The 48,365-nt window shown below is 55.7% G+C and carries 36 protein-coding genes, 1 other RNA gene, 2 pseudogenes and 1 other annotated feature (1 of these 40 cut by a window edge); of the genes and pseudogenes, 15 read left to right on the forward strand and 24 right to left on the reverse strand.

Going from position 1 to position 48,365, the window contains the following annotated elements; translation table 11 throughout:
• Positions 1 to 464, reverse strand: the beginning of a protein-coding gene (locus F3J29_RS21300) for an HlyD family secretion protein (RefSeq protein WP_166869080.1). Its footprint begins 826 nt before the window's first position; the window shows 464 of its 1,290 coding nt (coding positions 1–464); it begins with the start codon at positions 462 to 464; its stop codon lies beyond the left edge, outside the window.
• Between the two features lie 238 nt (positions 465 to 702).
• Positions 703 to 1,041 (reverse strand): endoribonuclease SymE, encoded by a 339-nt coding sequence (gene symE / locus F3J29_RS21305; protein WP_166869082.1) that lies wholly within the window; start codon positions 1,039 to 1,041, stop codon positions 703 to 705.
• A 300-nt stretch (positions 1,042 to 1,341) separates the two neighbouring features.
• Between symE and F3J29_RS21310 the strand changes: the two genes are divergently transcribed.
• Complete coding sequence (locus F3J29_RS21310; RefSeq protein ID WP_286175467.1) at positions 1,342 to 1,803, forward strand: GNAT family N-acetyltransferase; 462 nt, start codon at positions 1,342 to 1,344, stop codon at positions 1,801 to 1,803.
• 256 nt (positions 1,804 to 2,059) lie between these two features.
• On the opposite strand, the gene F3J29_RS21315 is transcribed toward F3J29_RS21310, so the two are convergent.
• The 10 genes and pseudogenes from F3J29_RS21315 to smpB form a co-directional block, all read right to left on the reverse strand.
• Complete coding sequence (locus tag F3J29_RS21315; protein WP_166869083.1) at positions 2,060 to 2,242, reverse strand: hypothetical protein; 183 nt, start codon at positions 2,240 to 2,242, stop codon at positions 2,060 to 2,062.
• Entirely contained in the window at positions 2,239 to 2,901 is a 663-nt protein-coding gene (locus tag F3J29_RS22665) for a hypothetical protein (protein WP_205246874.1), read from the reverse strand. Before F3J29_RS22665 ends, F3J29_RS21315 begins: the two co-directional genes overlap by 4 nt.
• A gap of 119 nt (positions 2,902 to 3,020) precedes the next feature.
• Positions 3,021 to 3,626 (reverse strand): annotated as a pseudogene (locus F3J29_RS21325) (primase-like DNA-binding domain-containing protein); the annotation flags it as partial.
• Positions 3,611 to 3,767 (reverse strand): annotated as a pseudogene (locus tag F3J29_RS22800) (integrase); the annotation flags it as partial. The pseudogenes F3J29_RS21325 and F3J29_RS22800, both read right to left, overlap by 16 nt.
• Before the next feature lie 190 nt (positions 3,768 to 3,957).
• Positions 3,958 to 4,321, reverse strand: a transfer-messenger RNA (tmRNA) gene (ssrA, locus tag F3J29_RS21330).
• Positions 4,322 to 4,438: 117 nt separating this feature from the next.
• Complete coding sequence (locus tag F3J29_RS21335; RefSeq protein WP_166869139.1) at positions 4,439 to 5,602, reverse strand: HlyD family type I secretion periplasmic adaptor subunit; 1,164 nt, start codon at positions 5,600 to 5,602, stop codon at positions 4,439 to 4,441.
• 7 nt (positions 5,603 to 5,609) lie between these two features.
• The gene (locus tag F3J29_RS21340) at positions 5,610 to 7,817 is read right to left on the reverse strand and encodes a type I secretion system permease/ATPase (protein WP_166869084.1); all 2,208 of its coding nucleotides are present in this window, start codon (positions 7,815 to 7,817) and stop codon (positions 5,610 to 5,612) included.
• Complete coding sequence (locus tag F3J29_RS21345) at positions 7,814 to 9,220, reverse strand: TolC family outer membrane protein (RefSeq protein WP_008458187.1); 1,407 nt, start codon at positions 9,218 to 9,220, stop codon at positions 7,814 to 7,816. The genes F3J29_RS21340 and F3J29_RS21345 overlap by 4 nt, the downstream gene beginning before the upstream one ends.
• A gap of 81 nt (positions 9,221 to 9,301) precedes the next feature.
• Entirely contained in the window at positions 9,302 to 22,438 is a 13,137-nt protein-coding gene (locus F3J29_RS21350; RefSeq protein ID WP_166869093.1) for a BapA/Bap/LapF family large adhesin, read from the reverse strand.
• Between the two features lie 785 nt (positions 22,439 to 23,223).
• Positions 23,224 to 23,706, reverse strand: a complete 483-nt coding sequence (gene smpB / locus F3J29_RS21355) for an SsrA-binding protein SmpB (protein WP_008458185.1) — start codon at positions 23,704 to 23,706, stop codon at positions 23,224 to 23,226.
• A 153-nt stretch (positions 23,707 to 23,859) separates the two neighbouring features.
• On the opposite strand from smpB, the gene F3J29_RS21360 reads away from it, so the two are divergent.
• The gene (locus F3J29_RS21360) at positions 23,860 to 24,297 is read left to right on the forward strand and encodes a type II toxin-antitoxin system RatA family toxin (protein WP_166869096.1); all 438 of its coding nucleotides are present in this window, start codon (positions 23,860 to 23,862) and stop codon (positions 24,295 to 24,297) included.
• On the forward strand, positions 24,287 to 24,577 hold the full coding sequence (locus F3J29_RS21365) for an RnfH family protein (RefSeq protein ID WP_166869098.1): 291 nt from the start codon (positions 24,287 to 24,289) through the stop codon (positions 24,575 to 24,577). Before F3J29_RS21360 ends, F3J29_RS21365 begins: the two co-directional genes overlap by 11 nt.
• A 62-nt stretch (positions 24,578 to 24,639) precedes the next feature.
• Here F3J29_RS21365 and bamE read toward each other — a convergent pair whose 3' ends face one another.
• From bamE to nadK, 3 genes are all read right to left on the reverse strand, one after another.
• A complete protein-coding gene (gene bamE, locus F3J29_RS21370; protein WP_166869100.1) occupies positions 24,640 to 24,984 on the reverse strand; it encodes an outer membrane protein assembly factor BamE in 345 nt (114 codons plus the stop codon).
• 217 nt (positions 24,985 to 25,201) lie between these two features.
• Positions 25,202 to 26,863, reverse strand: coding sequence for a DNA repair protein RecN (gene recN / locus F3J29_RS21375; protein ID WP_166869102.1), 1,662 nt, complete (start codon positions 26,861 to 26,863; stop codon positions 25,202 to 25,204).
• A gap of 209 nt (positions 26,864 to 27,072) precedes the next feature.
• Entirely contained in the window at positions 27,073 to 27,951 is an 879-nt protein-coding gene (gene nadK / locus F3J29_RS21380; RefSeq protein WP_166869103.1) for an NAD(+) kinase, read from the reverse strand.
• A gap of 123 nt (positions 27,952 to 28,074) precedes the next feature.
• Here nadK and grpE point away from each other — a divergent pair, with 123 nt between their 5' ends.
• Positions 28,075 to 28,653: a nucleotide exchange factor GrpE gene (gene grpE, locus F3J29_RS21385; protein ID WP_166869105.1), complete on the forward strand. Its 579-nt coding sequence runs from the start codon at positions 28,075 to 28,077 to the stop codon at positions 28,651 to 28,653.
• Between the two features lie 49 nt (positions 28,654 to 28,702).
• On the opposite strand, the gene F3J29_RS21390 is transcribed toward grpE, so the two are convergent.
• Both F3J29_RS21390 and F3J29_RS21395 read right to left on the reverse strand, forming a co-directional pair.
• Positions 28,703 to 29,989: an HlyC/CorC family transporter gene (locus F3J29_RS21390; protein WP_166869107.1), complete on the reverse strand. Its 1,287-nt coding sequence runs from the start codon at positions 29,987 to 29,989 to the stop codon at positions 28,703 to 28,705.
• Between the two features lie 20 nt (positions 29,990 to 30,009).
• Positions 30,010 to 30,798 (reverse strand): cytochrome C assembly family protein, encoded by a 789-nt coding sequence (locus F3J29_RS21395; protein ID WP_205246876.1) that lies wholly within the window; start codon positions 30,796 to 30,798, stop codon positions 30,010 to 30,012.
• Between the two features lie 167 nt (positions 30,799 to 30,965).
• On the opposite strand from F3J29_RS21395, the gene ffh reads away from it, so the two are divergent.
• From ffh to rplS, 5 genes are all read left to right on the forward strand, one after another.
• Positions 30,966 to 32,327: a signal recognition particle protein gene (ffh, locus tag F3J29_RS21400; protein WP_166869109.1), complete on the forward strand. Its 1,362-nt coding sequence runs from the start codon at positions 30,966 to 30,968 to the stop codon at positions 32,325 to 32,327.
• A 113-nt stretch (positions 32,328 to 32,440) separates the two neighbouring features.
• Entirely contained in the window at positions 32,441 to 32,689 is a 249-nt protein-coding gene (rpsP, locus tag F3J29_RS21405) for a 30S ribosomal protein S16 (protein WP_038479704.1), read from the forward strand.
• A gap of 18 nt (positions 32,690 to 32,707) precedes the next feature.
• Entirely contained in the window at positions 32,708 to 33,256 is a 549-nt protein-coding gene (rimM, locus tag F3J29_RS21410) for a ribosome maturation factor RimM (protein WP_166869111.1), read from the forward strand.
• Positions 33,257 to 33,302: 46 nt separating this feature from the next.
• On the forward strand, positions 33,303 to 34,070 hold the full coding sequence (trmD, locus tag F3J29_RS21415) for a tRNA (guanosine(37)-N1)-methyltransferase TrmD (protein WP_008458169.1): 768 nt from the start codon (positions 33,303 to 33,305) through the stop codon (positions 34,068 to 34,070).
• A gap of 164 nt (positions 34,071 to 34,234) precedes the next feature.
• Positions 34,235 to 34,582, forward strand: a complete 348-nt coding sequence (gene rplS, locus F3J29_RS21420) for a 50S ribosomal protein L19 (RefSeq protein WP_008458168.1) — start codon at positions 34,235 to 34,237, stop codon at positions 34,580 to 34,582.
• A 231-nt stretch (positions 34,583 to 34,813) separates the two neighbouring features.
• Here rplS and F3J29_RS21425 read toward each other — a convergent pair whose 3' ends face one another.
• Genes F3J29_RS21425 through yfiR form a run of 3 tightly spaced genes read right to left on the reverse strand, consistent with a single transcriptional unit; the run spans position 34,814 to position 37,003 of the window.
• Positions 34,814 to 35,299 carry an OmpA family protein gene (locus F3J29_RS21425; protein WP_166869113.1) on the reverse strand — a complete coding sequence of 162 codons (486 nt, stop codon included), beginning with the start codon at positions 35,297 to 35,299 and terminating at the stop codon, positions 34,814 to 34,816.
• Positions 35,296 to 36,540: a diguanylate cyclase DgcN/YfiN gene (gene dgcN, locus F3J29_RS21430; protein ID WP_166869115.1), complete on the reverse strand. Its 1,245-nt coding sequence runs from the start codon at positions 36,538 to 36,540 to the stop codon at positions 35,296 to 35,298. Before dgcN ends, F3J29_RS21425 begins: the two co-directional genes overlap by 4 nt.
• The gene (yfiR, locus tag F3J29_RS21435) at positions 36,533 to 37,003 is read right to left on the reverse strand and encodes a regulatory sequestration protein YfiR (RefSeq protein ID WP_157141415.1); all 471 of its coding nucleotides are present in this window, start codon (positions 37,001 to 37,003) and stop codon (positions 36,533 to 36,535) included. Before yfiR ends, dgcN begins: the two co-directional genes overlap by 8 nt.
• 540 nt (positions 37,004 to 37,543) lie before the next feature.
• Here yfiR and aroF point away from each other — a divergent pair.
• The 3 genes from aroF (at position 37,544) to F3J29_RS21450 (ending at position 40,696) form a co-directional block, all read left to right on the forward strand.
• A complete protein-coding gene (aroF, locus tag F3J29_RS21440; protein ID WP_166869118.1) occupies positions 37,544 to 38,614 on the forward strand; it encodes a 3-deoxy-7-phosphoheptulonate synthase AroF in 1,071 nt (356 codons plus the stop codon).
• A 10-nt stretch (positions 38,615 to 38,624) separates the two neighbouring features.
• Entirely contained in the window at positions 38,625 to 39,746 is a 1,122-nt protein-coding gene (tyrA, locus tag F3J29_RS21445) for a bifunctional chorismate mutase/prephenate dehydrogenase (RefSeq protein WP_166869119.1), read from the forward strand.
• Positions 39,747 to 39,823: 77 nt separating this feature from the next.
• Positions 39,824 to 40,696, forward strand: a complete 873-nt coding sequence (locus F3J29_RS21450) for an SMP-30/gluconolactonase/LRE family protein (protein WP_166869121.1) — start codon at positions 39,824 to 39,826, stop codon at positions 40,694 to 40,696.
• 37 nt (positions 40,697 to 40,733) lie between these two features.
• On the opposite strand, the gene pheA is transcribed toward F3J29_RS21450, so the two are convergent.
• The 4 genes from pheA to bamD form a co-directional block, all read right to left on the reverse strand.
• Positions 40,734 to 41,894, reverse strand: coding sequence for a bifunctional chorismate mutase/prephenate dehydratase (gene pheA / locus F3J29_RS21455; RefSeq protein WP_166869123.1), 1,161 nt, complete (start codon positions 41,892 to 41,894; stop codon positions 40,734 to 40,736).
• Between the two features lie 21 nt (positions 41,895 to 41,915).
• Positions 41,916 to 42,040: a sequence feature (Phe leader region), on the reverse strand.
• Complete coding sequence (gene pheL / locus F3J29_RS22670) at positions 41,992 to 42,039, reverse strand: pheA operon leader peptide PheL (protein ID WP_193216298.1); 48 nt, start codon at positions 42,037 to 42,039, stop codon at positions 41,992 to 41,994. (Overlaps the previous feature by 48 nt.)
• A 108-nt stretch (positions 42,041 to 42,148) precedes the next feature.
• Positions 42,149 to 42,487, reverse strand: a complete 339-nt coding sequence (raiA, locus tag F3J29_RS21460) for a ribosome-associated translation inhibitor RaiA (protein WP_166869125.1) — start codon at positions 42,485 to 42,487, stop codon at positions 42,149 to 42,151.
• Between the two features lie 268 nt (positions 42,488 to 42,755).
• The gene (bamD, locus tag F3J29_RS21465; protein WP_166869127.1) at positions 42,756 to 43,493 is read right to left on the reverse strand and encodes an outer membrane protein assembly factor BamD; all 738 of its coding nucleotides are present in this window, start codon (positions 43,491 to 43,493) and stop codon (positions 42,756 to 42,758) included.
• A gap of 133 nt (positions 43,494 to 43,626) precedes the next feature.
• Here bamD and rluD point away from each other — a divergent pair, with 133 nt between their 5' ends.
• The 3 genes from rluD to clpB all read left to right on the forward strand — a co-directional run bounded on the left by rluD (position 43,627) and on the right by clpB (position 48,039).
• On the forward strand, positions 43,627 to 44,607 hold the full coding sequence (gene rluD / locus F3J29_RS21470) for a 23S rRNA pseudouridine(1911/1915/1917) synthase RluD (protein WP_166869129.1): 981 nt from the start codon (positions 43,627 to 43,629) through the stop codon (positions 44,605 to 44,607).
• Positions 44,604 to 45,335, forward strand: a complete 732-nt coding sequence (gene yfiH / locus F3J29_RS21475) for a purine nucleoside phosphorylase YfiH (RefSeq protein WP_166869131.1) — start codon at positions 44,604 to 44,606, stop codon at positions 45,333 to 45,335. Before rluD ends, yfiH begins: the two co-directional genes overlap by 4 nt.
• A gap of 130 nt (positions 45,336 to 45,465) precedes the next feature.
• Positions 45,466 to 48,039 (forward strand): ATP-dependent chaperone ClpB, encoded by a 2,574-nt coding sequence (gene clpB, locus F3J29_RS21480; protein ID WP_166869133.1) that lies wholly within the window; start codon positions 45,466 to 45,468, stop codon positions 48,037 to 48,039.
• The last annotated feature ends 326 nt before the right edge of the window (positions 48,040 to 48,365 follow it).

Consider the following 48,365-nt stretch of genomic DNA (forward strand, 5'->3'; position numbering starts at 1 on the left):
TGCGCGGTCTGGTACTGAGTCAGCTGCTGCCTGAGGTTTTGCTCGGTTTTCTGCTTGTTCTGCTGCAGCTTGAGGATTATTTCCCCGATAAGCTGGATCTGCTGTTGGATGGCGGCGATAGAGTTCTGGCTGACGTTGCCCGACTGGGTCGAGCGGCTGGTATCTATCTGATACAGATGGTCGCCTTTGGCCACGCTGTCGCCGGTTTTAACCCAGGTGTGGGTGATAAAACCCTGCTGAGGAGAGAAGATATTGATGGCGTGCGGCTGGGTGATGACTTCCCCGCTGACGTTAATCCGCCGGGTGTAGCTGGAGAAGGCCATCAGGCTTATCAAAATAATTAAAAACGCGGCGGAGAGTAAAACCACCACCCAGGCGGGATACCCGGAGATCAGTAAAGCTTTACCCAGCCATTTGCTGCGGGTGTGCTCTATGGCTTCCTTGCGGAATATATTTCTGTTCATCGGGTGAGAGCAGGCCATCATCGTTTTTTATACTCATTAGAGTAGTTTAAGCGTTTGCGCGCGCCAGCAATATGGTGAGTTTTTTTATTCTTATGGCGGGAGGGAATAATATATTTTAAATAGAGAAGCCCAAACCCGGAATAGGGTTTTTATTTCCAGGGTTATTTAAAGTGAAATTAACGTTGCGGTAAAACTTAGTTCATTAACCCCGGCAAATCACCGGGGCAAGGGTTAGCCGTTAACGCATCGGTGGCTTAGGAGCGATCACGTCCTCGATAAACGCTTTGACCTGCTTCTGCCTGCGGGCGGAAAACTTACACACCTTGCGAAGCGTCTGCATGATCTCCGGCTCTTCCTCCGGCGGCTGCGGCTCTTTGGCCGTTAATATCAGGCAGCCCGGCAGAACCCGCACCTCCACGCTCGTGCCCGTATCAAAACCCGCTTTTGCAAGCCAGAACCCATTCAACGTTATGGCGGGCGAAGGCTGGAATTTTTTCGAATCCCGAATGTAGCCCACAGTATAAGCCCTTGTTGTTGTGGGGATGTGCTTCTCTGGCTTATTATGCTCGTCAGTCATGGTCAACTCCGTATTAGTTGGCTGTGATTAGCGGTTAGGGCGGGTTGCCGCCTGCCTTAATCGCGCTTCTTTTACTTCTCTTCTTTGCTTTTCTTCTTTGCTTCTGTTCTTAATGCTGATAGCTACATACTTCATGCCGGTATTATACCGCGGCACCTTGTCTGGCCGCGAAATAGGGGAGGGAAATGGAATGCGCCTCGCAGAAAAAACATGGATAGATTTACAGGGGGGAATTGTTTTTTTCGCCTACTATTCGTTCTCTCTGGCCTTTGTTAATCATTGATAAAAACAGGTACATCCTTGGTTAATTTGCCGCTAACAGATCTGAATATTTATCCCGCTTCCTCCGATGATGCGCAGATGCTGGCTGATATACGCGTTGAATCAATGCGTCCCAGCCTGGAAGCGCTGAACAGGTTTGATCCCGTCAGAGCGCGAGATCGTTTTCTCTCTACATTCGAGGAAAATGATACCTTCATCCTTTCCCTGGATGGCGAAGTCGCTGGTTTCTATGTGCTCAGAACCTACCCTGAATATTTATATTTGGATCACTTCTATATCAAAAAACAATTTCAGGAGAAAGGAATCGGAAGCATTGTGATGAAAGGCTTGAAGGTACAAGCCAGTACCTTAAAGAAACCTATCCGGTTGATCGCCCTAAAAGAAAGCCCGGCCAATGCATTTTATCTCTCACAGGGTTTTATTTTTGAGCGTGCGGAGGGGGTTGATAGGCATTATTTTTGGGCGTTGGAAGAATATTAAGAGTGGGTGGTTTGGGCTTTAGGGACGTTTGCAGGTGCGCAAGTGTAAGGAGTTGCCACTCAATCAAACTTCAAGTCGTAACAAACTGATTTTTAATGACTAAAAGCGAGTTGGTTTAGTTAATTCCTCTTGTCGCAGCGTTAGCATGTTTACAGACAAAAAAGCCCGCATAATTTGTGCCACGCGGGCTTTCAGGACTTCATCGGATGACTCTGGTAATCACCGATGGAGAAGTTCCATAAGAGGCTGGCAAACCCTAAACCAGCCAAAAGGTCAGGCCGATAACGATAAGAGCAAAAATGGCCGTTGACCCCCAAGCTACAGATGGCCAGAACGTCACCGCCAGCATTCCGAAACCAATAATTAGCACCGCAGGAATGAGGGTGCTCGCAAAAAATCGGAGCTGCCGTCGCAGCCAGGTTCTGAAGTAATTACTCATCTGATTATCCGCATGATGGCGTAAAGTGCCTGGTAGAAAACGGGAACCTGCTGCCTGAGCCTGAGCCTGAGCCTGAGCCTGAGCCTGAGCCTGAGCCTGAGCCTGAGCCAGAGCCTGAGCCTGAGCCTGTGCGCTGCATCAGCTGCTTCCTGAACATAGCCGTAGTAGCTGACAATGGTTACGGAGGCCGCTGAAATCCTGGCAAGCTTAGTACCCATCGCGATGGTAGCCCCAAAGCTGTAGCCAATGGCGGCAACGATGGCCGAACTGAAAGCCTGACTGATTAGGGAAGAGGTGGCGATGTTCGCGCCTTTCTTTATGAGTACCTGCTGAATACGTCGGATACGATTCTGCTCCTGGCTGTTGCGCAGCAGCAGATCCACGTAAATCTTCAGCATCTTTTTGATGACGTGAGGATGTTTTACCAATTGCACCAGTGCTTCCAGAAAGCGAACGTCTTCGGTTTTCTGGCCCGCGCATACGTCCTGATAGTTGTCGGTGAAACAAGAGGTGTAATACACAAGCCGCGTTGCACCTTTCTGCATACGGGTTGCCTGCTCCAGCACCGCGTCTTTTACGCCACCGAGCGCCTTCTCCAGCCGCACGGCCAGCAACTGGTCGGCCTGCATTTTAGTGATAAGGGTAGTATTGGTGATCATCTCTTCGGGTGTCCTTTCCCTGGCGGATAACGGCATCATCCTCAGTAATGCATGATGCAAGAGTACCTGATAATACCGGCATGGAAAACCGGCCTGAGCCGGTTCGTTTGCTGCGGGGATTACTGGCTACATGCTGGCAGCCAGTCGGCCTCGCTGTCCTCATGCAGCGCGAGGTTGGTCTGGATAGCGTTATTTGTCCTGCGCTTCAGCAGGATGCGCTCATACTCCTTCAGCGTCTGCGGCACCGCCTGGCCGAACGCGGTCAGGCTCAGCGGGTGCTGATGGCCGCGCGACTCCATAAACGACAGGTAGGCGTGGTATAGATAGCGCTTCGGATTCAGCGGGTGAATATTGGCATTACCCATAAACAGACCGGTCGCGGTGCTTATCGGCTTCAGATAGGCGCAGAAATCGACCAGCGGATCAGTCTGGCGTTTAATCTCCAGCGCCTCGCCGGACGTCTGCTGCGCCTGTAGCAGTGCGCGCGCTTCTTCCGGCTGACTGAAGCGCTGCATCAGGTGGCGCATGATAACGGCCAGCTCGGTGCTGATTTTGTCCAGCAACTGCGGGTCACGCTCTTTTGCCGGTATCACCTCCGGGAAGGCCAGGATTACCCGGCGGCGTGATACGCCGCCGCTGCGGTCGCTGAAGCGCATCGGGTTGTTGTTCACCGCCAGAATCGCCGCCGGGATGTGTGCCGAATAGGCATCACGGTATTTCGGGTCGAAATTACCGGACGTTGATAGTGGAAGCGCCAGAGTTTTTTATCAGAGGTTTTTACGAGTAAGAACAGGCCGTCACCATCATGCAGAGTGCACTTTTTTAAGGATCTCGTTATTAGTGAGAGGGCGTGTGATACGTGCCATGCCTGGCTCCCTTCCATAATTGGTACATGTTTATGAACCACGGCATAGCGTATACCTAAACGTATACCAATAATCACCGGATTTAGCTGGATGTGCTCGAACAACAGACACAAAAAAGCCCGCAGGGCTTGCGCCATGCGGGCTTTCAGGACTTCATCGGATGACTCTGGTAATCACCGATGGAGAATTTTGGTGGAGCTGGCGGGAGTTGAACCCGCGTCCGAAATTTCTACATCCTCGGTACTACATGCTTAGTCAGTCTTTACATTCGCCGGGCAACTGCGGACAGACACGCCATTACCAGACTATCCTGATTAGTTTTAATGCTTCAACCCCAGGCAAGGCATCCACACGATCTCTTTTGGGTTTGACCTCTCTTTGATCCCCGTCTTAAGAGCGGAAGCTAGGGAGAGAGGGCTCAGAGCAGGTTATTAAGCTGCTAAAGCGAAGTTTTCGTCGTTTGCGACTATTTTTTTGCGGCTTTTTACGAGGCCAACCGCCCCTCGGCATGCACCTTGGGTTTCGCAAATCCCGTCGAATCCAGAATCAGCCCCAATGTGTACCGGCGAGTATAACAGATTTATTACGTGCGTGACCAGCCGTCTGAAGAGAAATCCCGCTGAGTGCCATTCGTACAAAATTCCTTCAACACCAGCGGGATAGAGGGGCAATTAACGTTCGCGCAGCGCCTCGCGGGCGCGGTTGAACGGCTTAATCAGATACTCAACGATGGTTTTCTGCCCGGTTTTAATATCCACGGTGGCCACCATCCCCGGTGAGATGGAGAAGTGGTGGCCGACTTTGTTCACCAGGTAGTCCTGGTTGGTGCGGATAAACACCCGGTAGTAGACGATTTCCGGCTTCACTTTGTCCTGAATGGTGTCCGGGGAGATGGTTTCCACGGTGCCTTCCAGCCCGCCGTAAATGGCGTAATCGTAGGCGGTGATTTTCACCAGCGCGCGCTGGCCGGGGTGGATAAAGGCGATGTCGCGCGGGGAGAGCCGCGCCTCAATCAGCAGGTGATCGTCCACCGGCACAATCTCCATCATCTCGCCGTTCGGCGGAATAACGCCGCCGATGGTGGTCACCTGAATGTTCTTCACGATGCCGCGCACCGGGGAGCGCACGGTCATGCGGTTCACCGAATCCTCACGGCCCTTGATGATAGCGTCCAGCATGTCCACTTCGGCATTAGCTTTTGAGAGCGCCTCGCGCGCCTGCACGTAATACTGCGAGCGCAGGTCGGTGATCCTTAAGCCGAGGTCGCTTTTCTGCCGCTGCAGGCGCAGCACTTCCACGTGGCTCGCCGCGCCGCTTTTCACCAGCCGCTGGGTGATATCCAGCTCTTTGTTGACCGACGTCAGCGCGTCCCGCAGCTCGGCTTCGGAGTCGTTCAGCTGCGCCCGACGCGTTTTATACAGCCGTGTTTCGGAGGCGAGCAGATCCGGAAACGCTTTGAGTGAGTCCGGGAACTTCAGCGGCTGGTCGTTCACTTCCGCGTAAAGCCGCGCGCTGGAGGCCAGAGAGGCGCGGTAGCGAGCCGTGCTTTCCCCGACGTTGGACTCGGAGCGGGTCGGGTCGAGGCGGGCGACGATTTGCCCGGCCTGCACTTTGTCGCCCTCGTGCACCAGCAGCTCGGTGACTATCCCGCCGTCCAGCGACTGCAAAATCTGCTCGCGGGAGCTGGGCACCACTTTCCCGGTGCCGGTGGAGACTTCGTCCAGCGTGCCGAACCACGCCCAGACGCCGAACAGCACAAACAGCAGCGTGATGAGCAGGATAATGCGGCTCGCCCCGGAGAATTCGCTTTCGCGCTGAATGTCCGGGTCATCCATGGTGACGTCATGCTGACTGGTTTTCATTGTTCCACTCCCGCGGTGGTGTCTGGGCGGCGGCCGGGGCCTGAGCCTGTGCCGGTCTTGCGGCGCCGAGCGCCTGTGCCTTCGGTGCATCCATCACAAGCTGGCCGTCTTTCAGCACCAGTACGCGTTCGACCAGTTCGAGCACCGGCACGCGGTGGGTGGCGACGACCAGCGTGCGGTGGCCGAGCCACTGGTTCAGCCGCTGAATAAATTCCCGTTCGGTATGGTCGTCCAGCGAGGCGGTGGGCTCGTCGAGCAGCACGATGTTGGGCGAGCGCAGCAGCATGCGCGCCAGCAGGATCGACTGACGCTGCCCGCCGGAAAGCCCGCTGCCGCCCTCCATGATCGGGTGATCCAGGCCTTTGGGCAGGTGCTTCACGAAGTTACTCGCGCCGCTCACGTCCAGCGCCTCAAAGATCGCTTCGTCGCTGGCGTGCGGGGCGCCGAGGGTGAGGTTTTCCCGCAGCGTGCCGTAGAACAGCCGCGCGTTCTGGCTCAGAAAGCCGATGTTGCGGCGCAGATCCGCCATGTCGATTTGCGACATCGCAAGATCGTCGAGCCGGGCTTCGCCGCTGGCAAGATCGACCCCGCCCGCAAGCGCCTGCAGCAGCGTAGATTTGCCCGCACCGTTGCGCCCGAGCACGGCAATGCGCTCGCCGCGCTGGATCTCAAGGCGGGCAATGCGCAGCGGAATGCGCGGATCTTCGCTGTGGTATTTGAACTGCGCGCTTTCAAACAGGTAGTGGCCGTGGAGGATATCCTTGTGGATCAGGTTTTCATCGCGCTGGGTTTCCACCGGCAGCTGCATGATGCTGTCCAGCCCCTGTTTGGCGGCTTTGACCTGCTGCCAGCGGGCGAGCACGCCGCACAGGTTGGCCATCGGGGCAATCATCCTTGAGGCCAGCATGGAGGCGGCGACCATGGCCCCGGTGGTCATTTCACCTTCAATGACCAGCGGGGCGCCGAACAGCACCACCACTACAAACACCAGGCTCTGAATGGTGATCCCCCAGCTGATTAAGCCCTGGGTCAGTTCGCGGGTTTTCAGGCCGGATTCGGCGGTAATGCGGATGTAGCTGTTCCACTGCTGGAGGAAGCGGTTCTCCGCCTGCATCAGCTTGATGTCCTCCAGCCCCTGCACGCTTTCCACCAGCACGGCGTTGCGCAGGGTGGATTCGTGGGCGGCCTGGTTGGCCAGCGTGGCGAGCTTTTTCTGCAGCAGCAGGCCGGGCAGCACCATCACGATGGCGGCGACCGGGGCGATCCACGCCAGCTGCGGGGCGATGATCGCCAGTACCCCAACGAACAAGATAAAGAACGGCAGATCGACGATCGTGGAGATGGTCGAGGAGGTGATCATCTCGCGGATCTGCTCCAGCTCGCGCAGCTGAGAAATAAAGCTGCCGGTGGAGCGGGGCACGGCGCTGTTGCGCAGCCGCAGCGCGTGGCTAAAAACGCGATCCGAAATACGCATGTCGGCCCGCTTGCCCAGCACGTCCATGATGTTGCTGCGCGTGACTTTCAGAATGAAGCCGAACACCACGGCGATCAGCACGCCGGTCGCCAGCACGTACAGCGTCGGGTATGACTGAGCCGGGATCACCCGGTCGTATACCTGCATCGAGAACAGGATCCCGGCCAGCGACAGCACGTTCACCCAAAAAGCCGCCAGCATCACCGGGCCGTAAGGGCGAATATCCAGCATGATCAGCTCTTTCATCCAGTCCGGGCTGAAGCGAGAGATATAGGCGTCGACGCGGCTGTCTTTCAGCGCCGAAAGCGGGCGCAGGGCGGCCACAAAGCGGATCTCCGGCAGCAGCTTGCTGAGCGACTGGCGGTTGGTGTGGCGTTCGTCGTCGAAATAACAGATATCCACGGTGTCTTCGCCGTCAAACTGCTCGATCACCGCGATCTGGCCGTTGGCTAAGTCCACCACCACCGGCAGCCGCCACTGGGATATCGCTTTTTCGGTGTTGCCCAGCATATGGAAGGAAAGGCCGGCCTGGCGCGAAAGCTGGGTCAGCGCGGCGACTTTGGTTTTGTCTTTGAACCACGGGGCGTTGGCCTGGATAGTGCCGGGCGAGCAAACCACGCGGTAGTGCCCGGCGACGTAACTGATGGCGTGGGCCCATTGGGTCAGGGCCTGTTCGCTTAAAAACTCCCCTGCGGGAGAGGCTGTCTGGCTCATGGCTGAATCTCCAGGGACTGGATGTTGCGGTGTTCCAGACCAAATGCGGTGCGTAATTTGCCGGTGTTGTACAGGCAGTTAAGCTGCAGTTGATGGAGCTGGCTCAGCGTTTGTTGTTGGGCGAAGCGCGCCTGGAAGACTTCCTGTTCGGCGTTGAGTACGTCCAGCAGCGGGCGGGAGCCCAGGTCGAGATACTGCTGTTGGTACAGTTCACGGGTGCGGGCGCTCAGCTGTTCCTGGCGCTGCAGCACCTGGAGCGCGGTGGCGAGGCTAATAGCCTGGCTGCGGGATTCCAGCAGCTTCTGGCGTACGTCCAGCCGAACCCGGTCGATACCGGACTGCGCCGCTTCCAGCGCATGGCTGGCGGCGTTGCGGCGTGCCGTCAGGCCACCGCCCTGGTAAATCGGCATTTCGACGCGGATGTACGCCGAGTATTGCGTGCGGTTCAGCACTTCGCTGCCGGAATAGTTGTTGTTCAGGTAGTGCTGCACGGACGGCTCCAGCGAGATGGTTGGGGTCATCTGCGAGTTGGCGTAGTCGAGGTTAGCCTGCGCCACGTTGGCCTGCGCCCAGGCTGCGAGCACGGCGGGCACCAGGCGGTCGTCCGGCTTCGCCACGTTGCAGCTGTTATTCAGCTTCTGCGGGAAATCAGGGCTGACTTTGTTGAGGCTGGTCCAGCCGAGCTGGCTCATCAGCGTCGCCTGGGTGCTGTCGAGGTTCGATTCGTACTGGATCAGCTGCGAGCGGGCGGATTCGATACGCGCGTCGGTTTGCACCACGTCGGACATCGAGGTTGCGCCCTGGTCGTTCCGCTCCTGAGTCAGGCGGCCAATGGCGGTTAGCGCGTCCAACTGCTCTTTGGCGATGTCGACCATTTGCTGCCAGAGCTGCACCTGCACCATCGCCGAGGCGGTATCGTGCCCCACGGTATCAATGCTCACCAGCACGTTGGCCTGGGCCTGGGCTTCCCCGGCGGTTTCCGCGCGGACCTGGCTTGCCACTTTGCCGAAGTCGTAGAGCATCTGCGACAGCGATAGCACCAGCGACGGGCTGTAGCCGCTGTTGGTGTAGGTATTGGTGTAGCCGTTGTTCATCCCGGCGCTGATCTGCGGGTAGTACTTGGATTTGGCGACGTTAATCTGTTCAGACTGGCTGGACAGTTTGCCGATAGCTTCGCGAATGCTGGGGTGCCAGGTGACGGAGCGGTTGACCGCGTCGTTCAGCGTTAAGGTTCCGGGCGCAGGGGCATTCAGCGGGAGGGCGGTGGAGCCATCGAGTGAGGGGAGCTCTTGTTGTTGAGCCAGACCCTGAGTCGTAATAGAAGTAGGCGCGTCGTCGGCCCAGGCCTGGAGTGAAAACAGACCGCAAGCCAGCCATAACGCAACAGGCCGTAATTTTCCCATATTTTTTCCCTAATAAATGGCACTGCGTTTTTGTCTTATTCCCCGGGCGTCTGCGCGCCCGGGGATTTATCGCAACTACTATCAGGCAACAATGTGGTTGTTCTGGATCAACTCATCGAGTGTGGTGTGCACGTTCTCCAAAGTGACAAGAGTGGTTGAGTGGTATGTGCCGGCGGTACCGTCACGGTCGATGGAAATCACCGTGTTGTTGCCGACGCTTGCCACGCTCAGGTAATTACCCAGCGATGAAGTCTGCCCGTTCCAGCCGACCAGCAGGTCGTGGATGTTGATCTGGTCTCCGTTGGCGAGCGAGAAGTTCTTCCAGACGTCCGATCCGTTGCCGCCCGTGCCATCGGCCGCGCCGCCTGCAAGGACGTGGTACACCAGCGTATCGGCGTAGGCCGAAGAACCGGTGATGATGTCCCCATATGCGGTACTGACAATTTGCGGGTTCATGTTAATGGTCAGGGTGGCGGTGTCCGTATGCCCGTTCTGATCGTTCAGAGCGTAGGTAAAGACCTCTTTGTTGGTGATTGACCCCGGCGATACCCCCGGATTCAGGGTGTAGGTGTAGTCGCCGCCGATACCAATTTTCAGCGTGCCGTACTGCCCCTGTATCGTGGCCACCGCGTCGCTGTTGCTCATCGGGTTCAGCGTGGCCGAACTGCCGTTGGCGCCGGTAATTGTCATCAGCGTATGCACGCTGCCAAGCTGGTCAGACGCACCTGCGGAGTCTGTGCCGTCGTACAGGTTGCCGTGTACGATGGTGCTTTGCGCCGTGAAGCTATCCAGCAGGTTCGAGGTCCCGGTGACCGTTGGCGTGATGGTGATCGAGCCCAGCCCCAATGGCCCCATGTTCCCGACATAGCTCAGCGTCCAGGTGCCTGAGTGCAGATCGGTGATTGGAATGGTTGCCGTGCCGCCCAGCAGGGCGCTGCCGCTAAAGGTGCCGGTATAGGTGTGGCCCTGGCCGTCGCTTAGCGTCCAACTGACGGACAGTCCACCCAATACCAGACCGGAAGCCACTTTGAACACAATATTGGCCCCGCTAAGCACGGTGTTATCCGCAATGTTAAAGGTGCCGCTGCCGTTGCCGTGGGTAGAGGCCAGTAGCGCCGTGTTCCAGGAGGCTGACCCAACGTTGGCGCTCGCGTAAGCCGCGGTGTTCTGCGTCGAGGTGATTGCCATGATGGCGCTGATGTCGTTCACGGCATCCACGCTATGCGGCGTGGCGGTGATGTTCAGCGACGCGGTACCGGTATCCCCGTTTGGCGCGGTCACGGTGTACACGAAGCTGTCTGGCGTATTGATGCTGTCGGCTCCCACGCCGGATTTCAGCGTGTAGGTGTAGTTGCCGTGGGCGTCAATGGTCAGCGTCCCGAACTTACCGTTGATGGTGGTGGTACCGGTCGCGGAAACTGCCACGCCGTTCACCGCCGTCAGCAAGCTGCCTGCCGGAGCGACATCGTCCTGCATCACGTTCCCGGCAGTTGAGGCCGCCAGACTGTCGACCGCGTAGGTGTGATCCTGGAGGATATTCAGCGTGTAGCTGGTCAGCAGTGAGACACCGCTCGCGTTCATCAGCAGGAACAGGTAGTCCCCGCCGCCCAGGGTGACGGTCAGCTGGCCCGACGAGCCGCCCAACAGCGGAGCCGTCAGCCAGGTTTTCTGCACCTGGAACTGCTCGTATTGCTGGGTCGCCACGTTGAACTTGTAGATGTACAGGTCGAAGGTGGAGAGCAGCGCCACCCCGCCCACGCTGGCCTGCAGCGTCATGGTGCGCGTCGATCCGTCTGCGACATCAAACAGAATCGGGTTGGTCATGTTAGCCAACAGGTTGAGGTTGACCACATTCCCCAGACCGACGCTCAGCACCGACAGACCCGTTTGCTGTGAAGCTCCGTGGTCCACGGCGACAACATCGGTGCCGAAGGTCAGCGATCCGGTGTTATCCGTGGCGGTGACCGTACTGGCCGGGGCACCGTTGCCCAGGGTGACAATCAGCTGCGCAGAGTCGCTGATGCCATTTTGGGTAATGGTGTAGGTAAAGTTCTCGGTACGGCCCAGCACTGCAGCCGAAGTGTTGGTTAAGGTGTAGGTATAGCTGCCGTCCTGGTTGATATGCAGGGTGCCGTATTTACCCTGAATATCCAGTCCGCCAGCGCCAACCGTATGGGAGACGCCCTGGCCATCGGTAATCGCCGTGACCACGGTGCCGGTAGGGGCGTTGTCCACGGCCCCACCAGGACCCGGATCGGTAATGACGTTCCCGCTTGAGGTGGTGGTACCGCTGACCACGCCGGCGCTGGTTTGCTCGACGGTCACCGCAAGGTTGGTCGCTGCACCTGTTGCCAGCAGGCTGGTGTTGTAGCCCAGCACGCGGTATTGCCCTTCGCCCAGTCCGTCAAGGTTCAGGGTAACGCCGGTAGCGCCCAGGGTCAGCAGGTTCAGGAACTGCGGCAGCGAAGAGTCGACAACCGTCGTCCAGGCGTTAGTGGTCGCGTCAAATTTCTGAATAGCGATCTCCAGCGTATTCAGCAATGACAGTACCACGCCGGTGGCGGCGGCATTAATGGTGATATGCCCCGTTGCTCCGCTGCCGATGGTGAAGCCGACCTGGGCGGTATTGCTGCCCAGAACCGACGCCACGTTCCCCAGCGCGCCAATCAGCAGATTGCCATAGCCACTGTAGTGCGAGGTGGTGATGTCTGCGTTGCTGGTCAGCGCCAGATCGACCACATTGCTGCTGGCCGAAAGTGGCAGAATCGGCGCGGTGATCGAGAGCGATGGAGAGACGTTACCCGCCGCATCCGCGGCAGATATCGACAGCGACTGCCCTTCAATCTGGCGAGTCGGCAGCGTGATGCTGAACGCGCCGGACGCATTCGCCGTACCGGTAACGGTGATCCCGCCCGGCAGCGTGATGGTCACGGTGCTGTTCGCTTCCGCGACGCCAGTGATCGTCGAACCGTCGGCGCTGATAACCCCGGTTGGGATCAGCGGTGGAATAGTATCGACAATCACCGAGGTCGGCAGAGAGGCGCCGCCTGTCCCGTTGGCGTTGGTTGCCGTGGCGGTAAAGGCGTGCACGCCATCACCCAGCGCGCCGGTTGGGGTAAACGTCCAGACGCCGCTCGCGTTGGCTGTAACTGTTCCCAGCAACGCACCGTTGTCGTAGATCTTGACGGTGGCGTTGGCTTCGGCGGTACCGTTGATCGTTGGGCGAGTGTCGTTGGTGCTCTGGCCGTTACCGACGATGCCGGTTTTCGGCAGAACATCGTCCACGATGCTGGTAATCACCGGCAGCCCCGGCACGCCGGTAAACGGTGCGGTGAAGCTCGCGGAGACGCCAATGTTCCCGGCGGCATCCTGGGCGAAGGCCAGCAGTGGCTGAGCGCTGGTCTGCGCAGGGGAGAGCGTAATCGAGAAGTTACCGCTCCCGTCCGCTTTCGCCGTCCCCAGCACCGTGCCCGTAGCGGAGGTAATGGTCACGGTGCTGTTGGCTTCAGCCAGACCTGTGACCACGGTCCCGGTGGCGTTGACCGTCAGACCGGTTGGCGCCAGCGGCGGTACGGTATCGACCACGATCCCGGCAGGCACAGACGCGGTACTGACGTTCCCGGCCGCATCCGTTGCGGTGACGGTAAACGAATGGTTGCCCTGCAGCAGCGGCAGCGTTGGCGTAAAGGTCCAGACGCCGGTGCCGTTTGCCGTGGTGGTGCCCAGCAGCACGCCATTATCAAAGATATTGATTGTGGCGTTAGCTTCGGCGGTTCCGTTCAGGGTTGGGCGAGTGTCGTCCGTCGGCTGGTTGTTGCCCACCGGGCCAGTGATTGGGCCGACATCATCCACCACCGAGGTAATTACCGGCTGGTTCGGCGCCACGGTATCCACCACGATGGTGAAGCCTGCCGTTGGGCTACTGACTACGCCCGCACCGTTGGTGGCGGTAATGGTAAAGGTGTGCGAGCCGTTAGTCAGCAGACCTGGAGGGGAGAATACCCAGACGCCCAGGGCGTTAGCCGTCACGGTGCCAATCAGGTTGCCACCATCGTAAATTTTGATGGTGCTGTTGGCATCCGCGGTCCCGTTCAGGGTCGGACGCGGGTCGTTTGTTGCCTGGCCGTTGGTCAATGGGCCTACCGTGCCGCCAGCGACGTCATCGACGACAGACGTCAGCACCGGCGTATTCGACACGCCGCTGGCGATGGTCAGGGTAAAGCCAGCCGAAGGTACGCTGGTGTTACCTGCCGCATCGGTCGCGGTGACGGTAAAGACGTGCTGGCCGAGAGGCAGCGCCGCCCCAGGCGTGAAGGTCCATGCGCCCAGGGCACTGGCCGTTACGGTGCCAATCAGGTTGCCATTATCGTAAATATTAATGGTGGAGTTAGCTTCCGCCGTTCCGCTGAGTGCAGGCTGGGTATCGTCCGTCGTCTGGCCACTCACCAGCGGGCCCTGAACCGGGCCGACGTCATCGAAGGCCTGAACCACAATCGGCTGAGTCGGCGCAATGGTATCCACCACCACGTTAAACGCGGCGGATGGCAGACTGACGTTACCCGCGGCATCTGTCGCGGTCACGGTCAGCGCATGGCCGCCGTTAATCAGCGCGGTGCCAGGCCTGAAGCTCCACGCCCCGCCAGCATCTGCCTGTACGGTGCCAAGCAGAACGCCGTTGTCGTAGACATTGATGGTGGCATTGCCTTCGGCAGTCCCGGTGAGGACCGGCCGACTATCATCCGTGACCTGGCCGTTGGTCAGGTTGCCGGTGATTGGGCCGACGGCATCCGCCACGGTGCTGATGACCGGCGCGTTCGGAGCAATAGTATCCACCGTCAGCGCAAAGCCACTGGACGGATTACTGACGTTGCCGGCTGCATCGGTCGCGGTGACGGTTAACGTATGGGCGCCGTTGCCGAGTGCCGCCACCGGCGTCAGGCTCCATACGCCGGAACCGTTGGCAAGGGTGGTGCCGATCAGGTTGCCATCGCTGTAAACTTTAATAATGGCGCCAGCCTCCGCCGTTCCGCTCAGGGAAGGGCGGGTTTCGTTGGTGGCCTGGCCGTTGGTGATTGGCCCCAGCACCGGGGCGGTGTTGTCCAGCACGGTGACGATAACCGGCGGATTCGGGGCAACGGAGTCAATATTCACGCCGAATGAAGCCGCGTTACTCACGTTACCTGCGGCATCCGTCGCCGTAACGTTCAGGGTATGTGTCCCCTGGCCCAGCGGTGCGGACGGGGTGAATGTCCAGACGCCCAGCGCATCCGCCTGGGTGGTTCCCAGCACGTTATTGCCGTCTTTCACCGTGATGGTGGCGTTGGCTTCCGCCGTGCCGCTCAGGGTTGGCTGAGTGTCCTTCGTCAACTGGCCGTTGATCAGCGGCAGGTTAGTGCCGGGCTGAGTCTGGTCGTCGATGACCGAAAGAATGATAGGTACTACCGGCGGCACGGTATCAACCACCACGTTGAACCCAGCGCTTGGGCCGCTGACGTTGCCTGCCGCATCCGTGGCGGTCGCGGTGATGTTATGGCTGCCATCCAGCAGTGGAACCGTTGGGGTAAAGCTCCAGTTCCCACCCACCGGTACCGTTACGGTGCCGATCACCACGTTTCCGTCCTTGAAGGTCAGCGTGGTACCCGCCTCGGCGGTGCCGCTGAAGGTCGGCGTATTGTCGTTAGTCGGCTGGCCGGACGTTATCGGCTGGGAAGTGATGTCGTTGGTAACGGTGACGACCAGCGGTGCGGCCGGTGCCAGCGTATCGACGTTCACCACAAAGCCGGTGGACGGCAGGCTGACGTTCCCGGCGGCGTCTGTCGCCGTGACGGTCAGGGTATGAGAACCCTCGCCAAGGTTAATGCCTGGCGTAAAGGTCCAGATGCCGAGGGCGTTCGCGGTGACGGTACCGATGATGGAGCCGTTATCGAGAATGTTTACCGTACTGCCAGCTTCCGCCGTGCCGCTAAGGGTTGGCGTTGGATCGTTCGTGGCCTGGCCATTGGTCAATGGCCCGACTACGCCGCCTACTACATCGTCTACCACGGAGACAATCACCGGTTGGGCTGGTGGCGTGGTGTCGACAATGATGGTGTAGAGCGGAGACAGGCCGCTCGTCTCAAGACCGACGGTCTGGCTAACGGCAAAGGTATGCGGGCCTTGAGTCAGCGGGGTGGTGAGCTGATACGTCCATGTGCCGCCTGCGCCGACGGGCACAGAAGTGAACAGCACGCCATCAATGTAAACATGCACGACCCCGCCCGTGGAGGCACCAGAACCACTCAGGGTAGGTAAAGTATCATCGGTCGATTTCCCGTTGCCGACGTTACCGGTTATGGCGCCCACGTTATCGTCTACCAGATCGATGGTTGGCGGATGCGGCAGGATGGAGGTGGTTGCGGTGAAGTTAATGCCCGCGCTTTCGTTCCCGGCCTTATCCTGTGCAATAGCCGTCAGGGTTGCGCCGGTGGTTTGAGCCGGGGACATCGTAACGGTCCAGGTGCCCAAAATCGGGTCAGCCACGCCGGTGCCGAGCACGTTGCCGCTGGCGTCTTTGATGATAACCGTTGCCCCCGGTTCAGCGGTTCCGGCTACAAGGGTACCGGTAGGGTCGGTGATCGGCAGCACCACAGGGTTTGGTGGCGGGGTGGTATCGACGTTAATCACAATCGGCGCAGAAGGCCCCACGCTGTTGCCTACGTCATCCACCGCTTTGATGGTAATGCTGTGTGCACCTTCCGGCAGCACGGAGGTGGTGATACTCCATGTGCCATTGGCGGCAACGACACCGGTACCCAGAATCGTCGTGCCATTGGTGTCGTACAGCGTAATTGTACTGCCGACTTTGCCGGTACCGGTAAAGGTTGGCGTGGTGTCATCGGTGAAGCTGCCGTTGACCAGCGGGGTCTGGATCGGGCCAACGTTATCAATGATTTCCACGACGACCGGCGCGGTGAGCGGCACGGTATCGACGGTCAGTACATAATCGGTGGATGGCCCGCTGACGTTACCGGCTTTATCGGTTTGTTCGGCGGTGATGGTATTCACGCCGTTGTTGAGCGCGGTATTCGGCGTAATGGTCCAGTTACCCGAGCCATCCACTACCGCAGAGCCTATCGCCGTGCTGCCGTTGTAAAGCGTGACGGTCGCGCCGATTTCACCCGTGCCATGGAACACCGGCTTCGTGTCATCGGTAATGCCGTTGGTAATTGGCCCGGTCACCGGACCCACGCCGTCATCTACGGTACCGATAGTCGGTGCCGCCGGCGGCGTCGTGTCTACGGTGATCGCGATTGGGGCTGACGGCAGGCTGATGTTGCCCGCCGGATCGGTCACCTGGACGGTAATGTTATAGGTCGTTTCGGTAAACGGCGTTGACGGGGTAACGCTCCAGGTCCCGTCGGAGCGCACGGTGGCGGTGCCGATCAGGTCGTTCCCGTTGTTGTAGACGTTGATGGTTGAGCCCGCAATGCCGGTCCCGCTAAAGGTTGGCGTGGTGTCATTGGTACTGCCGCCAGGCGCGACGGGACCGACTACCGGAGGCACATTATCGGTCACGACTGGTGCCGTTGGCTGAGCCGGAGGCGTCGCGTAAACCGAGAGCGTGAAGCCAGAAGAAGGCATCCCCGTGTTGCCCGCCGGATCCGTTGCCACGGTAGTGAACACGTGCGTCCCGCTGCCCAGCGGTGAGGTTGGGGTGATTGTCCAGCTCCCGGTTGCGTCTACGGTGGCCGTGCCGATTGGCGTTGTCCCCCCGTCGACGTACAGGGTAATGGTGGCCCCAATTTCACCTTTGCCTGAGAACACGGGTTCCGTACTTTGGGTACTGCCGCCGTTAATCAGCGGAGTCTGCGTGTTTGCGACGTTACCCAGCGCTCCGTCGATGGAAGGGGCTCCCGGCGGAGTCGTGTCGATAATAACAATTTGGGTTGCGGCATTACTGGTGTTCCCGGCGGCATCGGTCACGTACACATTGATGGTGTGCGAACCTTCGCTTAGCGGCTGGGTTGGCGTAAACGTCCATGCGCCGCTGCCGTTTGCCGTCACGGTGCCGATCAGCGTGTTGCCATCGTAAATATTCACGACTGCGTTAGCCCCGGCGGTGCCGCTGATAACCGGTTTGGTATCGTCGGTGGAGGTGCCCGGCAGGACTGGCCCGGTGACGCTCCCGACGGTATCCAGAATTTCACCAATCACCGGCGTGGCCGGCAGCGTAGTAATCAGATTGATGTCCCACGCCGGGGAATGCGCGGTGACGTTGCCTGCGGCATCCGAAGCCGTGACCGTAAAGGAATGTGGCCCGTCCAGCAGCGGCGTGGTTGGCGTAAATGTCCAGGTCCCGTTGTCGTTAACGGTGGTGCTCCCCAGAACGTTCAGGCCATCGTAAACCGTAATGGTAGATCCCGGTTCGCCGCTGCCGCTCAGGGTTGGCGTCGGATCGTTGGTGGCGCCGTTATTGCTGACCGGCCCGGTCACGGTGCCTACATCGTCATACACCTGGGTAATCGTTGGGGCGGTAGGGGCGATGGAGTCTACGTTGATGTTAAAGGCGGCGCTCGGCTGGCTGACGTTCCCCGCAGCATCGGTGGCGGTCACCGTCAGGCTATGCAGGCCCTGGCCAATAGAGGTGGTCGGCGTAAAGCTCCAGGCTCCGCTGCCGTTGGCGCTGACCGTGCCGATCAGCGTCCCGTTGTCGTAGATCTTGACGGTTGAGTTAGCTTCAGCCGTGCCGGATATCGTCGGTTTATCGTCGTTGGTCAGGTCGCCGTTATTCAGATTACCGGTATGTTCCGGCACGTTGTCGACCACCGAGCCGATGACAGGCATATTCGGCGGGGTGATATCCGGGGCGGTGACCGGCGCATTCGGGCCGATATTCCCGGCGGCGTCCGTGGCGTTCACTTCCACCAGCTGGCCGTTCGCCTGCGGGGTTGTCAGGGTGATGCTAAAGCTGCCGTCTGGTCCGGCAACGGCCTGGCCCAACGGATTGCCCAGCGCGTCGGTCACTTTCACCGTACTGCCAGCCTCGGCTTTACCGGTCAGTACCGAGCCGTCTTCATTGAAGGTGAGGTTGGTCGGCAGCGCAGGCGGCGTATGATCCTCGGCAATGACGGCGGCAGGCGTACTGACGTTGTTCGCGGCGTCCGTCGCGGTGACCATCAGCGTCTGGCCGTTTAGCTGCGGTGGCGTGAGCGGGGAAATATCAAATGTGCCTGTGCCGCTGGCGATACCAACGCCAATCACATTGCCGTTACCGTCCCAGACGGTGACGGTACTGTTCGGTTCGGCGGTACCGGTCACATGCAGGCCATCCGCGCTGACGGCCAGCCCGGTTGGGGCATTCGGTGGCGTGTGATCCGGGGCAGGAATAGCGGCACCTGGTCCGGTATTACCCGCTGCGTCGGTCGCTTTGGCAGTTAAGATCTCCCCGTTAAGCTGAGGTGGGTTCAGCGTCACGCTGAAGTGGCCGGTACCGTCCGCCGTGGCCGTACCGAGCACGGTGCCGCTGGCGTTTGTGATGGTGACCTTGCTGTTGGCTTCTGCTGTCCCGGTGAGCGTTGTCCCGTCGTTAGAGACGGCCAGCCCGGTAGGCAGTATCGGAGGCGTGGTATCCACGACGACGTTAAAGCCTGAGGATGTTCCGCTGGTGCCGCTGCCGTTGGTGGCAGTAAAGGTGAAGTTGTGCGGGCCATCAATCAGCGGGAGCAGCGGTGTAAACGTCCACGTACCGCTGGCGTCAGTTGTTGCGATGCCGATAGGCAGGCCGTTATCAAAGACAGTAACGGTGGATCCCACCTCTGCGGTACCGCTCAGCGTTGGGCGGTTGTCATCCGTTGGCTGACCGTTGGTCAGCGGCCCCTGCATAGAGCCGACATCGTCGATGACCGAAACCAGAACCGGAATGGTCGGGAAGCCGGAGTTTGACGCCGGGAAGGTAGTATCCGGCCCCATGTTACCCGCCGCATCCTGCACCTGGGCAGTCAGCGTGCCGCCATGCGTTTGGGCCGGCGTGAGCGTGAGCGTGAAGTGTCCGGTTTGGTCAATTTGTGCCGTACCCAGTACCACGCCGTTTGGACCGACAACTTTCACGGTGTCACCGGCCTCACCTGTCCCGGTCACGGTTGTGCCGTCCAGGCTTACGGTATCAATGGTGACCGCCACCGGTGGAAGGGTGTCCACGGTGAAGGTTGGGCCGACGGTCACGCTACTGATGTTGCCCGCAAGATCGGTCTGCTGCAGCGTAATCGCGTGCGGGCCATCGGCCAGGGCGATAGAAGGCGTAAAGCTCCATTTGCCGTCGCTACCCACGGTAACCTGACCAATGGGCAGGCCATTATCAAAGATAGTCAGGGTACTGCCTGCTTCCCCGCTGCCGCTGAAGGCCGGTTTATTATCATCGGTAATACCGTTGTTGCCGATAGGGCCGGTGATAGAGCCGACCGTGTCGAGGATCTGATCGAGTACCGGCGGATTCACGACGGTATCGACAATGACGGTGTAGGACGTGGAGCTTCCGCTATCGCCGCGAATATTCGAGGCCGTGGCGGTAAAGCTATGCGGGCCGTCGGGCAGACTGGCGACGGGGGTAAAGGTCCAGATCCCCCCCACGAGCACGATGGTGGTGCCGATCTCTACGCCATTATCAAAGATATGAATCGTCTCGCCGACGACGCCTGTCCCCTGCAGAGTTGGGGTCTGATCGTTGGTTGGCTGATTGTTGGGTACGGTGCCAACGATCGGCGGAACGTCATCAATGATGGTGGTAATCACAGGGATGGTCGGGAGCGGGAAGAAGGGCGCATTAGCCTCTCCCGGCTGGCTGACGTTGCCTGCAGCGTCGGTGGCCGTGACGCTGAGCTGGCCGCCGTCGAGCTGCGGCGTGGTCAGAGTAATAGTGAATGCCCCGGTCACAGGATCGGCGGTGCCGGTTCCAATCACGTTCCCGTTTGCGTCTTTGATGGTGATTGTGCTGCCATGTTCTGCGGTGCCTGTTAATGTCTCGCCATTAGCGCTGACAAGCAGGCCGGTCGGCTCGGCAGGCGCGGCGGTATCTACCGTCACGGTATAGCTGACTGACGTGCCGCTGTCTCCCCGAACGTTAGAAGCCATCGCGGTGAAAATGTAGGCGTTATCCAGCAGCGGTGCGGTTGGCGTAAAGCTCCAGGTGCCGTCCAGGCCGACCTTAGTGGTACCGATCTCAGTGCCGTTGGCGTAAACATGAATGGTGTCCCCGGCTTGCCCGGTACCCTGCAGGGTTGGTGTGTTGTCGTTGGTTGACTGCCCGTTCCCTACGTTACCGGTGACTGGTGCGACATCGTCAAGAACGCCGGTAATCACCGGCAATACCGGCGGGAGTACGTCCGGCGCGGTCACGTTGGCCGGAGGACTGTTGTTGCCCGCCGGATCGGTGACGACCACGGTCAATGTTTCACCGTCTACCTGCGGCGTGGTCAGGGTGATGCTGATGTTGCCATTGTTATCGGCAGTACCTGACCCGACGACTACGCCGTTCGGGTCTTTAATGGTGACGGTGCTACCCGCCTCGGCATGGCCGGTGACGATTTCCCCATCCGGGCTAACGACCAGACCGGTGGCCGGCCCTGGAGGGGCGGTGTCAATGGTGACGGTATACGCCGGGGATGGGGCGGTTTCGCCCCTTTCGTTGCTCGCCGTGGCAGTAAACACATGGGAGCCGTCGGCCAGCGCGCTGCCCGGGGTAAAGCTCCAGGTCCCGCCTGCGCCTACCACGACCGTCCCAATCTGTACCCCGTTATCGTAGATGTGAATGGTCGTGCCAGCCTGGCCGGTGCCGTTCAGAGTGGGGGTATTGTCGTTGGTTGGGGAGTTATTGCCTACGCTCCCGCCGTTAGGCGCATTTGGATTGTCGTTGATGACACTGGTGATGCTCGGTTCTTCCGGCAGCGGAATGTTCGGCGCGGTAATCGTGGCGCCCGGCCCGGTGTTACCGGCAGAGTCGGTTGCCGTGACGGTCAGCGTGCCGCCGGTAATCTGCGGCGTGGTCAGGGGAAGGGTAAAGCTACCGTCCGTGCCTGCCGTGCCGGTTCCAATCACGTTCCCATTGGCATCCTTCACCGTGACCGTGGAGCCAGCTTCGGCATGTCCCGTCAGGGTATTGCCATCCGCACTCACTGCCAGATCGGTTGCAGCCGCAGGTGGCACGGTGTCAATGGTGATGGTATAGGCCGGAGAGGTTGCGCTTTCGCCCCTTTCATTTGTCGCCGTGACGGTGAAAGAGTGGGTGCCGTCAGCCAAAGCAGTGCCTGGCGTGAAACTCCATGTCCCGTTAGTGCCTACCACAACGGTACCAATCTGCACCCCGTTATCGTAAATATGAACCGTCGATCCGGCCTGGCCGGTCCCGTTCAGGGTCGGGGTATTGTCGTTGGTTGAAGCGTTGTTAGTAATGTTTCCGCCGGTGCCCGGGGTTTCATTGACGATGTTGGTTATGTGTGGCTCATCGGGTAACGGGATATTTGGGGCGGTGATGCTGGTTCCGGGCCCGGTGTTGCCGGATGGATCTGTCGCGGTGGCGGTCAGAGTGCCCCCGTTAACCTGCGGGGACGTTAACGTCACGGTGAAATTGCCGTCGCTGCCGGCGATGCCGGTGCCGACTACGTTCCCGTTAGCGTCTTTGATGGTTACCGTACTGCCTGCCTCGGCGTTACCGGTAATGGTTTTTCCGTCTGCTGAGATGGCCAGACCCGTAGGTGCCGGAGGGGGCGTTACGTCAGGGCGGCCGGGGTTCCCCGGGTTGTTCCCGTTGTCGGAATGTCCGCCACCGCCGCTAGAGGCGGCCGCAATGGCCCCGCCTGCGGCAACTGCCAGACCACCCAACACCCACGGCCAGACAGCGCCACCTTCGGCATGTGCGCCGGTTGCGGTCATGATCGCGTCAATATTGGCAATTTGCTCATAGTGAGCTGCGGTTTCTGGATCCTGAACCCACCACAGGACGCCGTCATGGCCTTCCAGGACGAGTTGGTTGCCACCCTGATCGGCAAAGGCGTAGTAGTTTTTGATGGTAATGGTTTCGCCGGAATGGAGTTTGATCACCAAGTCCTGGCCTGAACGCGTGTAGCTGGCGATCTCTTCACGTTCAATTTTCAGCTCGACAATTGAGGGACCTTTTAAGGTGATTTCAGAGGCTTCGACGTTATTTTTTACGCCGGTTAATTTAGAGATAATTGAAATTGAACGCATTGTTATCACTCCATTCGCGATGAACGTGGTGGTAGTCAGTTGCCCGGCGTAATGTGTTTATTACCGAAAGCAAAATGTTTAAGTGTAAGAGGCCCTTCGCCATTAATAGGCGAAAAAAGGCCTGTATCAAAAAATTGATGACAGTGATTATTAATAAACAGGGCGTTTCCGGTGCGGAATCGAAATTAGTTAATTCTCAGGGTCATAGGCTCGTCGTTTATTAAATAGAGACTATTGATGATATAGACAGGAAAAAATGAAAGCGCAACTTAAGCCATATTTAACATTATGTAAGTCACTCTAAAGTACCAGTGAACGAAGCGGGCTCGCTAAAATGGCTGAAGCCAATAGCCTGACTGCCGCTCGGCTACGAGTAGTCTTATCATCTTGAAAGATTTAGGATAAGTTTTAGCAAGGATTTAACATTGTCCTGGTTAATATGAGGTTTTAGGTCCGATCGATCTTATGTCTGAGAGGAGAGGTATACCTTTTTTAGTAGGGCGTTTTCTTTTGTAAAGCAGAAAAAACTGGAAGCAATTATCTATTTTGTGAGGGATATAAAGAAGAAGGTTAAACAGAAAATATTATATATTTTTTAATGTGTTCTTTCAGTGGGCGCGGTGATAGTGAAGGGAAATAGCATATATTGTTTAGTGCTGCTTAATTAATTCAAGGGCGCGGATTCTGACCGCACAATAATAGCTGATAATTAAAAATGCGCGTGATTTTTTTGTGCTGGCTCCTCAAACGAAGAGCCAGCGGAGAGTACGACGGCGAGAAGTGCCTTAACGACCGGCGTTTTTCATGATACGGGCTTTATCTACAGCCCATTCACGATCCTTCGCATCGGAACGCTTGTCATGCTGTTTCTTACCTTTCGCTACGCCGATTTTCACTTTACACCAGGCGTTCTTCCAGTAGAGGGACAGGGCGACGATGGTATAACCGTCGCGGCTGACGCTACCGAACAGATTGTCCAGCTCGCGCTGGTTAAGCAGCAGCTTGCGGGTACGGGTAGGATCGCAGACTACGTGGCTGGAGGCCACGGTAAGAGGCGTGAAGTTGGCGCCAAACAAATAAGCTTCGCCATCTTTAAAGATAACGTAGCTATCGCCGATGTTTGCCTTCCCGGCGCGTAATGATTTTACTTCCCAGCCCTGCAGCGCGAGACCCGCTTCAATCTCATCTTCGATAAAGTATTCATGGCGGGCACGCTTGTTAAGCGCAATGGTGGCTGAGCCTGGTTTGTGTGCTTTTTTCTTAGTCATAGTGCTGCTCAGTATATGTAATCCAGGAGTTCAAAGACACCCCGCGACCTGCGCGAGGAGGAATCGCTTATCTTAGCATGAGCGGCAGAGAGTTTTTGTTTGCGCGGTGATAAATGTTATTATTTGTCCGATTTATGACTCCCAGGAATTGTTATGCCGCAGATTAGCCGTACTGCTTTGGTGCCCTACAGCGCCGAGCAGATGTACCAGTTAGTAAACGACGTGAATTCGTACCCGGAATTTTTACCTGGCTGCACCGGTAGCCGGGTGATTGACGCATCGGCTAATCAGATGACGGCGGCGGTTGACGTTTCAAAAGCCGGGATCAGCAAAACTTTCACCACCCGAAATACCCTGACCGACAATCAAAGCATCCTGATGCATCTGGTGGACGGTCCCTTCAAAAAGTTGATGGGGGGCTGGAAGTTCACGCCGCTTAGCGAAGATGCCTGCAGGATCGAGTTCCAGCTTGATTTCGAATTTACCAATAAGCTGATTGAGCTGGCCTTTGGCCGAATCTTCAAAGAGCTTGCCGGCAGCATGGTTCAGGCATTCACTACCCGCGCCAAAGAGGTTTACCGTGTCGCGTGAGATTCAGGTTGAGGTGGTTTATGCCCTGCCGCAAAAACAGTACCTGCGTCAGGTGAAGCTTGAAGAGGGCAGCACGGTTGAGCAGGCTATTATTGCCTCTGGTCTGCTTGAGCTTCGTGACGATATCGACCTGGCGAAAAACAAAATTGGGGTTTATAGCCGCCCGGTAAAGCTGGGGGATAAAGTGAATGACGGCGATCGGGTTGAGATTTACCGGCCGCTGATTGCCGACCCGAAAGAGCTGCGTCGCCAGCGTGCAGAACGTTCTGCCCAGAAATAATCCTGTGTGAAAGTGATAAAAAAAGGTGCCTGAGGCACCTTTTTTTATGCATCGAGCCAGCCTTATTCCCCTTTGGTCAGGGCCGGTTTATTGTCGATGTTGGTCAGAACGCCGTTGCTGTTAAAAGTCAGAGTCAGCGTCTGCTGAGTCACGTTCTCGTGGCCTGGCTGTTGGCGGAAGACATAGAACCAGGTATTGGTGCCGAACGGATCGGACATCATTGGCGTCCCCAGGGTGTAGGCCACCTGTTGTTGAGTCATGCCAACCCGAAGTTTGGACACATCATTGGGAGCCAGATAGTTACCCTGGTTGATGTCTGGGCGGTAAACCACTCGCTCCAGAGTGGAACAGCCTGCGGTCAACATCAGAAGAACCGCTGCGGCAGCAGTCAGCATTTTACAACGCATAGTGATTTGATTCCTTTTCGGGCCGGAGTAGTGCGTGGCTCATTCGTATTATGCCGATGATAATAGACCTTTAAGCAGTTTAAAACCTCAAGGCGCTCAACTCTGACAGTGGGAGCATAAAAAAGTTGGTTGAAAAGTTGGCAGAAAGGCGGATTAGCGAGTGTGGTGGGCGTTTTTTGCACAACGCACGGTGCGAAACACCGTGCATTGTATAACCTCAGGCGGCCAGCAGCTCTTTGGCATTCGCCAGCGTGTTGCGGGTGACTTCACTGCCGCCGAGAAGACGAGCAAGTTCCTGCAAGCGAGAACGTTTGTCCAGAGGCTGCATATGGGTTTCGGTCATTTCACCGTCGGTTTCTTTGCTGACGAAGAAATGGTGGTGACCGCAGCCGGCAACCTGCGGCAGGTGGGTAACGCACATCACCTGGGTAGATTCGCCTAGCTGACGTAACAGTTTACCCACTACCGCGGCGGTAGGACCGCTGATCCCCACGTCAACTTCATCGAAGATCAGCGCCGGTGTTTCCATTTTACGGGCGGTAATCACCTGAATGGCCAGCGCGATACGGGAAAGCTCACCGCCCGAGGCGACTTTTGCCAGCGGCTGCAGAGGCTGGCCAGGGTTAGTGCTGACGCGGAAATCAATGCGGTCAGCACCTTCGGCGGTCAGGTGGTTTTCGTTAAACTCGACGTCTATGGCGAGCTTACCGTGCGGCATCGAGAGCGAATGCATGCTCTCCGTGATCAACTGGCACAGTTCATGGGCATGTTTGACCCGGCTTTGGTGAAGCGCCTGCGCGACGGCAAGTGCCTGCTGGTGATGCTGGGCAACGGCCTGCAGCAGCTCTTCCAGCGAACCCGTTTGCTCATCCAGTAACTGCTGTTCATCCAGCAATTTTTGGTGGAAAGCGGGGAGCTCTTCGGGCGTGATGTGGTGCTTACGCGCCAGAGAGATTTGGCGAGAGATACGCTGTTCCAGTTCATAAAGACGGTTTGGGTCCAAATCCAGACGATCGCAGTAATGGCGTAATTCATCGCTGGCTTCGGAAATCTGAATGGCGGCCTCTTCCAGCATATCCAGCACGCCAGAGAGTTTGTTATCCATACCTACCAGTTCCCCCATGAGGTGGCGCACGGTATACAGCTGGCTTTGTAAATTGTTCTCTTCACCATCGGCCAGGACGTCCAGCGCCTGCTGGCTGGTGGAGAGCAACTGGCCGCTGTTGGCGAGGCGTTTGTACTCTTCATCAATCAGTTCGAATTCACCGGCAACGGGCGAAAACTCATTCAGCTCTTTAAGCTGGTAGTGAAGCAGTTCGGCTTTGGCTGAACGCTCCTGCGCCAGCTGCTGGTGTTGCGCCAGCGTACGGCAGCTTTGGTGCCATTCGCGGTAGCGCTCTGCCATTTGCTGAGTCAGCACCTGTTCACCGGCGTAGCCGTCCAGCAGCGTTTTTTGATGCTCGGGCTTGAGCAACAGCTGGTGGGCATGTTGGCCATGGATCTGGATAAGCAACTGGCCAAGATCGCGCAGTTGGGAAAGAGGCACGGCGGTACCGTTGATAAAACCTCGGGAGCGCCCATCGCTGCTGATAACGCGGCGCAGCAGACATTCGCTGCCGTCTTCCAGCTGGTTTTCTTCCAGCCAGCGTAGCGCCGCCGGGGTGTCTTTCAGAGAAAAGCGAGCGCAGAGATCCGCGCGAGCTGCACCCGAACGCACCATATCCGCTTCTGCGCGGCCGCCCAGGCAAAGCCCCAGTGCATCTATGGCAATAGATTTACCGGCACCGGTTTCCCCGGTAATGGCCGTCATCCCGTGATGAAAGTCTATTTCAAGTTCACGAACGATAGCGAAGTTACTGATGGTGAGTTGAGCGAGCATAGCCACCTTCCTGTATGAACTCGTCATACTTCAGGCTGCAGGCGTGTTGGCTGCTTTCACTTACCCCAGTCACTTACTCAAGTAAGGTCCTGGGGATGCGCTCTCTTGCCGCCTACCTGCAACTCGAATTATTTAGAGCTCGGTTGAGTTACTGTGTTTTCATACAGTATAAACTGGTTTTATATACAGTAAAGTGGCCAGGCGTTTTTTTAGAACAATTTTTTCGACCAGCCGAGTTTCGAGCTTAATGTGTTGAAATAGCTGTAGTCTTTCGGGTGGATCAGATTGAGGTGATAGTCACAGCGGCGAATGAGCACGTCTTCACCTTCCTGAATAGGCAGCGCAATCTGGCTGTCGCAGCTGATTTCAAGGTCACTTCGCATATGGGAAAAGCGCAGGCGGATGGTGCTGCTGCTGTTGATGACCAGCGGGCGAGCAGAAAGCGTGTGTGGGAACATCGGCACCAGCGTGATGGCATCCAGTGAGGGCGTAAGAATTGGACCTCCGGCGGAAAGCGAGTAGGCGGTTGAGCCGGTCGGCGTGGAGATAATCAGCCCGTCAGAGCGCTGTGAAAACGCGAAGATTTCGTCAATATAGACTTCGAACTCAATCATATGCGCGACTTTACCGGGGTGAAGCACCACTTCGTTTATTGCGGTACTGAGTCGCGTAGGAGTATCGTGCTGGCAGACCTGCGCTTCGAGCAGGAAGCGGCGCTCGGTAATATAATGCCCTTCGAGGACGTCCGCTAGCTGCTGCTGGGCATTGTCAGGGTCAAGGTCGGTCAGGAAACCCAGGTTGCCGCGGTTGATGCCAATCACTTTGATGTCATAGCGAGCGAGCACCCGAGCAGCGCCCAGCATATTGCCATCCCCGCCGACGACCACGGCCAAATCGGCCTGCTGGCCTATCTCGGCCAGCGTGCCGGTTCTCACCTGTTTGAGATTTAGCTCCTGGGCAATTTGCTGTTCCACCATCACTTCATAGCCTTTGGCGCACAGCCAGCGATAGAGCATTTCATGCGTGGTCAGAGCGGTGGGGTGACGCGGGTGTCCGACAATACCGATGCAGTTGAAATGTTTGTTCATTATCCTGGTGGTCCTTATTCGCAGACGTTCCTGCGACAATATGACAGGTTCCCTTGAAACCCTGAAACTGATCCCCATAATAAGCGAAGCAGCGAGATGAATGCTAAAAACGCGGAGAATTTCATGAGTAGTAAAGAACAGAAAACACCTAACGAGCAAGCCCCGGAAGATATCGTCATGGATCAGCACGAAGAAATCGAGGCCGTAGAAGGTGCCGATGTCGTGGATCCGCGCGACGAAGAGATTGCAAATCTGCAGGCTCAGCTGGCTGAAATGAAGCAGCGCGAGCGTGAAATTGAGCCTCGCCACCAGGCTGATTTAGCTAACCTGCGTCGCCGCACCGAACAGGATATCGAGAAAGCGCACAAGTTCGCTCTGGAAAAATTTGTGAACGAACTGCTGCCGGTTATCGACAGCCTGGATCGCGCGCTGGAAGTGGCCGACAAGTCCAACCCGGATTTAGCCCCAATGATCGAAGGCATTGAGTTAACTCAGAAGTCGATGCTGGACGTGGTTCGCAAGTTCGGCGTGGAAGTGGTGGGCGAGACTAACGTGCCGTTCAACCCGGACGTGCACCAGGCGATTGCGATGGTTGAATCTGCCGATGTTGCACCAAATAACGTGCTGATGGTAATGCAGAAAGGTTACACCCTGAACGGCCGGACTATTCGTGCCGCGATGGTTTCCGTAGCCAAAGCCTGATTCATTTCCAGTACAAGAAAGCCAGCCCTGAGGCTGGCTTTTTTTGTCGCTATTGCTCAACGCTTTGCCGTAAAGGCTTCACCGGCGTGACGCGCACCTGCTTAATCATGTTGTCCTGTACGTCGAGAATATCGATGTCGTACTGACTGAGCCGGATGCGGGTTCCTGCCGCCGGGATCTCCTGAATCTCTTCCAGAATCATACCGTTTACCGTGCGGGCGTCGTCTTCCGGCAGCGTCCAGTTAAAGGCTTTGTTGAGTTCACGCACGTTGGCGCTGCCTTCGATAATGACCGAGCCGTCGTTTTGCGGCGTAACTTCTTCCGCAAGCGTTGGGGACATGGACGTGGTGAAGTCCCCGACGATTTCTTCCAGAATATCCTCGACGGTCACCAGCCCCTGAATATCGCCATATTCATCCACCACCAAGCCGACTTTCTTTTTATTCCGCTGAAATTTCACCAGCTGCACGCTGAGCGGCGTGCCTTCCGGCACAAAATAAATCTCATCGGCGGAGCGGAGCATCACCTCTTTGGTGAACTCTTTTTTCTCGGTCATCAGGCGGTAGGCTTCGCGAACGCGGAGCATGCCGATGGCATCATCCAGATTGTCGCGGTACAGCACGATACGGCCGTGCGGGGAGTGGGTTAACTGGCGGACGATAGATTTCCAGTCGTCATTAATATTGATGCCGACGATTTCGTTTCGCGGCACCATGATGTCGTCGACGCTGACCTTTTCCAGATCCAGCACCGACAGCAGCATATCCTGGTTGCGCCGTGAAATTTGCGAGCGGGATTCATGCACGATGGTCCGTAGCTCTTCTTTGCTCAGGGCAGTGCTAATCATGTTGTCCACCTTAATGCCAACCATGCGCATCAGCAGACGGGTAATGGTATTCAGCAGCCAGACCAGCGGCATCATCAGAATTTGCAGCGGGCCGAGCAGCCAGCTGCTCGGGTAGGCGACTTTTTCCGGGTACAGCGCGGCGATGGTTTTAGGCAGAACTTCAGCAAACACCAGCACAACAAAGGTCAAAACACCGGTAGCAATGGCCACCCCGGCGTTACCATACAGACGGATACCCACGATGGTTGCCAGTGCAGAAGCCAGAATATTCACCAGGTTATTCCCGATAAGTACCAGGCTAATCAGGCGGTCCGGTTTACGCAGGAGTTTTTCAACGCGCTTTGCCGCCCGGTTACCCTGTTTGGCGCGGTGACGCAGGCGGTAGCGGTTTAGCGTCATCATGCCGGTTTCTGAACCGGAAAAGTACGCGGACACCACCACCATGATGATCAGGGTGACGATCAGCGTGGTGGTTGAGATGTGTTCCAAAAGTGATTTCCTTTAAGAGATTAGCTTACGAACTGCTGCAGGACTCGGCTGCCAAAATAAGCGAGGGTTAAAATGCCCGCGCCGGCAACGTTGAACCAGACCACGCGGCGACCGCGCCATCCTTCATGATAGTGCCCCCACAGCAGAACGACGTAGACAAACCAGGCGAGAATCGACAGCACGGCTTTATCGACGTTTTCCAGGCTGAACAGGTTCTTCATATAAAAGAGGCCGGTGCACAGCGTCAACGTCAGCAGGACAACGCCCACCTGGGTGATATGAAACATTTTACGCTCGATCACCATCAGCGGCGGCATTTCTGCGCTGAAGGCCAGCTTTTTGTTCTTTAGCTGGTAGTCAATCCACGCCAGCTGCAAAGCGTACAGCGCGGCAATAATCAGCGTGGCATAGGCAAAGAGCGACAGGCCGATATGCACCATCATCCCCGGTGTGGCTTCGAGATGGGTGATAAATTCGTTGGGCATAAAGGTTGCCAGCGCCAGATTTATCAGCGCAAAGGCGTAAACAATCGGTAACAGCAGCCAGCCGCGATTACGAGAGGCGACAATGGTCATGACCGTACAAATCATCAGGCTGACGAGGGAGCCTACGTTCAGCAGGCTCAGGTTTTGCCCGCCATCGACGGTAAAGAAGCGCGCTTCCAGCGCCAGCGCGTGGCTGACCAGGGCAATGGCGGCGGATAAAATGGCAAAGCGGCGCCATCCGCTGTTCTTCCGCAGAAGACCGGGAATGATCAGCGCCAGGCTGACGGAATAGGCTACAAGCGCAAGAATGGCGAAAACGGGCATATTAAGGTGTCGGTCAAATTGGCCAGAGAACAAAAAAGTCAGTATAACGTTACCTGCCGCCTGCTCCAACCGTTGGATCACACGCGAGGCGGCTTCATGATATAATCCGCCAAATTCAGTTTTGTGTCGCGAGCTGCGGCCCCAGTTACCACGTTAGGCAAAATACCATGTTTGATAATTTAACAGACCGTCTGTCGCGTACCCTACGCAATATTAGCGGCCGTGGGCGGCTAACCGAAGAAAACGTTAAAGAGACGCTGCGCGAAGTGCGCATGGCGCTGCTGGAGGCGGACGTTGCGCTGCCGGTAGTGCGTGATTTTATCAGCCGCGTTAAAGAAAAAGCGGTCGGGCATGAAGTCAATAAGAGCCTGACCCCTGGCCAGGAATTCGTCAAAATCGTTCGCGCTGAGCTGGTTTCCGCGATGGGCGAAGAGAACAGCAGCCTGAACCTGGCGGCGCAGCCACCTGCCGTCGTGCTGATGGCCGGCCTGCAGGGTGCCGGTAAAACCACCAGCGTCGGTAAGTTGGGTAAATTCCTGCGCGAAAAGCAGAAGAAAAAAGTGTTGGTGGTTTCAGCGGACGTTTATCGCCCTGCGGCGATTAAACAGTTGGAAACCCTTGCTCAGCAGGTTGAGGTGGACTTCTTCCCGTCTGATGCGCAGCAAAAGCCTGTCGATATCGTTAACGCCGCGCTGAAAGAAGCGAAGCTGAAGTTCTACGACGTGCTGCTGGTGGATACCGCTGGTCGTCTGCACGTCGACGAAGCGATGATGGACGAAATCAAACAGGTTCATGCCGCGATTAAACCGGTAGAAACGCTGTTTGTGGTCGATGCCATGACCGGTCAGGATGCGGCGAATACCGCGAAGGCGTTCAACGAAGCGCTGCCGCTCACCGGCGTGGTGCTGACCAAAGTGGACGGCGACGCCCGCGGCGGTGCGGCGCTGTCGATTCGCCATATCACCGGCAAACCGATCAAGTTCCTCGGCGTGGGTGAGAAAACCGAAGCGCTGGAGCCGTTCCACCCGGATCGTATTGCCTCCCGCATTCTCGGTATGGGCGACGTGCTGTCGCTGATTGAAGATATCGAAAGCAAGGTTGACCGCGCGCAGGCCGAGAAGCTCGCCAGCAAGCTGAAAAAAGGCGACGGCTTCGACCTGACCGACTTCCTCGAGCAGCTCAAGCAGATGAAGAACATGGGCGGCATGGCGAGCATGATGAGCAAGCTGCCGGGCATGGGCCAGCTGCCGGACAACGTCAAATCCCAGATGGACGATAAAGTGCTGGTGCGGATGGAGGCGATCATCAGCTCGATGACGCTAAAAGAGCGCGCCCAGCCGGAAATCATCAAAGGTTCCCGCAAGCGTCGTATCGCGCAGGGTTCCGGGATGCAGGTGCAGGACGTTAACCGCCTGCTGAAGCAGTTCGACGACATGCAGCGCATGATGAAGAAAATGAAAAAAGGCGGCATGGCCAAAATGATGCGCGGTATGAAAGGGATGATGCCGCCGGGTTTCCCAGGCCGCTAAGCTCTTTTCGATTGCTTTTTCCCCAGAAATCAGTAAAATTTTCGGGCTTTTAATATGACACCGGGCTCCATCCCTCGATGGGGCCCGGCGTTTTATTCACTAAAGAGGATGTTATGGTAACTATTCGTTTAGCACGTCACGGCGCTAAAAAGCGTCCGTTCTACCAGGTTGTCGTTACTGATAGCCGTAATGCACGTAACGGTCGCTTCATTGAGCGCGTTGGTTTCTTCAACCCTATCGCTAACGAGAAAGAAGAAGGCGTTCGCCTGGATCTGGATCGCGTAGCACATTGGGTTGGCCAGGGCGCAACCGTTTCTGATCGCGTTGCTGCGCTGATCAAAGAAGCTAAGAAAGCAGCTTAATCTGTCACGGTGGTCATGATGAGCAAGCAACTCGCCGCACAGGTTCCCGTTAACCCAATTGTGTTGGGCAAGATGGGCTCCTCCTACGGTATTCGTGGTTGGCTCAGAGTGTTTTCCTCCACCGAAGACGCCGAAAGCATTTTTGACTACCAGCCCTGGTTTATCCAGCGCGGCGGTCAGTGGCAGCAAGTACAGCTGGAAAGCTGGAAGCACCACAATCAGGATCTGATCATCAAGCTGCAAGGCATTGACGATCGGGATGCTGCGAATCTGCTGACCAATTGCGAAATTGTCGTGGATTCAACGCAACTGCCGGCTCTTGAAGCGGGTGACTATTACTGGAAAGACCTTATGGGCTGCCAGGTAGTGACCACTCAGGGGTATCAGCTCGGTAAAGTCATCGACATGATGGAAACCGGCTCGAATGACGTTCTCGTCATCAAGGCAAACCTGAAGGATGCATTTGGCATCAAGGAGCGGCTGGTTCCGTTCCTCGATGGGCAGGTTATCAAGAAAGTCGATCTCGCTACTCAAACGATTGAAGTAGATTGGGATCCTGGTTTTTAAACCTCCGGAATCATACGGTAGTCGCTAGCATAGTGGGGATTGGCTTGTGTTTATTGGTGTAGTTAGCCTGTTTCCTGAGATGTTCCGCGCAATTACCGATTACGGGGTAACTGGCCGGGCAGTAAAAAATGGCCTGCTAAGCATTCAAAGCTGGAGTCCACGCGACTTCACCTATGACCGGCACCGTACCGTGGACGATCGTCCTTATGGCGGCGGACCGGGAATGCTGATGATGGTGAACCCTTTGCGGGAAGCCATCCACGCAGCGAAAGCAGCGGCAGGGGAAGGTGCTAAGGTTATCTATCTTTCACCTCAGGGGCGCAAGCTTGATCAAGCGGGCGTCAGTGAACTGGCGGCAAACGAGAAGTTAATTCTGGTTTGTGGCCGTTACGAAGGGATCGATGAGCGCGTGATCCAAACCGAAATTGACGAAGAATGGTCAATCGGCGATTACGTTCTCAGCGGCGGTGAGCTGCCAGCGATGACGCTGATTGACTCAGTCTCCCGGTTCATTCCGGGTGTTTTGGGGCATGAAGCATCGGCAACCGAAGATTCGTTTGCCGAAGGGTTGCTGGATTGCCCTCACTATACCCGGCCTGAAGTGTTGGATGGCATGGAGGTACCGGCGGTATTATTGTCGGGGAACCATGCGGAGATTCGCCGTTGGCGCCTGAAACAGTCGCTGGGCCGTACCTGGCTTAGAAGACCTGAACTTTTGGAAAACCTGGCTCTGACTGAAGAGCAAGCAAGGTTGCTGGCGGAGTTCAAAAAAGAGCATACGCAACAGCAACATAAACATGATGGGCAGGCGTAAGCCCCCTAAACCCCAAAATAGTTGGAGTTGCAGCAAGATGGCAAGCAAGTGAATCCCGATGAGCTTACTTCAGTAGGTGATTCGGGTGAAGGAGAGCAGCCAGCACAGATGCAGCTTCAAATATGACGGGGAAATATCAGTTTACCCAGGATAAGAGATAAATTATGAGCAATATTATTAAGCAACTTGAACAAGAACAGATGAAACAGGATGTACCTTCCTTCCGTCCGGGCGACTCCGTGGAAGTGAAAGTATGGGTCGTTGAAGGTTCTAAAAAACGTCTGCAGGCATTTGAGGGCGTGGTTATCGCTATCCGTAACCGCGGTCTGCACTCTGCATTCACTGTTCGTAAAATTTCTAACGGCGAAGGTGTTGAGCGCGTATTCCAGACTCACTCCCCAGTAATCGACAGCATTACTGTTAAACGTCGTGGTGCCGTTCGTAAAGCTAAACTGTACTACCTGCGTGAGCGTACCGGTAAGTCTGCTCGTATCAAAGAGCGTCTTAACTAAGATTCGCTCAGGCGACATCCAAATAAAAGGGCTGCCATCTGGCAGCCCTTTTTTATGGGGAAAATAAAGCATAGTGCGCTTGTAAAGGTCATCACTCTGGCTAAATAAAGGTGTGAGTTGTGTTTTATGATTTACCTCAAACAGTCGAAAACCACGCTTTTCGGCTGTTTGCCACCGGACTGAAAGGGCTGCCATCTGGCAGCCCTTTTTTATGCTCCAGATCTGTCTTGATTATGGGGCGGTGATGACAACCGCGACGCGGCGGTTTTCCGCACGGCCTTCGCCGGTGTTGTTGCTGGCCACCGGGTATTTCTTACCTAGCCCTTGAGTTGTAAGATTACTGCGAGGGATGTGAGCGCCTTCAGCCCAGGCATCTGCCACAATATTCGCTCGCTTGAGGGAGAGCTGTTCGTTGTAGCTGTCTTCACCGTAGTTATCGGTGTGGCCATCCATGCGGGCGTGTTTCAGGCCGGTCGCGGAAAGTTTGGCGGCCATGCTCTGGATGGTTTGGTAGCTTTCAGGCTGCAGCTTGTACTGGTTTTTACCGAACAGGATCTTGTCCGACAGCCCAAGTGACCAGCCGTCGTTTGACTCAGCGAAGCCGTATGAGCGCATCGCGGCAACCTGTTCAGGAGAGAACGTCGATGGCGGTGCCTGGCAGCCGGTTAACAGAAACGAGAAGAGGATTGCCGGTGCAAATAAGCGTGAAGCTTTCATAATGTATCTCTTTGGGGCGGTTTTATTAGCAACTCACGTTGCTTGTGTTTTTCTCTGTACATATTGCGGTCGGCCGTTTCCATCAGGCTTTCCGCTGAAGTGATATCTTTCGCGAGCGCAACGCCGATGCTTAGGGTCATGGTAACCCAGTGCTCGCCAGGTAAACGGATCGGCTGCTCGACCATCTCTTTCAACTGTTCCAACACCGATGAGGCCTGTTCTTCGCTGTTCACAGAATGAAGCAGCATGGCAAATTCATCCCCCCCGAGTCGGAAGGTGAGATGCCGCGTGTTGGCAAACATCAGCAGCCGTTTGGCGACTTCGATAAGCACAGCATCTCCGGCCGCATGTCCCCAGGTATCGTTAACAAATTTGAAGTTGTCACCGTCCATAAACAGCAAGGCGCTGCTCTGGAGTGTTTCGGGATCTGCAATCAGTTTATCCAGCGCGGTTCGGAAGGCTGCTCGGTTAGCCAGACCCGTGAGTGGATCCTGAAGGGCCGATTTCTGCAGCGAAGCATTTTTCATCTGAAGCTGTTTTTGCCATTCTTCCATCTCATCCAGCAGGCTGTTGAAGTCCTGGGCAAAAAGGTGGAACTCCTCAATTTTTTCCGGTGATACGCGGCGAGAAAAGTTACGGTTGCTACGAACGTCGTGGACAACGTCAGTAATATTCTGCAGCGCGGCATCAATATCGCGATGTAAATGGCGTGAAATGCCTAAGGCGATAACTGACGCGAGTAAAATACAGGCCGTCAGCACGCCTAATGAGAGCCAGACAAACAACGTCACGGTAGCATCCGTGCCTATCAGCCGCATTTCACCGATAATTTTTCCGTTATGCCAGATAGGCTGCCTGATCGGATGAGGATATAGCCATCGGGTAACCAGGCCACTCACCATGTCATGCTGAGACGGCTTATCTGCCTGCCAATGCGTGAGCTCCTGACCATTAACATCTACCACCTTTGCGGCGGTGAATTGCCCTTGCTTGCCCAGCACGGCCAGGGTTTCATTGGCCGCGGTGCCATCACGGAAAACAACGGCGGCTTCCAGGCTGTGACTTACAGTCACCGCCAGCAATTCGAGGTTTTTTTGCGCATACTGTTTTAGCGTCAGCATCGAAGCGACGGAAAGCAGCAGCCAGACAGCCAGCATGGCAATAACCACGCTGATTATGCTGATTCTACGTAACGTTCCTTTAAACGTTGGACGTGACGGCGTAGTCAAATCCTTATTCATGACTATTATTCCCTGGCCGAGCCAGCAGTAATACATCCGGACTAACCCTGACGCCGCTGCGGCTGAGGGCATCAAGGTTTACCGAAAAAGAAACTGCGTCATTATGAATATTCAGGCAGAAAGCACTGCCAATTATGCATTGTGGGTTCTGCTCGGCAATTAACAATAAAGGCCGGGATTGATAACGTTCTATTAATTGCAACTGCTGTTGTGGTGACTCGTTACCAAAATATATCCCGTCGCAGTTCGCTCGCAATGCCTCGTCTGATGACTGAACGAGGAGGGGTTGATATGAAATATCGCTATTTTTTGTGCTTAGCGTCGTAGCATAGGCTGCCGTTGAAAATATGCAGAGCTTTGGAAGCCCCTGTAGCTGAGGCCAGCGGGTGTAGCTGACAATCCCGGCCACAGTAGTGCGGACTTTGTCAGGCAGCACGGGGCTTGTTGCCTGTGCAGCTTGCATCCTGAATATCGTTAGCGCGAGGACGATAAACGTTAAAAATAACGTCAGCCCGCGGAGTTGAGACGTGGTTTTCACGCGCCACCAGCCCAAAAGCATCCTGGCCGGTGAAGCCAGTCTTTATTATTTATGATGTTGCCTTTGAGCATATCACTCCCACGTATTTCCGTCATTCATTCCCTGGTGTGATGATATTCCTGATTATCCAAAATAATAACGAGAATAACCCTGGAATGATGGTGTAAATCGTTATCGGTTTCCCCACGAAAAACACACGCGTGGGGGATAATATCAGCATAGAAGGTGGAATGAATTTTTACGCGCGCTTTTGTTTAGTCATGCAATTTTGGCCGTAAAATGTGCATCCTTATGGCTTTTGTAATCTTTAATTTACGGATTTGACGAATCTATGCGGCATTTAATTGGTTGTGTAACGATTGATTTACGTATAATGGATTGCAATCTTTACTGTTGGCGGTTACAGTAAGGCCTCCTCTACGAGGAAACGACTATCGCAAACGAGCTAAATACAGGACAGACATCATGCAAAAAGACGCGCTTAACAACGTTCATATCTCTGACGAACAGATACTCATCACGCCGGATCAGCTTAAAGCGGAATGTCCACTCACTGCGGCTCAGGAAGCGCAAATTGAGCAATCCCGTCTGACGATCTCCAATATTATTGCTGGCCGCGATCCGCGCCTGCTGGTTGTTTGTGGACCTTGCTCGATCCACGATCCGGAAGCTGCGATTGAATACGCTCGTCGTTTTAAAGCTCTGTCTGAACAAGTTAGCGATAGTCTGTACCTCGTAATGCGCGTTTATTTTGAAAAGCCTCGTACGACCGTGGGTTGGAAAGGGCTTATCAACGATCCGCATATGGATGGCTCGTTTGATGTGGAAGCAGGGCTGAAAATTGCGCGTCGCCTGCTGGTTGAATTGGTAAGCCTGGGGCTGCCGCTGGCGACCGAGGCCCTGGATCCCAATAGCCCTCAATACCTGGGCGATCTGTTTAGCTGGTCTGCAATTGGTGCGCGTACCACTGAATCCCAGACTCACCGCGAAATGGCTTCTGGCCTTTCTATGCCTGTTGGTTTTAAAAATGGCACTGACGGTAGCCTGGGCACGGCGATTAACGCGATGCGCGCCGCTGCAATGCCGCACCGCTTCGTGGGCATTAACCAGGCAGGGCAGGTTTGCCTGTTGCAGACTCAGGGCAACCCGGATGGGCACGTGATTCTGCGCGGTGGTAAAGCGCCTAACTATAGCCCGGCTGATGTTGCCCAGTGCGAAACAGAAATGCAGAAAGCCGGCCTGCGTCCGTCCTTGATGATCGATTGCAGCCATGGCAACTCAAATAAAGACTTCCGTCGCCAGCCGGGCGTGGCCGAATCCGCCATTGCCCAGATTAAAGATGGTAACCGCTCTATTATTGGCCTGATGATTGAAAGTAATATCCATGAAGGGAATCAATCATCAGAGCAGCCGCGCAGCGAAATGAAATACGGCGTGTCCGTTACCGATGCATGCATCGACTGGGAAACTACGGACAGCCTGCTGCGTGAGATCCACAAAGATCTGAGCGGCGTGCTGGCGGCTCGTCAGGCATAAGAGGTTTACTATGGTGGCTGAATTGACCGCGCTGCGCGATCAAATCGACGAAGTAGATAAGGCACTACTGGATTTGCTGGCTAAGCGCCTGGAACTGGTAGCGGAAGTGGGTGAAGTAAAAAGTCGCTTCGGCTTGCCGATTTATGTGCCGGAGCGAGAAATCTCCATGCTGGCGTCTCGCCGCAAAGAGGCTGAAGCCCTGGGGGTTCCGCCGGATTTAATTGAAGACGTGCTGCGCCGCGTGATGCGCGAGTCGTACTCCAGCGAGAACGATAAGGGCTTTAAAACCCTGCATCCCGCGCTGCGTCCGGTGGTGATTGTTGGCGGCGGCGGGCAAATGGGGCGTCTGTTTGAAAAAATGCTGACGCTTTCCGGCTACCAGGTCCGTATTCTTGAAAAAGAAGACTGGAACAAAGCACCGGAGCTGCTGGCCGATGCGGGCATGGTGATTGTCAGCGTGCCGATTCATATCACCGAGCAGGTTATCGCTAAATTGCCTCCGCTGCCGGCGGACTGCATCCTGGTGGATTTAGCGTCGGTGAAGAATGGTCCGCTGCAGGCGATGCTTGCCGTACATACTGGCCCGGTACTTGGCCTGCACCCAATGTTTGGCCCGGACAGCGGCAGCCTGGCAAAGCAGGTTGTGGTCTACTGTGATGGCCGTCAGCCAGAAGCTTACCAGTGGCTGCTGGAACAGATTCAGGTCTGGGGTGCGCGTTTGCACCGCTCCAGCGCGGTTGAGCATGACCAGAACATGGCGTTTATTCAGGCGCTGCGCCACTTCGCGACATTCGCATATGGCCTGCATCTGGCTGAAGAAAATGTGCAGCTTGAGCAGCTGTTGGCGCTGTCTTCGCCGATCTACCGCCTGGAGCTGGCGATGGTGGGCCGGCTGTTCGCTCAGGATCCACAGCTTTATGCCGACATAATCATGTCTTCGGAAAGTAACCTGGCGCTGATTAAGCGCTATTACAAACGGTTCGGCGAGGCGATAGGCCTGCTGGAACACGGCGACAAACAGGCGTTTATCGACAGCTTCCGGAAAGTGGAGCACTGGTTCGGGGATTACGCGCAGCGTTTCCAGAATGAGAGCCGCGTTCTGCTACGGCAGGCAAATGATAACCGTCAGTAAGTGCCAAAAGGTCTTATAATCAAAAGCCAGTGGGAGTTTGCCCGCTGGCTTTTTTGTTTGTCAAAAGGATCCCTGAAATGGCTGAGCCGCAGCTGCTGTTCGACTATACCGGTCACTTACCCGAATGCCCTACGTGGAGCGCAGAAGAAGGTAGCCTCTACTGGACGGATATTCTTGAGAATGAAATCCACCGCTACCATCTGGCCAGCGGCAAACATGACGTTATTCAGTTTTCTGAAGAGGTAGGCTGTTTTGCCTTGCGCGAATCCGGCGGATTTATTGTGGCGATGCGCAGCGGTATCTGGCTTACCAATCAAACCGGGCTGATTGTGGGCAAAGTTTGCGATAATCCGAGTAACCCGGATTTAGCACGTTTCAACGACGGGGGCACCGACAGGCTGGGGCGTTTTTATGCCGGTACATTCTGGGGCCCGGGTGATTACAATGGGGCGCTACTTTGCCGGGTGGATAACGATCTGACGCCGCATGTGATTCAGCACGATATCCATGGCGCAAATGGCCTGGCATTTAGCCCGGACGGTAAATGGATGTACACCTCAGACACGCCCAATGCCGTGATTTACCGGACGCCGCTGGATGTACAAGGCGAGCCCGGCCGACGTGAAGTCTTCAGGCGATTTGCCGAAGGTGAGGGCATTCCGGATGGCGCGGCGATGGATTGCGAAGGCTATTACTGGACGGCGTTGTTTGATGGCTACCGCATAGCGCGTATTTCTCCGCAGGGTGAGATTGTGGAAGAGCATCGTTTGCCTGTGCGTTGCCCGACGATGGTTTGTTTTGGCGGCGACGATATGAAAACGCTGTTTATTACAACGACCAGAGAAAACATGGACGAAGATGAGGTGGCCCGATTACCGCTTTCCGGGGCGCTTTTCACCCTCCGCGTTGCGGTGGCCGGAATGGAAAAACTGAAGTTTCGGGAAGAGTGATGTATCCAGCCCGGTTTCCGCCGGGCTGAGCGTATTATCAGGCCGGGTCGACCGGCACCACGTTTTCGCTTGGGTAGCTGCCGAGCACTTTCAGAGAACGGGTGATTTCCCCCAACTCGCGCAGCGCCTTACGCATGCTCTCATCTTTCAGGTTTGCCTGAATATCCAGATAGAACATCTCTTCCCACGGGTTACCGTTGATTGGGCGTGATTCCAGCTTAGTCATTATCAGGTTGTGATTGCGTAATACCAGCAGCGCTTCTACCAGGGCACCGGCCTGCTGGCCAGTCGCCATCAGCAATGTGGTTTTTGCGGGTACCTGGTCGGACACTTCGACAGCCTTACGTGCCAGCACAATAAAGCGGGTGATGTTTTGGGTCTGGTTCGCGAGATTACGTTCCAGCACCTGCAGGCCATAAAGTGCGCCGCCGGCTTCGCTGCCCAAAGCGGCAACGTGAGGAGAGTTGGCCTGAGCGACTTTTTCCATCGCGGCAGAGGTACTTTCGGTGTATTCAATTTTCCAGTGTGGATAGCGATTAATGAACTGGCTGCACTGCTGGAAAGGTTGAGGATGACTATAAACCGTTTGGATTTGCTCGAGATCGGTGGAGCCGGAAACCAGTACACAGTGGTCAATCGGTACGGTCATTTCGGCCACGATCGACAGGCTGGTGTGCTGCAGAAGATCGTAGACGTCGTTAATGGCTCCCGAACTTGTGTTTTCAATCGGCACTACGGCGTAATCGGCCTGGCCGGTTTCCACCTGATTAAAGATGTCGTGGAATTTGGCACAGCCGCTTTCGATGAACTGCTCAAAATGACGCGCGGCATACTGGCGCGCAGCAAGGTGAGAATACGAACCTTTAGGGCCCAGGAACGCAATGCGAGCTGAATGTGGATTCGTTTTGTTGAGATGTTGCTGCAGCAGCGTTTGCTGGGTCAGAACGGAGTCTTCTATGATGAGCTGGAACAGGCGAGTAATGTAATGGGCATCGAGATGGTGGCCTTTACCGAGGGTAATCAGGCGTTCCAGCAAGTCTCTTTCACGATCGATATCACGTACCGGGCGGTGAGAAGCGAGTTTTGCTTTGCCAACTTCAACCGCCAGCAGGCGGCGCTCTGCCAGCAGGGCTAACAGCTTTTCATCCAGCGCGCTGATTTTATCGCGCAGGGCCAGCAACGGATTAATTTCGGTCATAACGCTACCTTTTCGGTGTCCATAAAAAAAGCCTCCCGGTTGGGAGGCTTGTTTGTTCGTCTTCGCATTCTTTATCACACGACGAATTGCCTCCCAGTCAGGGGAAGGTAAAAAAGAATGCGAAGAAGAACGGGAAAAGTTTCATGTCAGGTTTCCTGAGGAATCTGATAGGTAAAGTACCTGCTCTGTTTTCGTTCTGTCAATAAAAAACGCGCCCGGAGGCGCGTTGGGTCATGTGGAAGGAGAGTTAACTGCTACTCTTCGTCTGCTTCTGCGAAGGACACGTCTTTCACTGAACCTGCTGCGCGACGTGCTTCACCTTTGTGTTGCACTTTATTTAACTGCCGCTCCAGTTTGTTGATCAAGTCGTTGATAGCCGTATACATATCTTCATGTCTGGCACTGGCTACGAGGTGCCCATTTGGTGTGTTTATCGTGGCATCAGCCACAAAGCCTTGAGGTTCTTTGGACAAGATAATATGTGGATTTATAAGATGAGTTTGCCACTTGTCCAGTTTGCTGAGACGGTCGGCGACATGCTGGCGAATAGCTGGGGTGATTTCCATTTGCTTGCTGGTAATGTTCATTGTCATAAATTTACCTCTTGTCTTTGCCGTCTTGGTAACTCCAGCATACCGTTCTTAATGTCAAAATGTGTGATGTAAATCACGTTATTTTGTCACTTTTTGTCAAGGAGACCTTTTTGTGAGGCAGGACAGGATATGCGTTTTTAAGGCTTGTGGTTATCGGAAATCACGTCCATATTTGATTGGATGACCTGACGCTAAACCGTTTCAGTTTTTGCGTCGGCAGATAAAAAAACGGCAGCCGAGGCTGCCGTTTTTCTTGTGATATAGTCTGTCAGGTGTTGCTGCTGTTGGCGGCAATGATTTTCGCAACTTTATCTGCCTGGCCCGGCATCTGCAGCTCGCGGTAGGCATTTTCCATCAGCTTCAGACCATCACGGGTTGCCTGAGTGTCAGGATAATCACGCAGCATACCTTCAACACGATTAACTACTGCCACCCACGCGCCGCGTTTCGTGTAATATTGCGCCACGGAAAGCTCATACTTCGCCAGGCGATCTTTCAGGAACACGAGACGCTTAGTCGCATCGGTAACGTACTGGCTGTTCGGATAGCCGCGCACCAGCTTCGAGAAGTCGTTAAAAGCATCGCGAGCGTGCTGTGGATCACGGTCGGAACGGTCAACGCCAAAGAAGCCCTGTAGCGCGCTGTCATCCAACGCCATGTCCGTCAGGCCACGCATGTAAAGTACGTAGTCGATGTTTGGATGAGTCGGATTGAGGCGCATAAAGCGATCGATCGCCGCCTGAGCCAGCGGTAAGTCCGCATTTTTGTAGTAGGCGTAGATCAGGTCGAGCTGCACTTGCTGAGAGTACGGGCCAAATGGATAGCGGTTATCCAGCGCTTCCAGTTGCGTTATCGCCGCTTTAAAGTTACCGTCCTGCAGCTTTTGCTGGGCAGTCGCGTAGATCTCAGAAGGCGGATTATCAGGAACCTCATCCTTGGAACTGGAGCAACCAGCCAAAGCCAGGCTCAACGTGGCCGCTGCCACCAGATATTTCATGCGCGTCATGACGTTTGACTTTCCTAAGTAATGTTATTTCCGGGAGAGTTCGTGTTCCGGCTCCCGATAAAGACCAGCTACAATAGCACATTATATTAAACGGCATTGCCGTAAAACCCAACGTTAACGAAAGAAGCTGTCTATGGCACAACTAGTACAACTCACCGAAACGGTGTCCGATTCACAACTGGGTCAACGCTTAGATCAGGCATTGGCCGAATTGTTCCCGGATTATTCGCGTTCGCGCATAAAAGAATGGATTCTTGACCAGCGAGTTACGGTCAACGGCGTTGTCTGGGACAAGCCGAAAGAGAAAGTGTTGGGTGGCGAAAGCGTAACCATCAATGCTGAGATTGAAGAAGAAGTCCGCTGGGAGGCTCAGGACATCCCGCTGAATATCGTCTATGAAGATGAAGATATTCTGGTGATCAATAAGCCCCGTGACCTCGTTGTGCACCCTGGTGCAGGCAACCCGGATGGTACCGTGCTGAATGCGCTGCTGCACTATTATCCGCCAATTGCGGATGTGCCGCGGGCGGGTATCGTTCACCGTCTGGATAAAGACACCACCGGCTTGATGGTTGTAGCAAAAACTGTCCCGGCGCAAACTCGCCTGGTTGAAGCTCTTCAACTGCGTGAAATTACCCGTGAGTACGAAGCGGTGGCCATTGGTCATATGACCGGCGGCGGTACGGTGGAAGAGCCTATCAGCCGCCACCCAACCAAACGCACCCACATGTCCGTGCATCCAATGGGCAAACCTGCGGTGACGCACTACCGCATTATGGAGCATTTCCGCGTGCATACGCGCCTGCGTTTGCGCCTGGAAACCGGCCGTACTCACCAGATCCGCGTCCACATGGCGCATATCAGCCATCCGCTGGTGGGCGATCAGCTTTACGGTGGCCGTCCTCGCCCGCCGAAAGGTGCATCGGAAGAGTTTGTCAGCGTTCTGCGCAAGTTCGACCGGCAGGCGCTTCACGCGACTATGCTGCGCCTGTACCATCCTGTCAGCGGTATTCTGATGGAATGGAGCGCACCGATCCCACAGGATATGGTTGAACTGATTGACGCTCTTCGCGCTGATACCGAAACCCATAAAGATCAACTGGACTGGCTATGACCAAAACGATCGTCCCGCACTGGCCGCTTCCGGAGGGCGTTGCTGCCTGTAGCTCAACCCGCGCGGGTGGCGTTAGCCTCGCGCCGTATGACTCGATGAATCTGGGCGCCCATTGCGGCGACGATCTGGCACATGTTGAAGAGAACCGTCGGCTATTTTATGCCGCCGCAGGCTTGCCTTCAAAACCGGTCTGGCTTGAGCAGGTTCACGGTAAAACGGTGTTGAAGCTAACGGGCGAGCCGTATGCCTCTAAGCGAGCGGATGCTTCTTATAGCAATACGCCGGGAACGGTTTGTGCGGTGATGACGGCGGATTGCCTGCCGGTGCTGTTTTGTAATGAGGCTGGAACTGAAGTTGCGGCAGCGCATGCTGGCTGGCGCGGTTTATGTGAAGGTGTACTCGAAGAGACGGTAGCCTGTTTCCAGGATCGCCCCCAGAATATTCGCGCCTGGCTCGGGCCGGCAATTGGTCCTCAGGCGTTCGAAGTGGGGCCGGAAGTTCGCGAAGCCTTTATGGCGAAGGACGAAAAAGCGGCAAATGCTTTTAGCGCAGCGGGCGAAAAGTACTATGCTGATATCTACCAGCTTGCAAGGCAGCGGCTGGCGAACGTGGGCGTCACGCAGGTGTACGGCGGCGACCGCTGTACCTGGACCGAAAGCGGCGATTTCTTCTCATACCGCCGCGACAGAATAACAGGTCGTATGGCAAGTTTCATCTGGCTGATATAACCTATCGAATCAAGACGATCCAGTGCGGGTAGCTCGCGCTTCATATATTTCAGGCCATTAACCTTGAATAATTGAGGGATGACCTCATTTAATCTCCAGTAGCAAATTTGACCTGTTTATGGGAGGAGTTATGCGTCTGGATCGTCTTACCAATAAATTCCAGCTTGCTCTCGCCGATGCCCAATCTCTTGCTCTTGGGCACGACAATCAATTCATCGAACCTCTTCATCTGATGAGCGCTTTGCTTAATCAGGAGGGGGGATCCGTGCGCCCGTTATTGACCTCTGCGGGGGTCAACGCGGGCAAATTACGTACCGACATCGAGCAGGCATTAAGCCGCCTGCCCCAGGTAGAAGGCACCGGCGGCGACGTTCAGCCTTCTCAGGATTTGGTGCGTGTACTGAACCTGTGCGACAAGCTTGCACAAAAAAGAAACGACAATTTTATTTCGTCAGAGCTGTTTGTTCTGGCGGTACTTGACTCACGCGGCACTCTGACCGACCTGCTGAAAGCCGCAGGCGCAACAGCAGCCAACGTAACCGCCGCGATTGAACAAATGCGTGGAGGGGAGAGCGTGAACGATCAAGGTGCCGAAGACCAACGTCAGGCATTGAAGAAATACACCGTTGATTTAACCGAGCGGGCCGAACAAGGCAAGCTTGATCCGGTGATTGGCCGTGATGAAGAAATTCGCCGTACTATTCAGGTATTGCAGCGCCGTACCAAAAATAACCCGGTGCTGATTGGTGAACCGGGCGTTGGTAAAACGGCCATCGTTGAAGGGCTTGCACAGCGCATCATTAATGGCGAAGTACCTGAAGGCTTGAAAGGCCGACGCGTGCTTGCGCTGGATATGGGCGCGCTGGTGGCCGGTGCAAAATACCGGGGTGAGTTTGAAGAGCGTCTCAAGGGTGTGCTGAACGATCTTGCTAAGCAGGAAGGCAACGTCATTCTGTTTATTGACGAGCTGCATACCATGGTCGGGGCAGGCAAAGCCGACGGTGCTATGGATGCCGGGAACATGCTCAAGCCAGCTTTGGCCCGCGGTGAATTGCACTGCGTTGGCGCGACCACGCTCGACGAATACCGTCAATATATAGAGAAGGATGCCGCGCTTGAGCGTCGTTTCCAAAAAGTGTTCGTGGCCGAGCCTTCGGTAGAAGACACTATTGCTATTCTGCGTGGTCTGAAAGAGCGTTATGAATTGCACCACCATGTGCAAATCACCGACCCGGCAATTGTCGCGGCAGCTACGCTGTCTCATCGCTATATTGCCGATCGCCAGCTGCCGGATAAAGCCATTGACCTCATCGATGAGGCCGCATCCAGCATTCGTATGCAGATAGACTCTAAGCCTGAAGAGTTGGACCGCCTCGATCGCCGCATTATTCAGCTTAAGCTGGAGCAGCAGGCGCTGAAGAAAGAATCTGATGAAGCCAGTCAGAAACGTCTCAGCATGCTGAATGAAGAGCTCGAAGATAAAGAGCGCCAGTATTCAGAACTTGAAGAAGAGTGGAAGGCGGAGAAAGCTTCGCTGTCCGGCACGCAAACCATTAAGGCTGAGCTTGAGCAGGCGAAAATCGCAATCGAGCAGGCTCGCCGCGTAGGTGATCTTGGGCGTATGTCCGAGCTGCAGTACGGTAAAATTCCTGAGCTGGAAAAACAGCTGGCCGCGGCAACCCAAAGCGAAGGGAAAACCATGCGTCTGCTGCGTAATAAAGTGACGGACGCAGAAATCGCCGAAGTGCTGGCACGCTGGACCGGGATCCCGGTTGCCCGAATGCTGGAAGGCGAGCGCGACAAACTCTTGCGCATGGAAAAAGATCTTCATCAGCGTGTGATCGGTCAGGATGAAGCCGTCGAAGCCGTATCAAACGCGATTCGTCGTAGCCGTGCTGGATTGTCCGATCCTAATCGCCCAATAGGTTCGTTCCTGTTCCTGGGGCCAACCGGGGTAGGTAAGACTGAGCTGTGCAAAGCGTTAGCGAACTTTATGTTCGACAGTGACGATGCGATGGTGCGTATCGACATGTCCGAGTTTATGGAGAAACACTCCGTATCGCGGCTAGTGGGTGCGCCTCCGGGCTATGTTGGTTATGAAGAAGGTGGCTACCTGACGGAAGCCGTTCGTCGCCGTCCTTATTCCGTGATTCTGCTGGATGAGGTAGAAAAAGCGCATCCGGATGTGTTTAACATCCTGCTGCAGGTTCTGGATGACGGCCGTCTGACCGATGGGCAGGGTCGCACCGTTGATTTCCGTAATACGGTTGTCATTATGACGTCGAACCTTGGTTCAGACTTAATTCAGGAGCGTTTCGGTGAACTGGATTACGGCCATATGAAGGATCTGGTCCTTGGCGTTGTTAGCCAAAGCTTCCGCCCGGAGTTCATTAACCGTATCGATGAGGTTGTTGTCTTCCATCCTCTCGGTGAGCGCCACATTGCTTCTATTGCTCAGATTCAGCTGCAGCGTTTATACAAACGGCTGGAAGAGCGTGGTTATGGTGTAAGTATCTCGGATGACGCATTGAAGCTCATCAGCGAGAACGGTTACGATCCGGTCTACGGAGCACGTCCGCTGAAACGCGCTATTCAACAGCAAATTGAGAACCCATTGGCTCAGCAAATCCTTTCCGGTGAGCTGATTCCAGGCAAAACAATCAAGCTGGAAGTTAAAGACGATCGCATCGTGGCAGTGCAGTAAGTCACTTAACGTAAAAAACGAGCCCATTTGGGCTCGTTTTTGTTTGTAAAACAGCCATTGCTGACCTGTTTTTATTCTTTTTGGCTGAAAAGTGAGCTCTCAGAAAATTTTTTCAAATTAGGGGTTGTCAGGCTCTGAGAACTCCCTATAATGCGCCTCCACTGACACGGTGAAGCGGCTTCGAAAGCGGCTTAACAATCCCGGCGTCAGTCAGACGAAAGCGAAAATAAACGCTTGACTCTGAAAGAGGAAAGCGTATTATACGCCACCTCGAGTTAGCAAGCGAAAGCGACTGACTCACTGCTCTTTAACAATTTATCAGACAA

It is taken from the genome of Enterobacter sp. Cy-643, from assembly GCF_011752815.1.
In the GTDB taxonomy this organism is placed as follows: Bacteria; Pseudomonadota; Gammaproteobacteria; order Enterobacterales; family Enterobacteriaceae; genus Cedecea.

What these genes read in the sequence shown, in the direction of transcription:
- F3J29_RS21360 (WP_166869096.1), top strand. Translation starts at nt 23,860, where the DNA reads ATGCCGCAGATTAGCCGTACTGCTTTGGTGCCCTACAGCGCCGAGCAG.
- yfiR (WP_157141415.1), bottom strand. Translation starts at nt 37,003, where the DNA reads ATGCAAGCTGCACAGGCAACAAGCCCCGTGCTGCCTGACAAAGTCCGC.
- bamD (WP_166869127.1), bottom strand. Translation starts at nt 43,493, where the DNA reads ATGACGCGCATGAAATATCTGGTGGCAGCGGCCACGTTGAGCCTGGCT.
- F3J29_RS21340 (WP_166869084.1), bottom strand. Translation starts at nt 7,817, where the DNA reads ATGAGCCAGACAGCCTCTCCCGCAGGGGAGTTTTTAAGCGAACAGGCC.
- symE (WP_166869082.1), bottom strand. Translation starts at nt 1,041, where the DNA reads ATGACTGACGAGCATAATAAGCCAGAGAAGCACATCCCCACAACAACA.
- yfiH (WP_166869131.1), top strand. Translation starts at nt 44,604, where the DNA reads ATGACCAAAACGATCGTCCCGCACTGGCCGCTTCCGGAGGGCGTTGCT.
- recN (WP_166869102.1), bottom strand. Translation starts at nt 26,863, where the DNA reads ATGCTCGCTCAACTCACCATCAGTAACTTCGCTATCGTTCGTGAACTT.
- pheA (WP_166869123.1), bottom strand. Translation starts at nt 41,894, where the DNA reads ATGACCGAAATTAATCCGTTGCTGGCCCTGCGCGATAAAATCAGCGCG.
- F3J29_RS21425 (WP_166869113.1), bottom strand. Translation starts at nt 35,299, where the DNA reads ATGAAAGCTTCACGCTTATTTGCACCGGCAATCCTCTTCTCGTTTCTG.
- F3J29_RS21335 (WP_166869139.1), bottom strand. Translation starts at nt 5,602, where the DNA reads ATGGATGACCCGGACATTCAGCGCGAAAGCGAATTCTCCGGGGCGAGC.
- F3J29_RS21350 (WP_166869093.1), bottom strand. Translation starts at nt 22,438, where the DNA reads ATGCGTTCAATTTCAATTATCTCTAAATTAACCGGCGTAAAAAATAAC.
- aroF (WP_166869118.1), top strand. Translation starts at nt 37,544, where the DNA reads ATGCAAAAAGACGCGCTTAACAACGTTCATATCTCTGACGAACAGATA.
- F3J29_RS21315 (WP_166869083.1), bottom strand. Translation starts at nt 2,242, where the DNA reads ATGAGTAATTACTTCAGAACCTGGCTGCGACGGCAGCTCCGATTTTTT.
- clpB (WP_166869133.1), top strand. Translation starts at nt 45,466, where the DNA reads ATGCGTCTGGATCGTCTTACCAATAAATTCCAGCTTGCTCTCGCCGAT.
- rluD (WP_166869129.1), top strand. Translation starts at nt 43,627, where the DNA reads ATGGCACAACTAGTACAACTCACCGAAACGGTGTCCGATTCACAACTG.
- tyrA (WP_166869119.1), top strand. Translation starts at nt 38,625, where the DNA reads ATGGTGGCTGAATTGACCGCGCTGCGCGATCAAATCGACGAAGTAGAT.
- nadK (WP_166869103.1), bottom strand. Translation starts at nt 27,951, where the DNA reads ATGAACAAACATTTCAACTGCATCGGTATTGTCGGACACCCGCGTCAC.
- F3J29_RS22665 (WP_205246874.1), bottom strand. Translation starts at nt 2,901, where the DNA reads ATGATCACCAATACTACCCTTATCACTAAAATGCAGGCCGACCAGTTG.
- grpE (WP_166869105.1), top strand. Translation starts at nt 28,075, where the DNA reads ATGAGTAGTAAAGAACAGAAAACACCTAACGAGCAAGCCCCGGAAGAT.
- smpB (WP_008458185.1), bottom strand. Translation starts at nt 23,706, where the DNA reads ATGACTAAGAAAAAAGCACACAAACCAGGCTCAGCCACCATTGCGCTT.
- F3J29_RS21345 (WP_008458187.1), bottom strand. Translation starts at nt 9,220, where the DNA reads ATGGGAAAATTACGGCCTGTTGCGTTATGGCTGGCTTGCGGTCTGTTT.
- raiA (WP_166869125.1), bottom strand. Translation starts at nt 42,487, where the DNA reads ATGACAATGAACATTACCAGCAAGCAAATGGAAATCACCCCAGCTATT.
- F3J29_RS21450 (WP_166869121.1), top strand. Translation starts at nt 39,824, where the DNA reads ATGGCTGAGCCGCAGCTGCTGTTCGACTATACCGGTCACTTACCCGAA.
- bamE (WP_166869100.1), bottom strand. Translation starts at nt 24,984, where the DNA reads ATGCGTTGTAAAATGCTGACTGCTGCCGCAGCGGTTCTTCTGATGTTG.
- rpsP (WP_038479704.1), top strand. Translation starts at nt 32,441, where the DNA reads ATGGTAACTATTCGTTTAGCACGTCACGGCGCTAAAAAGCGTCCGTTC.
- F3J29_RS21395 (WP_205246876.1), bottom strand. Translation starts at nt 30,798, where the DNA reads ATGCCCGTTTTCGCCATTCTTGCGCTTGTAGCCTATTCCGTCAGCCTG.
- rimM (WP_166869111.1), top strand. Translation starts at nt 32,708, where the DNA reads ATGAGCAAGCAACTCGCCGCACAGGTTCCCGTTAACCCAATTGTGTTG.
- rplS (WP_008458168.1), top strand. Translation starts at nt 34,235, where the DNA reads ATGAGCAATATTATTAAGCAACTTGAACAAGAACAGATGAAACAGGAT.
- dgcN (WP_166869115.1), bottom strand. Translation starts at nt 36,540, where the DNA reads ATGAATAAGGATTTGACTACGCCGTCACGTCCAACGTTTAAAGGAACG.
- ffh (WP_166869109.1), top strand. Translation starts at nt 30,966, where the DNA reads ATGTTTGATAATTTAACAGACCGTCTGTCGCGTACCCTACGCAATATT.